Source organism: Xenorhabdus ishibashii (assembly GCF_002632755.1).
Taxonomy (GTDB): Bacteria; Pseudomonadota; Gammaproteobacteria; order Enterobacterales; family Enterobacteriaceae; genus Xenorhabdus; species Xenorhabdus ishibashii.
The window spans coordinates 1,326,445-1,384,115 of the sequence record NZ_NJAK01000001.1 but is presented as its reverse complement, the minus strand read 5'-3'; the positions used below and the strand labels follow the sequence as shown (position 1 = coordinate 1,384,115).

Sequence of the window (57,671 nt, the reverse complement as noted above, 5' to 3'; positions counted from 1 at the left end):
CATTAGCCTGGTGGTTAACTACGACATCCCAATGGACGCAGAATCTTATGTACACCGTATCGGTCGTACCGGTCGTGCTGGCCGTGCGGGTCGTGCCCTGTTGTTTGTTGAAAACCGCGAACGCCGTTTGCTGCGTAACGTTGAACGCACCATGAAACTGACAATCCCAGAAGTTGAACTGCCAAATGCAGAGCTTCTGAGCCAGCGTCGTCTGGAAAAATTTGCGGCTAATGTTCAAAATCAACTTGAAAGCAGCGATCTGGATCAATACCGCGCATTGTTGTCTAAACTGGGAACCGGCGATGATCTGGATATGGAGACACTGGCAGCAGCCCTGCTGAAAATGGCACAAGGTGAGCGCTCACTTATTCTGCCACCCGATCCAGTACGTCGCCCTCGCCGTGAATTCAACGATCGTGATGACCGTCGTCGCAATAGCAATAGCAACGGCAATGGCAACGGTTTTGGTGAGCGTGACAGAGGTGATCGTCCTCGTCGTGAGCGTCGTGACGTGGGTGATATGGAACTGTATCGTATTGAAGTTGGTCGTGATGATGGTGTTGAAGTTCGCCATATTGTGGGCGCAATTGCAAACGAAGGTGATATCAGCAGCCGTTATATCGGTAATATCAAACTGTTTGCCACCCACTCTACGATTGAACTGCCAAAAGGCATGCCAGGGGAGTTACTCTCTCACTTTACCCGTACTCGTATTCTGAACAAACCAATGAATATGCAGTTGATGGGTGATGCACAACCATTTGAACGCCGTGAACGTCGTGGTGGTGGCCGTAATGGTAACGGCGGTAATGGTAATGGTGGCAATGGTTCATCACGTCGTGACCGCGATGGTTTTAGCAATAATGGTGGCCGTCGTTTTAACAACGAACGTCGTGGCGGTGGTGGTGAGCGTGCTTCTTTCCGTGGTCGCGGCAATGATGAAGCGCCACGTCGCCGTCAAAGCAATGGCAATGTATAAGCACTAATCTTTCATTGACTTGCCTGATTCATCGTTGCGTTGAAAATATCGCAATAATGAATTAAATAAAGCCCTTTCTCTTAATGGAGAAAGGGCTTTTCTATAAGGGCATTTCCTTTGTTTATTTTCCTGTAGGGTGAAGAAATTATGCTCTGAGCGGCTATCAGTTTAACCCCAATGCTTCTTTAAGCGGTTTCAGATAACGACGACTCACTGGAATACGCTCGTCACGGCTCAGTACCAGCTCTGCCTGTCCATTTTCGCCAAAAACAATCTCCCGTAATTGGGTCATATTGACTAAATACTGGCGATGACAACGGGTGAGTGATGTACGCATTTCCAACGCGCGCAGGGTCAACTCGGTAAAGCCTTCCTGCCCGTTAGCGTTCATGACATAGACACCACTCAGGCGGGAAGTGACATACAGAACATCATCCAATGGCATCAGCCAAATTCGGCTATGTCCGGTGCAGGGAATATATTTCAGTTGTTCATCTTCACGTTGAAGATCTGTCAGATTTTGCTTTTGATAGCCAGAACGCAGCCGTTGCAGCGTTTTACTCAGGCGCTCTTTTTCCAGTGGCTTCAATAAATAATCGAAAGCATGTTCTTCAAAGGCTTGGACTGCATATTCATCAAATGCAGTCAGAAAAACAATGTAAGGGCGATGTTCTGGATCGAGCATACCGACCATTTCCAGCCCGGTAATACGGGGCATCTGGATATCGAGGAAAACAACATCGGGTTTCAGGCGATGAATAGCGCCAATCGCTTCGACTGCATTGGCACATTCACCCATAATTTGAATATCCGTTTCCTCTTCCAGCAGACAACGTAGGTTTTCACGCGCTAGTGGCTCATCGTCAACAATCAATATATTCATCTTTACGCCGCTTTTTTAGCCTGTTTTTTTTCTAATGGTAAACACAAAATGATACGGGTAAATTTTTCTGGTTGACAATCAACTCTCACCCCATACTGTTTACCATAACGAAGCCGCAGACGTTTATCTACTAAGCTCATCCCAAGACCCTCATCCCCCACTTTTTTGGGGCAATATAGCCCTGCATTATCTTCAATCTCTACCAATAACAATTGGTCTTCTTGATAGGCTCTAATCGTAATTCTTCCTGTATCCAGTAACTGTGATGTGCCATGTTTAATGGCATTTTCTACCATTGGTTGGAGGGAAAAAGCAGGTAACCGTGCATCGCGTAAGAATTCAGGTATCTCGATAGCAATCTGGAGATGCTCACGGAAACGAGCCTTTTCAATTTGTAAGTAAGCGTTTACATGCTCTAGCTCATTTTCCAGCGTGGCAACATCTTCGGGTCGCTTTAAATTCTTACGGAAAAATGTTGAGAGATATTGCACAAGCTGGCCTGCCTGCTGGCTATCCCGACGAATAACAGCTTGCAGTGTATTTAAGGCATTAAATAAAAAGTGAGGATTCACTTGCGCGTGAAGGAGCTTTATTTCTGATTGCAGCAAAGATTGTTTATTCCGTTCATACTGGCCAGCAAGAATTTGAGCAGAGAGCAGGCTGGCAATTCCCTCTCCCAATGTGCGATTGATGGAACTGAATAGACGATTCTTAGCTTCGTATAGTTTGATCGTACCAATAACCTGTTGGTTTTCCCCCCGTAAAGGGATCACCAGAGCGGAACCAAGTTTGCAGGTTGGATTAAGGGAACAGCAATAAGGCGTTTCATTACCATCGGCATACACAACTTCATTATTTTCAATGGCACGATGAGACTGTTTGGAGGCAATCGGTGTGCCAGGTAAATGGTGATCTGAGCCGATACCAATAAACGCCAGTAACTTCTCCCTATCCGTAATCGCGACAGCCCCGATCTCTAGCTCCTGATAGATCACTTTTGCCACGCGCATACTGTTATCTTCATTGAATCCCTTACGTAAAATTCCCTCGGTACAGACGGCAATTTTTAGCGCTTGGGCAGAAAAAGCGCTGGTGTATTTTTCGAAAATGGCGCGTCTGTCCAATAAGATACGGATAAACATAGCTGCCCCGATACTATTAGCAATGATCATGGGGGCTGCAATATCTTTCACCAAACTCAGTGCTTCACTGAAAGGATTGGCAAGTAGCAGGATAATGCCCATTTGGTTACATTCAGCAAGGAAAGTGATAATGGCGGCCGTCCACGGGTTCAATAATTTATTGATCTGTCCTTTTTTCATCAAATAAATATGCACCAGACCGCCGAGTATCCCTTCTACAATGGTGGATACCATACAGCTAAATGCGGTCATACCACCGAGAGAATAACGGTGCAATCCTCCAGTGAATCCTACCATTGCCCCAACGGTTGGCCCGCCGAGAAAGCCTCCCAATACAGCCCCAATCGCGCGGGTATTAGCAATTGAATCATTAACATTTAACCCAAAATAGGTGCCCATAATGCAAAAGATGGAAAAAATCACGTAACACATCAACTTATGTGGTAAACGGACAGTCACTTGCAATAGGGGAATAAACAGAGGGGTTTTACTCAGCAGCCAAGCGATCACCAGATAGACACACATCTGCTGAAGTAATAACAACACGAGGTTAAATTCGTACATATTTTTTCATTTTATGTTCAAAGTTCGTGATTAATAACGATAAATAAATTTTACGCACTATTATCAGAGGTTGAATTAAATACCGTCAATATTGGGAGTAATGTGGTCGTCCACTCTACCAATGGATATCAGGGGCAAAGGTATATGCGTATCCATTCTTCATGGAGTAGGTGTTTTCATCATCCAGTTGACTCAATGTGACTTATCATATACGATAATAAATACCTTATCACAAATGATAAGGTAATATTGAATCTCGAATACCTATCATATATGACAAATACGAAAGGTAAAATGAGCTGGAATATTGATTTTTACTACGGAGTAATGGATAGCATTCTGGATATGCCCCCTAAAATTCAAGCAAAAATGCTAAAATTGCTCGAATTAATGGAACGGCATGGTGCTAACCTTATGGGTAATGGCTTGTTTGAGCTACGGGCAAAAGCGCAGGAAGGTATTGGACGCGGCTTATTCTGTTACCTTGATGGCTCGAATATCTGCATTCTCCATGCTTTTGTTAAGAAGGGCCAGAAAACACCTAAGAAAGATTTAGACTTAGCCAAAAGCCGTATGAAAGAGGTGAAAAAATGAGTCAATTACAATCCCTTAAAGCTAAAGCATTACAAAACCCAGAAGTGAAACAGGCTTATGATGAATTAAATGATGAGTTCGAACTCATCAATACATTGCTTAGTATGCGCACTGAGGCGAAATTAACTCAACAGCAAGTTGCTGCTCGAATGGGAACGAAAGAAAGCAATATTTCCCGGCTGGAAAAAGGAAAAAGCAACCCAACTTTGAGTACGCTGGTAAATTATGCAAAAGCCTGCGGTTTTCAGCTCGATTTCAGCTATCGGCGCAACAGTTAAGTCTCATTATTATTAGCCATCTTAATGATGGCTTTTTTATCCGGACACTGAGGGAAAGGGTTAAGCGATATATTTTGCCTGAGAAAAGAAAACGGCCCAAAAATCGGGCCGTTTGTCTGTCGAAAATCCGCTATCCCATTCAATCAAAACATCCTTAACTGAATAGTGTTATTCCTTACAGATAACGTAATCAAAGACTTCATCATTGATAACGTGTTCGAATCCTTCGTCTATATTCACAGCGTAATGTTCATCTCTTCCTTTTTCGTCTTTCCCTATCGTTGCAGAACGATAGGAGCGATGTTCGGGCCAACCAAGTTGGTCGTGCATTGCATTGTTTGGATGGGCGCGGTACAGAGCCATCAAATCTTCTTTTGTTGGCAACTTGTTATGTGTTTTCTTACAGTACCATGCGGCTCCTATTGCGTGACGGCGCGGCCATATTTCGCCACTTTCGGTATAAGTGTCCTCAGCGAATAAATGATTAATCATTAGTTCTGCTTGCAATCGAGGGCGCTCAAAGACAACGCCATTTTCGGCCACAACGGTATCAGCCATATGCCCCCAAAAATTAGCTACGGAAACGTCTGGGCTGGTAGCCACAGTAAAAATGACATCTTTAGTTTGCGAGGCAGCGGGACCATCCGCTGAGATAGATAATGTCGTCTTCACGCCAGGCCCGCTTGGATCGGTCACGGCAATAGACAAAACACCTTGATCGTCCGTGAAACCTTGGTACGTACCTGATTGGCCTTTCAGTAAAGCCGTGATTTTCTCAGTAGCATTCTGACGATTCACTGCCTTGATGGCGTTAACTTTGACTGCGACATTTTGGGCAGGTTGTTCGTGATTTAGCGTTTTGATTTTCAGTATGATCGGTTCATGGTTTTTAACCTTATCAGTGCTTACTGTGATCGTCATATCGTCAGCTAGCCCTCTGACCGTTCCCCCTTCTCCACCATCATGAGTATGGTTTCCTTGATCGGTACTCATGCTGGTATCAACGCTCTGTGTATTGCCGATACGGTCCATTGCATTTTTTGCCCGAACAGCAATCTCTTTCACCCTACCGGCATCTGACAGTGTCAATGTATAGCCAGGGATCTTACCCGATTCTGTTATTGTATGCCCTTTGGTTATGTCAGTGTTGCCCTTATTGCCCCATACATAGATCGATTTATCCGTTTCGTCACCATGATTCGCATTAAAGATATAGGTGGCACTTAGTGTCTGCCCTATCTCTAACTTACCAACCAGAGTCAAATTTGTGACGATTGGCGCTTCAGGATGTACGAACATGATCTCGACGGGCTCAATGATAACACCCTCTACTTCTGGAGTGATTTTCAGTACTCCGGTCTTTTCTCCAGCAGTAAGCCTGGATTCATAAACACCTGGACGAACTTCTTTCATTTGATCGATCTTCGGGTCACTGCCATTCCCACTTAACCCACTTGAGAGCAATTTGATGTCTGAAGCAATTACGCGGATGGGGTTATCATTTTTATCTTTCAACATTAATGTCAGGAGGGTAGTGGCATGACCATCTGCCAATAACTCTTTGTCTTTTGTCGAGAAGGTGGATTTATTGGCGCTAACGGCGGTGGGGAGCACTTGTACTTTCATTTCGGCACGTTTGGAGACATTGCCGCGCTCATCATAAGCGGTTGCTCCCACTGTGTAGGTGTTGTTACCCGGAGATTGATATTTGGGCAAGGTTAACAGGTAGTGTGTGCCGCCTTGGTGTTGGATATTACCCCCATTGGCGAAAAAGTCTGTTGCATCCCACTTAATATCTTTAAACTCATATTTGCTGTTGACACTGATATGGAGAGGTTTGTTCTCTTTCGCATGACCAATAATCAGATTATCTATTGTCAGAGAGATCACTTCACGTTTGCGGTATTCCAAAACGATCTGGTTATTGCGATCGACTAAATCATAACGGCTGCCTTGCAGAGAACGTTTAAATGTTACGGCATCTGGATCAAGTTGTTTGGCCCATGGCGTACCAATCTCATAATTTAGCGCGATATTGAATTGTGTTTCCCCACCACCGGACATACCTTGTCTGCGGTCAACACCGAAAGTCAGCAATGGAACGGGCGTGTAATCAATCCCGAAAGTTAAAGCAACGGGATTTTTCTGGCGATGGTCTTGGCTCATAAGCCCAACTTCATCCCCGAAGTATTGTTCATACATCAACTTACCACCGAGTTGTGGTAAAGAAGGTAAATAACCTTGTATTCTCAGGTCGAAGCCATTGGCGGGACGCTCATCATAATCGGTCAAAAGGCGGGATTCTTTCCAATTACTTAAGCGAATATAGCCATTAGCCGCTAATTTCAGGTAATTGCGGGCATATTCTGCCCCAAGACCGAGTCGGCTATTATTGCCAGTGATATCGTGATCAAAGAAAGCATTGTAGCCCAGCATCCAGTCATCAAAGAAATGACGTTGTCCAAATCCAATATTGGCGGTATTGCGTTTATCAATATGGCGAAGGCCGAACTGTGTAAAAATCATCTGGTGATAGTTATCATACAGCGGCAATAACATATCAAATTGGCTGTCATTCAAATGGCCATGATTATCCATATTAAGTTGTACACGAGTTGTGCCGTAGCGTCCCAACCAATTTTGAATTTTCTGATTGGCTTTTCCTATGACCAGACTGTTTAATTGACCTTCCACATTATTTTTCATGTTGTTGCCAGTCAGTAATTGACCTACTCGCGAGGAAATCTCAGCCAGATGGCGAGTGTTGTCGTCTGTAATAGCAGCACTTTCATCTGTCATTGAAACCTTGCTTTCTGAAATAGACGTTTTATCTGATAAAGATGGCTTTAACGCAGGCTGTTCTGATGAAGATCTTTCTAATGAGGAAAAGTTAGCTGAGGGATAGTTAAAAGGGAGAAACTTATTGTTTCGAGGTTTTGGAACACTAATCTCACTGCCAACGCCAAGTGTGAAAAAAGGCTGATTAAAAGTATGCAACTGGTTGATTTTTTTTAAGTCATAAACAGTTAAACCATAACGTTTGGCGACGATACTGACTGTTTCTCCTGATTTGAGGATATAAGGCTCTGTTGGTAAATCCCATTTTATATTTTGAAAAGCGAAGTGAGTTTTGGCGGCAGCAATAGCGGGGGTGAATGCACCAGCAACGGGAAATGCAAGTTGGGTCATAATGTTTACCCAAGCTACACGTTTCACCAAATATTGCTGATGCGGTAGCCACGGCTTGTCAGATTTTTTGTTCATAGCTATAAACCTATAACAATAAAAAAACACTAGGCGATAGCCAACAGTAAATTTATCCATTTCAGGATATTACCTTCTATTTACTGCCTGCCATTAGTCGTGTAATCAGGAAGCAAAACGCCAGAGCGTGACGCAATAAAGAGATGACAACACGGCAATGCCTGATTTGAAACATCACAAAATAGTTAACAAACTCTACTTAATAGTTAACAATCAGATTATTGATCTGACGTTTTGCCTTTATGGGGTTTTTTATTCCAACATAAAATCATTTTTTGATCAATATGACTTTTGTTATCAATCGTTTTGTCTGAATAGAATAGGAAATAGGAGAAAATAGCGGATTGCGATAAGAGCGTTTTTGCGTGGTGACATGTTAAATGTTTTGCATTTGTTAAAAATATAATACTATTATTGTGGTATTTTTCATCGTTATCTTCTTATTTATTGGCGGTAATATGCCAAATAGTAATATTTATAACTAATTCATGGGGTTTTCCTTAAAGGTGCTAAAATTTAGGCAGTGAGGAATATTTAGGCGAAATTATGCTGTTTCCGACACCTTGTCTGGCACTGTGACTAACATCGGGATGAGCTGTTAATTTATCGGGCATGCTGACCTGATAGATTTTGAACTGATAGTACGCTTAGGGCTTACAGAACATAATGAAGAAAAGAACACTTTTCACAATTTTATTGATCATATTCCTGATCGCAATGGCTGTGCTTTTCCGTTCTCACAGTCAGGAGCTTTTGTTACAGGGAGAGGTTGATGCACCAGAAGTTATCATTGCTTCCAAGGCCATGGGGCGAGTCGTTAAGGTTCATATTGAACGGGGAGATAGTGTCAAAGCAGGGCAACTAATGGTGAGTCTTGATAGCCCGGAACTGGCGGCGAAAGTTGCCGCAGCGCAAGCGGTACGCGATCAAGCGAAAGCAAAACTCGAATTATCCCTGCGTGGGACGCGTGAGGAAAATATCCGAAATTTAGAAGCTGCATTTGCGCAGTCTCAATCAGGGTATATAAACGCAAAACGTGAATTTGATCGTCTCAAAAATATGTCAACCAAAGGCTATGTATCTGCCAGTGATATGGATAATGCGCATAACGCACGAGATATTGCCTATCAGAAAATGCTTGGCGCTAAAGCGGAGCTGGATGAAGGGAAAAATGGAGACCGCATAGAGTTACGACAGCAGTTTCAGGCCGCATTGAATGAAGCAGAAGAAAATCTGCGTGAATTGAAAATACAGCGTGATGATCTGCAAGTCAAAGCACCTGTTAATGGTGAAGTTGGGCCATTACCTGCAGAAGTGGGGCAACTTTTTAATGCTAATAGTCCGCTGGCAACATTGGTACGTATTTCGCAGGCGTATTTCGTCTATAACTTGCGTGAAGATATTTTGGCGCACGTTCGCAAGGGTGACAAAATTGCATTGCGTGTACCTGCATTGGGTAATAAAGAAATTGAGGCTGAAATCCGCTATATCGCACCAATGGGAGATTATGCAACAAAACGAGCAACCCGTGCGACGGGGGATTTTGATCTGAGAACGTTTGAGGTTCGGTTATACCCATTGCAACCCGTTGATGGTTTACGTCCGGGCATGAGTGCCTTATGGCTCTGGGATAAGTAAAGGTGCGGCTTGATGAACACAAAAGCTGTGTGGAACAGTTTTGGGCAGGGATTTAGGCAAGAACTGAGTGCTGCACTACACAGTCCGGTTTTTCACTGGCTGAGTTGGTTGTTTCCTTTGCTGCTGTTTATTTTAATTAGCGCTAATTTTTCAGAAGGAACCTTGTTTAACTTACCGGTTTCAGTGGTGGATAACGACCAGAGCACGTTATCACGTACCTTGATTCGCAATTTGAATGCGGCACCCCATGCGGATATCAAATCTTATGACAATAGCTTACCTGAATCCATAGAGCGTTTGCGTAGGGCACAGGATTACTCCCTGCTTTATATTCCTGAAGACTTTGAAAAAGATGCGTTGAGTGGAAATCAGCCGACGGTGAGTATGTATTACAATGCCCTCTTTTATGGAGCAGGACGCTACTCAATTCAGGATTTCAGCGGATTGATGGCAGTAACGAATGCAAAATACCGCACAATCATTGCTTCGGAAATAGGCCGGCAGTTACCGCCGCTAGCCAAAGCGACCCTGTCTTATGACAGTTTGTTTAACGCCAGCGGCAGTTATATTTATTACCAGCAATTTGCGGCAATCATTCATCTGTTACAGCTTTTTGTCGTCACATACACTATTTACACGATGGCCAGGGGAAAGCAGCTTCTGGGGGCGGAATCTTTCATCGGGGCATTGCTGGGAAAACTGGCGCCTTATACTGTAATTTTCACCTTGCTATTGATGGTGGAAATAAGCGCTCTGGTTGTTTTCTTCGATGCAAAAGTGGCCGGTAATCCGTTGTACATGCCGATAGTTGGGTTCTTCTATGTGATTGCTGCGCAAAGCATTGGTCTCTTACTGTTTACCTTCACCAACAGTGTTATCACCGCTTACACTTTGATTGGGATGTTGGTCAGTATTGCGATGGCGTTTTCTGGCATGATTGTGCCGGAATTATCTATGGTATTACCTGCAAGGATTATTTCCACGCTTGAGCCATTAACCCATGCTTTAAATGCCATGTTTGATATTTTTCTGCGGGAAGTATCACTACAGGTTATTTTGCATGTTTGCCTGATACTGATGATCTATCCTGCGGTTTGTGGCCTTTTGGTGCGCAATCGCTTATGGAAGCGACTTAATCAATCAGAAGGAGTCGCATAATGCCAAATCCTGGACAAACACATTGGGCGTTGTACTGGCAGACACTGCGCAATGTATTTTTGGGGATGCTGGAAAAACCCATGTGGTTGCTATTGATGGTTTCGTTATGTGTGATGAGCTTGGTTTACATTCGTCCTTCTTTGTGGGACTTACCGGTTGCAGTAATCGATAAGGATAATAGCCATGCAAGCCGCGTGCTGATCCGTCATATTGATTCCACGGCAAAAGTGGAAACCAAAAGCTACAATAATCTCGAAAATGCTCGCCGTGACATGCTCCAGCGAAAAATCTTCGCCATTATCATCGTACCTGTGGATTTTGAAAAACGCCTGCTGAGTGGACAGAATGTCACAGTACCGGTTTATGGTGATGCGACAAATCGTCTTGCCAATGGTCAGATCCAACAGGATCTGGCGCTGGCTTATCAACAACTCTTGTCAGAGTACAACGGTATGTTGCTTTTGAAGTCGGGTTTCAGCGTTGAGCAAGTGAAAACCTTACTGCAACCGATTCGAGGTGAAACCATTGCACTATTTAATCCGGGTATCAGCTATGCTGCGATAGTCTTTCCGGGCTTATTGATTATGCTATTGCAACATTCCTTATTAATTGCGTGTGTCCGCGTCAGTATTACCCTACGGGAAACGCCTAAAGACAACAACCCGCCACTCCCTGTCTATTTGGGAACATTGTCCGCCTTGATCCCTATCTGGTTGTTCTTGTCAGTGATCTTTTTTATCCTGTGGCCGTGGATATTAGGATATCGGCAAGATGCGCCGATTTATCTTGTGCTGTTGCTGACATTCCCATTCCTGTTAGCGGTATTAGGATTAGGAAAATTGGTGACAGAATGCTTGCGTAGCGTGGAAATGATTTATTTGACACTGGCTTTTATTACTACGCCTATCTTCTACATCTCTGGCACCATCTGGCCGCCTCAGGCGATGCCTGAGTGGATCAGGGTGATCTCATCGGCATTACCCTCGACATGGGCGACAAAAGCAATAGCAGGGGTTAATCAAATGGAATTGCCATTGCACAATGTATACAAAGATATCGGCATGATGTTATTGCTTGGTGTGATGTATATGGTTTTGGGCATTTTGGTTGGTATGCTGCGCAATAAAGAATTTCGTTGTATTATCCAGCGCATTAAACAATTCTTTTCTTCATAATATTCATCAAATCACAATTTGATTGTCATGTATGGCTTTTTGCCGATTTGCCCTGTAGACGTTTTGTGATAAGGGATTTATTATCAATTTTCCCATTGCGAGTGATCCTTTTACCGCTTATAGCGTCAGATGCTGAAACAGTTTCTTGGCTGATGGGCGCTGGTATTTTGTATCCGCTGGTGAAGGTAAAAGTGCGGGAGCTTGGTTTACACGGGACTATCAGTGTACAAGATAATCGCTTTCCTGATACATTGTTTTTCAGCATCGTTTACGGGGTGAAGGGAATACAGAATTGGGGCTACATGTGAAAAATCTGCTGGATCCCATTAAAGTGGGACCTATGCCATCCATCCTTCACTTTGGTCGATTGCGCCTGGCTGAATTGATCAAAGTGGGACAGAAAGAGGGCGCTGATCAGTACGATCGCGCGTTATCGTCATGTTAATCAGGGTCGAAATTCCTGTTGATGCTATGGGGATTGATCGTTTGCTGCGTCAATCTTTTGAGACATCGGCAGAAGCTGAGTTAATTCATCAACTAAGAGAAGATGGTTTATTGACACTGGGTATTGTTGCGACCGACGATGAAGGCCATGTGATTGGTTATGCCGGTTTCGCGCCTGTTGATATCAATGGTGAGGATCATCAATGGGTAGGTTTAGCGCCGTTGGCTGTAGCGGAACCGTATCGTTGTCATGGGCTTGGTGAAAAATTGGTTTATGAAGGACTGGATAGCCTAAACGAATTTGGATATGGAGCGGTTGTCGTTCTGGGGGAGCCGGAATACTACTACCGTTTTGGTTTTAAACTTGCCAATGAATATCAAGTGTATTGCCAATGGCCTGATTGTGAAGATTACTTCTTGATCTATCACCTGGCTGATATTTCACCGAGAGACTGTCATGGTCTGGTTACTTATCCGGCTCATTTTGCTCATCTGTGGGCATAACCTGAGTGAAAAACTTCTCAGATGAATTGATTTTTGTTAAATAAGTCGTTACGCAGAGAGGCTGGTCAATAACTAGCCTTTCTTTTTGCTGCTTACTCAGTTTTTTCACACGATATTCTACCTTCAATGCCATACCCTTATCCCTTACCGGACTCTGATAGACCAACGTCAAAGGGCCTTTTCCTCGTAAGAATTTTGCACCTTTTCCGGCAGCATGTTGCATAAATCGACGGGATATATTGCTCGTCATTCCGGTATACAGGGCACCGTTCTGGGTTCTGATCAGATAGATATACCAGTTAGATACTTTAGTTTTCATTATTTATTTTTAATAATTCCCAACAATTTAATTTCTATGAAAAATTAATTCGGATTTCATCTATAAATTTAATTATAAGCTGAGTCTTCGATGATATTTTAATATAACAAGATGAATTTATTGAATTATATATCGATGGTTCACTAATATTTGTGTTTTTTATTCAAAAAAATTGAATTAGTATAGCAATAATTGCTAATTATCATATCCTGAATAAGCGTATAACATGCTCACAGTTACAAAATATTAACGCCATTTTAAAAATAAGTAGAGGAGCAAAATATGAAAAATGTAAAAAATATTGTCGCTGTTTTAGCATTAAGTGCGCTTTCCTTCGGTTCTTTTGCTGCCACAGAAGTTCAGGATGCTAAGGGAGAAAAAATCGGGTTTGTTTCAGTTAGCGGTGCAGAAACGCTCGATAGCCTAACTACAGAGTTGTCCAAAAAAGCTGATGAATATGGTGCAACCTATTTCCGTGTTGTTTTTGCAAATGGTCAGAATCAGCTCAACGGAGTTGCCGAAATTTATAAATAATTTATAGTGTTTCTATACAAACCTCAGGGTTTATTGAGTCAAATACAGAATACGTAACTGGATAAGGCGCCTATCGTGTTCTGTTAGACTTAAATAAAATAACGGTATGGAAATATATGGATTTAAATAAAGAAATTTTAATAATTAGTCAATATCTTGCCAGGCAACATGTATTTACTCTCTGCACTTCTTCCTTCCAAGATTTATGGTGTGCAAACTGCTTTTATGTCTTTGATGCTGATAGCATGGCATTTTGGTTTATGACTGAACCGGAAACCCGCCACGGTCAGATGATGCAAAATAATCCTATCGTTGCAGGCACGGTTGCCGGCCAAACACGCAATATCGCGCAAATCAAGGGTGTTCAATTTCGTGGTGAAGTCATTCCATTGACAGGTAAAGCTGAAACCATCGCCAGAGTACGTTATTGCCGCCGTTTTCCCATCGCTTTGGCAACCAAATCCCCAATCTGGCAGCTCAATATCAATGAAATCAAAATGGTCAATAACACTCTCGGTTTTGGTAAAAAATTGCATTGGCAGCGTTAATGCCATTGCTTGTTTATCTTAATTTTCATTTTAAATAGTGGATAACTTGATTATGGCTGCCTCGCCAGATTAACGAGGGATCATACAGCGCGTGTTCAAATTTTCCATCCACCACCACATGGATATAACTGACTACTTCTTGTTGAATCTTACTTAATTCATTAAGGACATAACCTGTCCATAGCCAGATATCCTTATCTGGGCATTCTTTCCGTATACGTTTAACTAGTTGCAGTATGCAGGGAACATTATGGGGATGCAGAGGATCACCGCCAGATAGTGACAAACCTTGCCGTTTAATACGGCTATCTTTCAGGTCAGCGATGATCTGATCTTCAATTGCTTGTGTAAAAGGCTGGCCTGAATCCACTCGCCACGTGCTTTGGTTGTAACAGCCGCGGCATTGATGCAAACAACCTGATACGAACAGCGTGCAGCGAGTTCCGGGGCCATTCACCACATCAACCGGATAATATTGATGATAATTCATGCTATTAACCTATTTGCCCATTGCCGAGATGTTTCACGCGGCGTTTCACTTCCTCCTGCTTACCGGCATTGAATGGGCGGGCATCAGGGCTGCCGAGATAACCACAAACACGGCGAATAACTGAAACATGGGCTGGATCATGATTGCCACATTGGGGACAGGTGAACCCCTTACTGGTACAGGCAAACTCACCGGTAAAACCACATTGATAACATTCATCAATTGGCGTATTGGTGCCATAGTAAGGCACACGTGAATAACTGTAATCCCAGACATCCTCCAATGCTTTCAAATTATGTTGCAGATTGGGATACTCGCCGTAGCAAATAAAACCACCGTTTGCTAATGGTGGATAGGGTGCTTCAAAGTCCAGCTTATCATAGGGATTGACCTTCTTTTCCACATCCAGATGGAAGCTGTTGGTGTAATAGCCTTTATCGGTGACCCCCTGGATTATGCCAAATTCAGCGATATCCAAACGGCAGAAGCGATCACATAAATTTTCGCTTGGCGTACTGTACAAACTAAACCCATAACCCGTCTCCTGCTTCCATTGTTCGACGGTATTACGTAAGCGTTTAACAATCGCAATGGCTTTTTGCTGGCGCTGTTTATCATCAAACAGATGCATGTGATGACCATATAACGCATTTATTGTTTCATGAATTCCGATATAACCTAACGAGATAGAAGCTCGGCCATATTTGAAAATATCGGCAATATTATCATCGGCTTTCAGGCGTACACCGCAGGCACCTTCCATATAGAGGATCGGGGCAACACGCGCTTTCGTATTTTCGAGGCGAGAAATTCGGGTCATCAGTGCTTTTTTGGCGAGTAACAAACGTTGATCCAACAATTGCCAAAAATCAACTTCATTACCCTTGGCTTCGAGTGCAATACGGGGAAGGTTCAGGCTGATAACCCCCAAATTGTTACGCCCTTCGTGAATTTGCTTGCCGTTTTCTTCATAAACACCGAGAAAACTGCGGCAGCCCATTGGCGTTTTAAACGATCCCGTTACTTTGATCACTTGATCATAGTTGAGAATATCGGGGTACATACGCTTACTGGCGCATTCCAGCGCCAATAATTTAACGTCATAGTGGGGATCACCAAACCGGTGATTCAGCCCATCGCGAATGGTAAAAACCAGTTTGGGGAAGACGGCAGTCTTGCGATTTTTTCCCAGACCCGCAAGGCGATTGCGCAGAATTGAGATTTGAATCAGGCGGGCTTCTTTAGTTGTTCCTAACCCGAAACCAAAGGTGACAAAAGGGGTTTGCCCATTGGCGGTATGCAGTGTATTGACTTCATATTCCAGAGACTGGAAAGCGTCATAACACTCTTTTTCCGTGCGGGCTTCTGCATAGGCAACCTGATCTGCAATATTCCACTCCTTAGCAATTGCCAGATGCTTGTTATAACTGGCTTTCACAAAAGGGGCGAGGACTTCATCAATACGATTAATGGTTGTGCCACCATAAATGTGGCTGGCAACTTGCGCGATAATCTGGGCGGTGACCGCAGTGGCGGTAGAAATGGATTTGGGCGGCTCAATTTCCGCATTGCCCATTTTAAAGCCGTTAGTCAGCATACCCTGCAAATCGATCAGCATACAGTTGAACATAGGAAAAAACGGAGCGTAATCCAGATCATGATAGTGAATTTCTCCTTTATCATGAGCCTGCACCACATCATGTGGCAGCATATGCTGTTTGGCATATTGTCGGGCGACAATTCCCGCCAATAAGTCACGCTGGGTAGGGATCACCTTGCTGTCTTTATTGGCATTTTCATTGAGCAAAGCGAAATTGCTTTGCTCGATCAGACCCCGAATCTCTTGATCGAGTCGATCGTGCCATGCATGGGAAATTTGTTCACCGATATTCCCCTCATTCACGTCAACTGGATGGCTATCCTGTTGCGTCATAACCATTTTCACAATATGGCTCCTCAATATGTTATCCACAGGCGAAAATAACAGGGATGCTCACTTTTTGTTTTGGTGTGGATAATCTTGTGTATAAATACTATATATAGTAGTTTAATTTAATTAAAACACAATATGTGGGAAGCTGAGCGAGTATACAACCTAAAAAGTTGATCTAAGACAAAGAAAGAGAGAATTATCGGGAAAGGGAAACAGCAAGAAAAAAAGAGTAAAACAGAGAAAGAATAATAACCCTGATACCAAAGTTATCAGGGTTGAGGAAACGACAAATTAGCGACGAACGGCGATAGCTTCGATTTCGATTTTCACATCTTTTGGCAGACGGGCAACTTCCACACATGAACGGGCAGGGAACGGCGCGTTATGTTCAGTGAAGAACGCTTCGTAAGTTGCATTCACGGCAGCAAAATCATTCAGATCTTTGACAAATACCGTGGTTTTGACGATATCAGCGACTTTCAAGCCAGACTGTTCGATAATAGCCTTAACGTTTTCCAAAGATTGGCGGGCTTGGGCGGTCACCTCTTCAGGAATAGCTCCGGTTTTTGGATCAACAGGGATCTGGCCGGAAGTGATAACCATGCTGCCCAGATCAACACCCTGAACATAAGGGCCGATTGCTGCTGGTGCATTCTCGGTATGGATAGAACGTGACATTAGAAACTCCTGTTTAACGTCTAAATGGGAAAAATCTTCTGGATCGCCATTATAGTGATCCTCTGTCCCGCATCAATTGATACCGGACTTTTAAGTTTTTAGCGCGGGGAAATCACTTGCACTGGCGGTTAATCTTTATCGATAACAGCTTGACGATCAAACTCTTTCTCACAGTACTTACAGCGCAACACCACATCGTTGTCTGCTGACATTACATGGAAGCAGCTATCGACCGGTTCATTATGGCTGATGCAATTGCTGTTTGGGCAAACAAGAACACTGTCGATCCGATCTGGTAAATTGATTGGCATCTTTTTGACCACAACGTAATTTTCAATGTTATTGATTGTCGCATGGGGTGCGTACATGGCGAGCTGGTTTGCCTGTTGTGCTGTCAGGAAGGTGTTTTCAATCTTGATCAGATCTTTTTTACCTAAGTGGTTGGAAGGCAGATTCAGGCCGATGGTAATGCGTTGGTCTGTTTCAGTGAGCTTGAACAGAGACAATAACTTAAAGCCGATATGGGCTGGGATATGATCGATAACCGTTCCACATTTAATGGCTTCTACTTGTAATTGATGGTCTTGGGTCATGTTGTGTCATGAATACCGTTCCGGTATTCCTCCTCCAGAGATTAGGGGATCAAGGTAATGGGCTTATTTTGTCACAGACGATTTGGCATTTCACCTGATTACCTTTTGAATATAAAAGGCGCTTTAACTCAATAATAGAAAATAAATAAAATTTGATGGATAGCACTTCTGTTTCTAAACTGTAAACATATTGTTATTTAAATGAAATCAATACCAATATCACAGTGTAAGGTTGAACATGTTGCTATCTACTTCTTCTGGAAATATAAACGTGGGAAAAAATGCTGCGGAAAAAATCCCGATAGAGAGCGATTTTGATTGGAAAGTAATTAATGAAATACCTATTTATGAATGCCATGAATCTTTAGAAATGATTACTGATTCGGAGAAATTAAAACAAAAACCGGTTTATTATCTGGCAGGAATAAAAGGCTCTATTGAATATTGTATGGTAAGAAAAAGCGTGGCCGAAAAATTAAGGATAGCATCACAATTACTTCCTGCTCATTTGGGGATTTTGGTATTGGATGGCTGGCGCTCGCGGGAAACTCAGCAAGCCTTGCAAGAGATAACACAGGTAAAGATCGCAGAGCAATATACTGAATTATCGGTTGAAGAACAGCGGAAACTATTACGGCGGTTTGTCGCGCCAGCGTCCGTAGAAAAAAATCAAGTTCTTCCGCATCTGACAGGGGGAGCTGTAGATGTGACACTCTTCGACTTGGGATCGGGTCACGCACTGTTTTTAGGGACAGAGTTTGATGAAGTGAATGAACTTTCCTACACCGCTGCATTAGAAAAAGCCCCAGAAAAAAATATGCCCACGACGCGATATCGTCGATTGCTGTATCAAGCGATGACGCAAGCAGGATTCAGCAATTTACCGACTGAATGGTGGCATTATGATTACGGTAACCCCATGTGGGCATTTTATAAAAACCAAACAGCCATTTATGGCGCAATAGATAAAGCCGCCTGTCATTTGAGCTAGACAATTATTAAATAAGTCAGTGCGTAAATAACGTCTTTTTTATTAAAAAACTTCAGGAGGAATAATGAAAAGCACATTTATTGCTGCTGACAATTCATTAGTACTTTGGGCTTTTATTATGATTGTTGTCGCTGCCGCCATAATGGCAGAACAGCGTTTTAAATGGGCATCTAAAATACCGGGAGCAGTGATTGCATTGATCATTGCTGTCTTGGCTTCCAATTTAAATATTATCCCTACCGAAGCACCGGTTTACGATGCTGTTTGGGGATATATCCTGCCATTGGCAATCCCCTTATTATTATTTAAAACCAACCTGCACAGTATTCTTAAAGAAAGTGGCCGATTACTGATACTTTTCCTGATTTCTTCCGTGGCGACCATGATGGGTACAATCGTCTCCTTCTGGCTTTTCAGGGCTTATATACCGGAATTGGATAAAATCAGTGGCATGATATCCGCTTCTTATACGGGAGGAGGGGTTAACTTTGCGGCAATGGCCGCCAAGCTGGAAACTTCCCAAGACATGGTGGCCTCTACCATCGTTGCTGATCATTTTATGATGGCCGCCTATTTTATTATCCTGATGCTTTTATCCGGTTGGACAGTGGCTAGAAAATTCTGGGGCAGTCCATATACCGATTTGGTTGAAAATACGCCTAATTTAGATAAATCCCAACCCTTGGCGGCAACTTATTGGAAACCGAAAAATATCGCCCTGAAAGACATTGCCATATCGCTGGCATGGTCAATTCTTATCGTTGCGCTATCATTTCAGCTTTCATCATGGTTAAAAACCTTGCTTGGGCAGCCAAACAACATTTATCAAGAGCTGGTTTTCAGCCTGATTTCTGATAAATACCTGCTTCTGACTACCGTTACTTTTATTATCGTCTCAATATTTAAAGAGACATTCAGCAAACTGAATGGCACTCAGGAATTGGGTACTTACGCCATTTATATGTTTTTTGTTGTGATTGGCATACCTGCATCCGTTCAGGTCATTCTCAGCCATGCGCCACTACTATTTGCCTTCGTCTTTGTGATTACTATGCTGAACTTGATTCTGACTTTTGCCGTGGGAAAAGTGTTTAAATTCAGCCTTGAGGAAAACATTTTGGCGTGTAATGCCAATATCGGTGGGCCAACCACCGCCGCAGCGATGGCAATCAGCCGTGGTTGGATCAATCTGGTCGGCCCGATTATGGTGATTGGTACTGTCGGTTATGTCATTGGTAATTATGTGGGGACGTTTGTTTATTTTATGGTGCAATGAATAAGTGCAGCCAACAACGCTGCAACTTAAACAATAGAGGAAATAAAGATTAATAAATGCATGAGGTTATAGATAAATCGGAAGAGAAATCTATGATGTTAAAACCGAAGCCCTTTGATATCTCGACTGTATCTATACCCGGTAGCCATTGGAATACAACAGCGGGTGCAACACTCGTTACCATTGTATTATGATGCCAAATACGTGAAGTATGTGCATGTCCACTGCCGATAAGTTTAACCTGATATTTCTCACACAGAGCCAATAATTCTTTGCCATTATTTAACATGCAGCTATCGACAATCGGTGTACCAACTGGAATAGCATGGTGATGCATGAATATTGCGATATTAAAATTACTATTTTCAATTATCTTTCTTTCTAGCTCAGCCAAGTTATCTTTGGAGATAAAACCGAAATCCTCACCTTCGACGACAGTATCGACAGAAATAATATGCCAGATTTTATTTTTATACTGGCGGGATTTGATAATATATTGTGTTTTTTCTTCTGCGAGAGCGATATCAAAATTATTCTTAATATCATGATTACCAAGTATTGCTATATAAGGTGTTTTCAGGGATTCCATTTTTTTTAAAAAGTATTTATAAGCATCGACATCACCATCATTTGTAATGTCACCGGATACGATAATTAACGCTATGTCGGTAATATTTTTTATTCTGTATATTTCTTCACAAATAAAATCAAAATTTTCATAAGGATTAACATTAAAAATTCTTTTGTCTCGGTTTAGGGTTAAATGTATGTCTGTTAAGTGAATAGCTTTCATTTTTTATTACCTTTCAAAAGAAATGGATTATATGAAATATTCCAGTCGTATATATCAGTTGATTCTAATTTCTTAATTTTATCAGCTAAGATGATCCCTATCGGTAGCAAAATAATGGACATGATGACTTTATATGACCATGTTGTTGCAATTATTGTGATTAATTCATTAAAACTGTATTTTGAAGAAAGGCTGATAGGATATGCTGACAGTAGCAGAGCAGCCTGAGTAATCATTGAAGCAATGATATATCTGATGAAAAAAAATCTTCCAAGAAAAACTTTTTTTAAGTTAGATATAACAAATCCATTGATAAAATAGGAAATAGGTACAGAAGTCCATGTGCCCACCATCACACGCCAGAACTCACTAAATAATGATTTAAAGTTCATTGAGATTTGATTATTTTCTGGTTGTATATGTGATGCTGCAAAGATAATCATTACGAAAATTGATTGGCATAAAACGATTATCCAGACTGTTTTGACTCCTTGTCTGTACCCATATACTTCTGTCTGAATTGTGGATATCAGGAAATAAAAAGAGAATAAGATCCCACTAAATGTGATTTTAAAACCATTAAAATCTAAAGTCTTATATACAAGCACATCACATGTTATCATTATCGTGACGGATAAAGAAATAAATAAAGAATCATATTTTAATTTTGAATTAATGGAATGAGATTTAATCACTTTATTACCTTCAATTTTGTATGCTTGGATGATTTTATTTTTTCTGCTCTTGATATTTCATCGGAAATTTTTCTACCGTCTTTTAATCCTGACATATAGGCGATCTTGATAAGGCTTGCTGGATCTAATTTTTCCACTATATTTTTATCCATAAGCAATTCTTTTCCATTTATTTTTCTGCTAAAATAGGAATTTTTTATTGTGAAGGAAAGATCTCTTCTCTCTTCTATAATTTCAAATTTTTGTTTTTCTCTCATTTCATGTTCTTCAAATCGTGTTATGAATATGATATCGATAGGGTTTATATTATATAATAGTTCACTATCAAAAATATCTTCAGCGGTTGCTTTGATACATGTATGGGTGCCTAATTCTTTTAATATATAAAATCCATTCTCTTTTATGGGTTCAAATTTTTGTAAACTGTATATATAACGAGGTTTAAATATCTTTTTGAAAAAATCAATTATTTTTTCCATAATAAGATTCCTATTTTAATTTTTTAATTGATTTAATCACAACCCCAATTATTGTGTAGTTATGGGTTAATATTGTTTTGGGCTCATTTTCAATCCCTAATATTGAAAAATAAATTCCACTTTCGCCTACGAAAATTTGTCTAAAACAGATAGGTGAATCTTTAATTTTGACGAGAACCACATCACTGTCACAAAAACTTTCCGTTTTAGAAACAATGGCAATGGTATTACTATCAAAATACGGAGATAATAGATTGTTTGAAAACTCTACTGAGAAAAGTGAATTTTCATGATTACTATTAATACTGACCTTATATAAATTTATATTAACTATTTTTCCTGTTATATAGCTATCCAATTCGCTATAACGAATTAGAGGGACTGATAAAATAATTTCCTCATCTTCATTCGATTCATACAACTTATTGTCGGTAATTTCACCAACATTTACACCAAATACATTTGCGATGGATGAAATAGTCGCGATAGTTGGGTTGCCAACACCTCGTCTGAGGCTATTGATAGTCGCAATGCCTAAGCCTGTCAGCCTGCTCAAGGTTTGTGGGTCTATGTCATTTTTTTTCATCAAAAAATCGATGTTTTGAGCGATATTGGATAACAGAGTATCTGCTTCAGTTGCTTTTTTATTGTTCGATTCTTGCATTATATCATCTCTCTGATAATATATTGTCGTACGCCAATATTGATAATCTTATGTTATCTATTAAGGTTTTGTAATACAAGTGCTCAGCATCAGGGAAACTGACAGTTTGTGCTGGATACTAAGGAAGGGATATGAGAGAAGGGAATCATATTTGTATAATAAAAAGAGTAAGCTTTGTGTCAAGAAATAGCGTGTTTGCTCGTTATGTTCAAATTAACTTGATGAACATAACGAGCAATTAATATTAATATTCACAATATGAAATCTTTATGATAATTCCCAATGTAAATAATAGTATAAGTTTTCATTAAATGACTTTATTAATATTTTCATCAATATTTAGCTGCGTTGAAATCTCCTAATGGATAGTGTTGTGGAAACAATTATAGCTTCACCATGTAAAAGAAGCCCATCAAACCGATGGGGAAATATTATCTCCTCCAGTCAGTTGGTTTCATTTATTGCACGAGATGAAGAGGATAATGGGCTTGGTTTTGCTGATGCGGCAATCAGGCATGATTAGTCAATGATTGTAACAGTAGCTCAGTGGTTTTTCTGGAAGGAATTGTTGTTCCACCAACACACAGAAAACGCGGGATAGTCAGGGTATTATTGGATAACCACTTGTTGAACAGCTTCAAGCTTAAATTCAACGGAATATTGGAGCTTCGATTGTTTCGGTTTTATATCCCACTTTCACATTAATAAAATTATCAGTTTTGCCAGGTTTTCAGAATTCTTTACTACACTTAAACAGCAAATTGCTGTGATTAAGACAATGATTTAACAGTTTAACGAAGAATATGAACCACGAGCATGAGTTTTGCTCAGTTGGCAAAAAATGGAATTCCTCTGATGATAATTGAAAAAATCTCCCTGAACGACCCAGAGTCCAAGAGTGCGGATATCACTCAAGAAAATATTGATCAACTTAAGCAGCTTTTCCCAGAAGTATTTTCTGAAGGAAAAATCGACTTTGACGCCTTAAAAGCGGTGCTTGGAGAAGTCGTTGATGATAGTGATGAACGCTACAACTTTACATGGCATGGTAAGTCTCGCGCACGTCAAATTGCCCAAACTCCATCAACAGGAACCCTACGCCCTTGTAAAGAAGAAAGTGTGAATTGGGATACCACAGAGAATCTTTTTATTGAAGGTGATAACCTTGAAGTACTTAAGTTGCTGCAAAAGTCTTATCATAAAAAGGTAAAGATGATCTATATCGATCCTCCTTACAATACAGGTAAGGATTTTGTTTATAAAGATAATTTTCAGGATAATATTAGAAACTATCAGGTATTAACTGGACAAGTAAATAATCAAGGTAAACCTTTTAGCACTAATTCTGACACATCTGGTAGGTATCATACAGATTGGATAAATATGCTTTACCCAAGATTGAAATTGGCCAGAAATTTATTATCTGATGATGGAATTATATTTATATCAATAGATGAACATGAAGTTGTTAATTTGTCAAATTTGTGCAATGAAATATTTGGTGAAGATAATTTTGTTGAAAGGTTTATTTGGAAGAGTGGACGAACCTCAGCATCAACTTTTACCAGAGAACATGAATATATCTTGGCATATGCAAAAGATATATCTCAATTACCTCATATTGTTTATAAAGGAGATGATAGCATAATTTCTGATCGCGCAATAAAAAAGGTTAGTTTTAAAAACCCTGCGTCAGAAATAACATTCCCTGCTGGAGTCAAGTTTTTAGGTGAAAATAAAACGTTTCCATCCATATTTGGAGATAAAGAAGTCGTTGAAGTTACTTCTGGTGTATTTGAATGTAAGAATGGAGCCTTAGCCAGCGAAGTCACGCTAAAAGCGGGTTGGACAATGAAGAGCCAAATCGAAAATTGGCTATCAGGAAATGATACTTTTGACTCTAAAGGACAGCAGGTTGTTGAGTTCTTCTTCAAACCTAATGGTGTTCTTCAGTATGTTAAAAAGCGAGGCACTGAACATCCAAAAACAATAATAACAGATTTTACAACGAAGCAAGGAAGTAAAGAGCTTGAAGCCCTTCTCTGTTCATCTGTTTTTGATTATCCAAAACCAACAGGATTAATTGAACACTTAATGAAGACCACGGATAGTGAAGATATCATTCTTGACTTTTTTGCCGGAAGTGGTTCGACAGGTCATGCGGTGTTAAAACAAAATAAGAAAGATGGCGGTAGAAGAAAATTTATATTGGTTCAATTGCCTGAACCTATCTCGAAAAATGTGGGTGCAACAGAGTATTGTACTAAGGAGTCAATACCCGAATTGATTTCCAGAATTTCCCTAAAAAGAATAAAAAATGCCATTTTAAAAGAAGACAAAACTCAAGGTGTTAAGTTTTTCAAATTAGATCAAACAAATATTCACGCTTGGGATGCTGACTTTGAAAGTTTAGAACCTGCTCTACAATTAGCGGCTAAATCTATCAAAGATGACCGTATACCTGAAGATGTGCAGGGCGGGATTCCACTTTGTATTAAGTTTAATCAAATATAAGCTGACTACGGAATTCCGCTGACCACATTGCTCTTCGGCGTTTAGCGGCCTGACTGTCCTTTATACTGGTATTTTGTTTAATCACATTTAATGCAATTCGATTAAAAAGGGCCATTTGTGCCGCCCCATCAGGATCTTTCAGCGAGATTGCATCTTCCCGAAAAGTGACGTCCAAAACCCAGTGCAGCTCATTTTCCACCGACCAATGCTTTCTTATTGCCGTGGCCGCTAGCTCCGCATCTAAAGGGAGTGAACTGACATACCAGCGTGAATCACGGTGAGGGGGGTGGCCTTTCACACTTCGTTCACTGACCACTTCGATAACCGATTGTATTGAAGGCCATTTTGCCTGAAATTCTTCTGACAACGTCGCACTAATTTGCATAACATGACGGAACTCCTCTCGTCCATGACCACTGCTTTTTTCTGTAAATTCAACAAGTTCATGACTTTCATAATGTGCAGCAAAATGGGATTTAACAAACTCAGCCAGACTTTTTTGATTACCTTTGACACCCACAATAAAATCGCCGCCTCGTTGGGTAATTAACTCAAGGGTTTCTTTCTGACAATGCAGGGCATCCATCGTGACTACAGCCCCATCAAGCGCCAATAATTCAATGAGTTGCCTTGCGACTGGGCCTTCTTTCCCTTTACTTTCTGCGACCCGATGATATAGGGCAACACCGGACTCGACATCATAAGCACTGACCACATGGAGGGCTTCAAACAGGGTGCCTTTGCAAGTGCCTCTCATCGTTTTTCCGTCAATAGCGATAAGGCTTCTCCCTGCCTTGACCCGGCGCTGGTTGATCCAGTCATAAAAGGCTTCAACCAGTGCATCCTGCTCTATCATTTTGATAATATTAGCAATACAGTGACGACGAGGAATGCCATGAGTAAAGCGCGTATATTTTTTAAGCCACTCAATTTGTATCTCACCAAACTCTTGAATCGCTTTCCAGCCAGAAGCCCCGCATAACACGGCTGCAAAAGCCAAAAAAATCACATCCATTAACTCATGCTTTTTATTGATATCAGAACGCGGGTCATCGATCTTACTGATAAAGTTAAAAATACTCATTATTACGATCGCTATTTTTATGGAATAGCGTGATCTTATCGTTTTAATGAGAGAAAGAGCTATAAGAAGTTATATTCTGGTCTTTATTTAACCTAAATAGCCTTACTAAATATATGAGATCTCACCCTGTGAAGATGTGCTTTACGAGATCTTGTTGAAATATGGTTTAGAGCTGACCGAACAAGTGGTAGAAACTACAGTTAAAGGCAAAAAAGTCTTTGTAGTTGGCACTGGTGCCTTAATAGTTTGTCTGGACGATGACATCACCGAACAGGTGGTTGAGGGTATCGCTAAACTGAAAGAAAAACTCAATCCAGAAAGTACCCAAGTCGTTTTTAAAGACCAAGGCTTTGCAGACAGTGTTGTCAAAACCAATGTGATTCAGATCCTGAAGCAGTATGGTATTGACGATGTGAAGAGCATTTAAGGTGGTTGTGATGAAGATTCAATTTAGATCGGACTTATCACACCAAATCAATGCAATTGAAGCTGTCTTAGGTGTGTTTAAAGGGCAGGAAACATTTCAAGGCAATTTTACTGTGGCTGATAAGATGTTGGCGAATCAGCAATTAAATCTCTTTGGTAAAAATAACGACCTCGGTGTCGGTAATGTGCTTACCTTATTGCCTGATGAGATTTATGCCAACACGCGTAATGTCCAGTTAAAGAATGGCTTGCCACAGGTTGAAAACACAAAGCAAGAATTGCCAAGTCTGGATTTCAGTATTGAGATGGAAACAGGAACAGGTAAAACCTATGTATACCTGCGTTCTATCTTTGAGCTAAATCAGCACTATGGACTGACAAAGTTCATTATCGTGGTGCCATCTATTGCGATTAAAGAAGGCGTCTATAAATCCCTGCAAATCACGGAGCAGCACTTCCGTCAGCAGTACAAAAACGTCCAGTATGACTATTTTGTCTATGATTCATCAAAGCGCGAACAGGTTCGTAACTTTGCTACTAATGATTACATGCAAATCATGGTGATCAATGTTGATGCGTTCAGTAAGTCATTCACCGATCCTACGAAGGAAACTACGGCGAATTTGATTCACCGTACCGATGACAGATTGAACGGGATGAAGCCTATTGAATTTATTCAGGTTACTCGCCCTGTCGTTATTATTGACGAGCCACAATCTGTTGTATCAACGGCAAACCGAAAAGAAGCGATTAGCAGTTTAGCGCCGCTGTGTACATTCCGTTATTCGGCCACGTTGGAGGAAGCGCCGCATTTGTTGTATAAGCTCGACGCTATTGATGCCTATGAGCGCAAACTGGTTAAGCAAATTGAAGTTGCTTCGCTGGATGTTAAAGACGGGCATAACCAAGCTTACCTCAAGCTCGTGAGTGTTGATAATAAAAAGTCGCCCATTTCTGCCAAAATTGAAATTGACGCTCAAACGCGTACAGGCAAGCTGCAACCCCGTAAGCTAATAACCATCAAAGATGGTCAGATTAATGACTTATTCGAACTTTCGGGCGGGCGTAGTGTTTATGAAGGCTATATCGTTAACGATATTTATTGTGAAGAAGGTAATGAATATATTGATTTTACCAGTCGCGATGAAATTGTGCGCCTTGGGCAAGCCATTGGCGAAGTGGATTCGGAAGCCTTTAAGCGCATTCAAATAGCCAAAACTATCGAAGAGCATCTGGAAAAAGAGCTGAAATTCTACCACAAGGTAACAACGGGCTATGACAAGCTCACCCACACGAAAATCCTAAGCCAGAAAGGTATTAAGGTGCTGAGCCTGTTCTTTATTGATAAGGTTGCCAACTACCGTGGTTACGCCAAAGATGGCGTTCCTGTTCAGGGTAAGTTTGCCAAGTGGTTTGAAGAGGAATTTGCCAGACAGGTTAGCAAGCCCAAATATCGCGTGTTGTACCCAAGGATCTGGGACAAAGATGGCGATAAATACACGATTAATGAAAGAGCGCGGCAAGAACTCACTCAAATAGTGCATGGTGGTTATTTTGCACAGGACAAGAAAAAAGATGTTTCTGGTAATCCTCAGTTCGCTGACTCGAAGCTTTCAGCTAAAGGCGAAGGGGGTAAAACTGCGGCTGATGAGTCGGCCTACAATCTGATCATGAAAGACAAAGAAAAGCTTCTATCTATGAACGAGAAGCTGCGCTTTATCTTTTCACACTCAGCACTAAGAGAAGGCTGGGACAACCCGAATGTTTTCCAGATCTGTACGTTGAATGAAAGCAGCTCAATCACCAAAAAACGACAGGAAATCGGTCGTGGACTACGTTTAGCCGTTGATCAATCTGGTGAGCGCGTGCCTTATGGTTTTGAGGTAAATACCCTGACCGTTATGGCAAATGAATCTTATGAAAGCTTTGTTTCTGAACTGCAAAAAGAGATTGAAGTAGAAGAAGGCATTAAATTTGGTGCGGTTGAGTCTCACCAATTTGCCAACATTGTTATTTCTGGCGAGCGGGATCAGAAGGCCTTCTTGGGTGCGAAGAAGTCAGAAGAGATCTTCCAGCATCTTCTGTCTCAAGGTTATATTGATGGTAAAGGCAAGATTCAGGATGTGCTGAAAATTGCCATCAATAACAATGATGTGAGTCTGCCTTCCGATGTCGCTGAACATACTGATGCCATCGTTGCCATATTGAAGAAGTTGGCAAAAGGCTTGAACGTGAAAAAACACGAAGAAAAGCGCTCTGTAGCTTTGTGTGAAGATACAAATGGTAAGCAGGTTGTGCTGGGCGAAGCCTTCAAGGCGCTTTGGGAGCGTATTAAATACAAAACGACTTATCGTGTTAACTTTAATATCAACGAACTGGTTGAAAATTGTATCAAGGAAATTAGATCTAACGTGGTAGTAGCCAGTGCCAGATTCCAGTACACCAAGGTTAAGGTTGCTGTTACGGAAGCTGAACTGGCAACTTACGATGAGAAAACCAAGAGTCAGTATTACCACAATCGCAACTTCCGGTTGCCAGATATCGTGACTTATCTGACCGACCAAACCAATCTGACCCGACAGACAATTATCGATATTCTGCTAGGTTTAGGCGATAAGCTGGAAGCCTTCAAAAACAATCCTCAGCGCTTTATCGAATTAGCCGGTGAAGTTATCCGTAAACAGATGCGTATTGTCATTGTAGATGGTATTAAATATCACCGTATTGGTGACAAGGCATATTATGCCCAAGAGCTTTTCCAAGAAGAAGAACTGACTGGCTACCTCAAAGATATGGTGAAAGCTGAAAAATCGGTATATGACTACATCATTTGCGACTCAGATACCGAGTTTAATTTCGCTGAAAAGCTAGAACGCGCTGAAGAAGTGAAGATTTATTCCAAGTTGCCATCCTGGTTCAAGATTGATACCCCTCTGGGCAGTTACAATCCTGATTGGGCTGTATTAATTGACAAAGGTGATGGAACGGGGGAGAAGCTTTATTTTGTGGTTGAAACGAAATCAAGCCTATTTTCAGATGACCTGCGTGAAGCTGAAAAGGCCAAGATCAAATGTGGCGTTGAGCATTTTAATGCATTAAGTAAAGATGAAGATGGCAAAGAAGTGCCCAACGCAGCCAAGTTTGTCAAAGCCGATAATTTTGATACGTTTAGTGCTAATTTTTGATCTTAATAGCATCAAAGGCACTAGCAATGGTGCCTTCCTTGATATTTACCTATTTTCTGTTTTTAGTGATCCCCATAGTTGTCCCCGTGTTCTTCTTTTTTTCTCAAGCCTGATGGTTCGGTTTTTTCGTGATATAACCACGGAATAATTACCACAATGGGCGGATAGGAGTATGATCACATTGGTAGTTAGCCCTAATACGAATAGCTGAAATCGACGTTATTGGTTCACCTGTAAAGAAGTGGCCTGTTTGTGTTGGTCACGCCATAAAAAATAGAGATTTTTATGAAATTCAAATCAAAAATAAAACCTTACCACGCGGCTGCTGGTGGTTGGGGTTCGCTGGAGGCAACAACCCGTTTTGTCTTTGATAGTAAACAAGCACTGAAAAATATGGTTAACCTGATGCGCATGAATAAGCCCAGAGGCTTTGATTGTCCTGGATGCGCATGGGGGGATGACAACAAAAGCCTGTTTAGTTTTTGTGAAAACGGTGCCAAGGCAGTCACTTGGGAGGCAACACGTCGCTATGTTGATCGAAAATTTTTCGCAACCCATAGTGTTAGTCAACTTTACCAACAAAGCGATTATTTCCTTGAATATCAGGGGAGAGTGGTTGAGCCGATGAGCTATAACCCGCAGACGGATCATTATGAGCCGATAAGTTGGGATGATGCTTTTGCCCTGATTGCCAGTCACATTAAGGCGATGGACAACCCCAATCAGCTTGAACTATACACTTCGGGGCGCGCCAGTAATGAGGCTTCGTGGCTGTATCAGTTGTTTGGGCGTGTAGTGGGGACCAATAACTTTCCTGATTGCTCCAATATGTGCCATGAAGCCAGTGGCCACGGTATGCTGAAAAGTTTCGGGGTTGGGAAAGGCACTATCCGATTACAGGATTTTGATCATGCTGATGCTATCTTTATTTTCGGCCAAAACCCTGGTACTAACCACCCACGAATGCTGCACAGCTTACGACATGCTGCTGAGCGCGGTGCCCGCATCGTTACTTTCAATACCCTGCGCGAGCGCGGTTTGGAACGTTTCGCTGATCCACAAAAGCCGCTCGAAGTCATTACTCCAATAGCAGGGGAAATCAGTCATCGTTATTATCAACCCAAACTTGGCGGCGATATGGCCGCGGTGCGGGGGATGGTCAAGGCACTTTTGGAAACTCATAATGCGCTGTTGACTGAAGGCAAATCCGGTATTTTTGATCAGGCATTCATTGCAGCTTATACCGAAGGTGTGGAGGAATACCTGCAAGAAGTTGCTGCCACTGAATGGTCATTTATCGAAGAGCAATCGGGATTGACCCAAACACAATTGCGTGAGGCGGCAACCATTTACCAGAATGCCGAGCGTGTTATCTGTACCTGGGCAATGGGGGTGACTCAACATAAACATTCTGTGGTAACTGTGCGTGAAATCGTCAACCTTCAATTGCTTTTTGGTCAATTAGGTAAATCGGGCGCAGGGCTTTGTCCGGTACGTGGTCACAGTAATGTACAGGGTAACCGGACGATGGGAATAAATGAGAAACCGTCCCCCCTTTTTTTGGATAGCATGGCAGCTCATTTTGGTTTCGAGCCACCTCGTGCTCATGGTCATCATGTTGTGGAAGCATTGAGTGCCATGCTGCGTGATGAAGTTAAGGTTTTGATCGCGCTGGGTGGGAACCTTGCGGCAGCGGCTCCAGATAGTCCGCGAACAGAAGACGCGCTTAGGCATTGTGATTTGACTGTACACATCAGCACAAAGTTAAACCGGAGTCATCTTGTTACTGGTAAAAAAGGAGCCTTGATTCTACCGACATTGGGGCGCACTGAACGAGATATTCAGGCTACGGGCGCACAGTTTGTGACAGTAGAAGACTCTTTCAGCATGGTTCATGCCTCAGAGGGCGTAAATAAGCCATTATTTGATAGCCAGCGTTCTGAGACGGCAATTGTTGCAGGCATCGCCAATGCGACTGTAGGTAATACTGCAACGATTAACTGGCTGGAATTAGCCGGAGATTACCATAAAATTCGCGATCATATTGCAGCGACCATTCCAGGGTTTGCTGATTTTAATAAAAAATGTGAACAATCTGGCGGTTTCTATCTTGGTAATGCGGCGGCTGAATTACGTTTTGTCACGCCGAGCCAAAAAGCTGAATTCAGTCATGCACCGCTGCCAAAAACACTGTTCCCGCAAATTGAAGGCGCTGATGTTCCTTTCACTTTGCAGACCTTGCGTTCACACGATCAATACAACACCACGATTTATGGGCTGGATGATCGTTATCGTGGGATTTATGGTCAACGGGAAGTGTTGTTTATGAATCCGGAAGATATTGCACAAGCGGGATATCAGGCGGGCGATCTGGTCGATATCGAAACAATCTGGAATGACGGTATCGAGCGTAAGGTCTCCGGCTTTAAATTAGTGCCTTATGCCATTCCGCGAGGGAACCTTGCCGCTTACTACCCAGAAACCAATCCATTGGTGCCGATGGACAGTTTCGGTGATGGTACAGGCACGCCAACCTCAAAATCTGTACCGGTGAAATTAGCCCTTACTGAACAAAAAGGAACTGAGCCTCAACGCCTTATATAAAATGTCTGTGATCAAAATCAGGTACTTATAAATATGTTGATTCAGGCTCGGTTTTTGAAGATAACAATGTATTCTTCATTAAAAACCGAGCTGGATAAAAATCTTTTCAAAGAAAGTACGATTATGATCAAGGAATAGTTTTCCCAATCATAATATTGATGCCTATTTATTTTCTATGACAACATCTTCATTCAATACCAGTGACAATAATGCCTGACGGGCAAAAATGCCATTTCCGGCTTGCTGGAAGTAGTAAGCATATGGTGTTTTATCGACATCCACTGTGATTTCATCGATACGTGGCAGCGGGTGCAGTACTTTCAGGTTTTCCTTAACATTCACCAGATCCGCCGCGCGCAGAACAAACTGAGCCTTGATATTGGCATATTCTGAAGGGTCAAGACGCTCTTTCTGGACACGAGTCATATACAAAATATCCAGTTCTGGCAACACATCTTCGAAGTTATTGTGGAGGCTGTAACTCACCTGTTTTTCTTCCAACATATGCAGGATATAGCTTGGCATTGCAAGTGCATCTGGCGCGATGAAACAGAAATGGTTGCCATTAAATTTTGCCAGAGCTTGTGTCAGTGAGTGCACGGTACGGCCATATTTCAAATCACCGACCATCGCAATTTTCAGGTTTTCCAGTCTGCCCTGAGTTTCCTGAATGGTGAACAGGTCGAGCAAGGTTTGGGTTGGATGCTGGTTTGCGCCATCGCCGGCGTTGATAACAGGGATCTGGCCGGAAAACTCAGACGCCAGTCGCGCTGCACCTTCCTGTGGATGGCGCATAACGATTGCATCGGCATATTGGCTGATAATGGAAATAGTATCCGCCAACGTTTCTCCCTTTTTACCCAATGAAGTATTACTACTGTCAGCGAAGCCCACGACGGAAGCGCCGAGTCGCTGAATGGCGGTTTCAAAGGAGAGACGGGTACGTGTGGAAGCTTCAAAGAAGCAACTCGCTATCACCTTGTGTTTCAGTAATTCAGTCTGTGGATTGGCTTTTAATGCAGCGGCCGTCTGCAATACCAGTTCCAGATCTGCGCGGCTCAGATCATTAATTGAAATGATATGCTTGCGATATAACGGATTAGCCATGTTTACGTTCCCCTTTTATGACTTATAGCCTTGGACTGGTAGGCAAAAAAAAGCCCCTCAATTGAGGGGCTTTTTAAATGTTCGGTTAAGCAATGGGAAAAACAACGCGTTTACGCTGCCAGCAGACAGAGCTTTGTTAGCTTGGTGTTTTCTAACAGCTTTTACAGCGCAATCTTTCATTTTTTCTCCCAGCAAATCGTCGCGCATTATACTCACGATAGCATTCATCGCAAGGATTGGCGGAAGAAATTTTTGTTTCAATTAATGCTCAGGCTAAATAGCCTGCATAATGCGGTGATTATTCGTTTCGATCACCTAAACTGACTGCCATTCTGTTAAGAGCATTCATTAAGGAGATAGTTGCTGTCAGGTCAACAATTTCTTTTTCTGTAAAAACAGCATCCAAGCGTTCTTTGATCTTATCCAATATACTTTGCCTAGGGTTTGTCGTTAAGGCTTCGCACCACTCTAATGCCAGTTTTTCTTTTGGGTTGTAGATGCTGGAATTGAACCATGCAGGTAACTTATCCAGTTTTACTTGTTCTATACCATGATCTTTGCGGATTGCTTCAGCATGAAGATGGCAACAATAGGCACAACCATTAATTTGAGATACCCGTGTTTCCACTAACAGAACAAGCTCTTGATCCAATTCAGAGGCATGGATTTCTTCATAGCTTTTATATAACGGGTTAATAATCTTAGGTGAGATTTTTGCGTAATTCATTTTTATTTCTTAAGTATTTTGTTGAAGGGAGTTAACCAGAAATAGGTGATATAAATCTATTTTTCTGCCTATAGTTTATTTAATAATAAATGTAGCAAAATCTGCGGCCAAATCAGTATTTGGAAATACTTCCCGACATTCAGCCAATAATCGCGGGCAATCCTCAACCCCATAGCGTCCGCTAATGTGCGTAGCGATAAAGTGTTTGACCTTGGCATCGCGTGCCAATGTTGCGGCTTGTTTAGTGGTGGAATGCCCACGCTCATTGGCTTTCGCGGCAAATGCATCTTCCAGCGTGATTTCATGTACCATCACATCAACATTGGCGGCCAGTTTCAGTGCTTCGGGTGTCGGTTCAGTATCCCCGAAAATAGCCAACGACTTGCCACGAACCGGTGTGCCTAAATAATCTTTGCCGCAAATCGTGCGGCCATCTTCCAGTGTTATTGTGCCGCCCTGCTTTAAAGCCTGCATCCACGGGCCACGGGGGATCTTATCCTGATTTAATTTTTCTGTATCAAATGCGCCGGATTTGTCATGCTCTTCAATACGGTAGCCATAGCATTCTACGCGATGATTCAAGGCATAAGCTGTGACCTTGAGTTCTCCATCATCAAACAGTTGTCCGGTCTGGACTTCGATAATTTCCAATGGATAGGTCAGGAAAGAACTGCTCAATTGCAATGTGGTTTCCACAAACTGACGTATCCCCGTTGGCCCATATAAGGTGAGGGGATCGGTAGAACCGCCCATCGAGCGGCTGCACAGTAATCCAGGCAAACCGAAGATATGATCACCATGCAGGTGAGTGATAAAGATTTTCTCCAGTTTAGATACCTTGATGGGAGAATGAAGGATCTGATGCTGGGTTCCCTCACCGCAATCAAACATCCACAGTGCGTTGCGGATACCCTGTAAATCGAGGATCAGGCTGGTGACATTGCGCTCTTTTGTGGGAATACCGGCGCTGGTGCCTAAAAATTTCAGCTTCATGTTGTTGTTCTCCGGTTTGTTGATTTCCAATTAATGTCTAATACTTTCCTAATAAAACCAGAACAGGGCAAGGTTGTTGGTTGATACGCCTATTTTCGGCGAATGTCGCCATCCGTATGAGTCGTAACGAGGTGAAAAAAGAGTCACCCGCTAGGGTGTAGATAGGTGGTTGGTTAAGTGGGATCGCGATCCCACTTGTCAATATTTACTCCAGTCTTCGACAGTTAAACCATGAACCATCTTAAATGCAGCATCATTAGTAACAACTGTCAGCCCTTTACTTAGGGCATGAGCTGCGATCAACTGATCCATTGTGCCCATAACACGACCAATTTGTTCCATCCTGACACGGAGTTCACCATAAGTTTTTGCAGCGGCACTGTCCCAATCGTAAACCGTTATCGATTCAATAAACGTGTTGACAATATTTTGTAGCTCCTTGTTTTGCCGTTTCACAATTCCATAGTGCAATTCAGCCTCAGTAATACTAGATATGCATATTCTTGACGGTGGTATTGTGCGTAATTTAGTGATTACTGCTGGATTTTTTCGAAAAATATAACTGACTGTGTTTGTGTCCAGCATATACATTAAAGAATTCCTTCAAATGGATCGCGTTTAGTTATGTCCTGATTGCGATCATTGACGTCTAAAAAATCATTTGGAACAGAAAAATTATTTAACATATTGAAAAATAGATCCCAGTCGTCATGTTTAGATTTGTTTTTCGACAAAATAATATCCCCATTTTTATCCTGGCGGATATAAACTCTATCAGTATCAAATTCAAACATGACAGGTAACCGAATGGCTTGATTACGTCCATTTTTGAAAATTTTCACAACTCTTTCCATAATTCACCTCTAAAATCAGTTGGCATATGTCAAAGCATATGTCAGCCTTAAGTACATGTCAAAGCGTCGGTAAAATTTAATGATCTGCTGCGAATTAAATGGGCAGAAAATGAGGCTGAATGTGATAAGCGTAAAGATAAGACAAGGATTAGTGGCAGGAACACGCCATTATGTGCATTTATCGGCGGAAAAATCCACGGCGAGTAAAGTGGGGGGAACGACACGGCAAAGCAATTATCCTGAACATTGAAGCGCAGTTGATGTATGAGCAGGGCTTCAAATTTCATCAGGCAGATAAAAACTGTACCCATTGAATATATAAGTGTTGTTTAGCATTTTCAGTGGTTATTTCCCATCTATTACGGCGTGAAAATGTCATTAAATGGATGAACCGCACGACAGGAGGATTATTTTTTCTATTTGCATTTAAACTTGTAATGAGTAATCGGCGATGATTTTGCCAAGTGTGAGCCACAATATCTCATTAAACTGGAAAAAACAGCTAAAAAGATAGCTGTTTTTTCTGTAAGACTATATTGCGCTTATAGAAGAATAAGCAAACAATGCAGGAGCCCCGCCCGTATGCACAAAAAGCAATGGTTTCCGGCTTTCAATGGTATTATTCAATACATTATCAATTAACCCAGCCATCGCTTTTCCGGTATAGACGGGATCTAATAAAATTCCCTCTTTTTGTGCTAATAATGTAATGGCATCTGACCCTTTTTTATTCGGCATGCCATACATAGGAGCGAAATAATTGTCCCACAAAAGAACATCTGGACAGGTTGTTTGGCCTAAGAGTGAGCTGATTTCTTGCTGTAATTGACTCACTTTCGGTGCTTGCTCGGTTGTAACTCGTGAGACAGTGACGCCAATAACCGGTGTTTGAGGGAGTACAGAATGTAACCCGATTGCCAACCCTGCATGTGTTCCTGCACTTCCAGAAGCGACAATCACGGCAGCAAAATCTACATCTTTTGGGCGCTGCTCGGCAATTTCTAATGCACAACGCACATAACCTAATGAACCAAGCGCATTGGAACCACCGACAGGAACAATATAAGCATCTTCAAGATTGAGTTGATCAATCAATTCCTCCATTTGCCTATTTGGATCGGTCAATTCATCACACATGACACATTGAGTATTGAATAACTCCGTCAATAGTTTATTACCATTATTGAGAAAATTACTATCCTGATTTTGGATTGGATTTTCTAATAAAGCAACACATCTTAGACCATATTTTGCCGCAATAGCCGCTGTTTGACGTACATGGTTTGATTGAATTGCTCCAGCGGTAACAATAATTTTAGCCTTTTTTTGTAATGCATCAGCAATAATATATTCCAATTTACGTAATTTATTCCCACCCATTGCCAAAGGAGTTAAATCATCTCTCTTAATATAAACATCACGCCCTAAATAGTGTGATAAATTCTCCAATTTATCCATCATGGTTGTATTTTTAATTAAATCGATGCGGGTAAATTTTGCTAAATTTTCTTTTAAAGACATATTATCCTCAGCGGAGTATGAATTAATAAGTAAAACCTAAATAAAGATAGATTACGAAGGCGAAACTTGCAGTAACCAACGCATATGGCATTTGAGTCCGAATATGCTCAATATGGTCACAATCTGTTGCCATTGATGCAACGATAGCATCGCTGGAAATTGGTGACGTCATATCACCAAAAATAGAACCGGCAACAGCAGCACCAATCATATACTCAGGAGGCATACCCACTGAAATACCTAGCTGTACCCCAATAGGGATCATAATTGCGAACGTTCCCCATGAGGTGCCCGTAGCCAATGACATGACGGAACTAATCAGGAAAATAAAACCGATGGAAAAACCTGCCGGAATGATACCAGAAGTCATTTGTGCAATATAGGCACCGGTATTTAAGTCAGCAGAAACGTTGCCCATTAAAAATGCCAATACCATGACAGAGCTTATTTTTATCATGCTGGCATAACCAATATAGAGCTCTTTAAAAAAGCTTTCGATAGTTAAAACGCGGCGTAATAAGAACCAGAAAAAAGAGACAGTGGTTCCAAACATAACACTCCAATAGATAGAGGTTGACCCACTGCCTTTACTAAAATTACCATCACCTGTGATATAGAGGGCAATGGGAAGCATTAATACCGTCGATAAAATAGGAATGAAAAAGTTTAATGAAGTATGGCAGTTGGGATGTTCAATAATATCATCACTATCTTCACTATGTTTGTCTTCAATATCACTATTTAAATGTTCATGTAAGGCTCGTATTTCTGCCGTTTTCATTGGCCCCCAAGAAACATTAGAAAAAATATAAAACAAGACAGAGGCCAGCGATAACCAAGCCATAATATTATAAACCATAGAACCCGCCAGAATATCAAATGGCTCGCCGCTGATTAATCCTCTGGAAATTTGCACACCGATAACACCCATCATTGCGGCACCCCAACCATTAATCATGGCAGAAGAACACACAGAAACGCAGGATGTCTGAATAATGTAAGACATTTTTTCTGGTGGAATACCGTAATTTCTAGCTAATTTTTTTGTTGATGCTCCAGCAATTAATTGGTTAATTGAGCTTTCAATGAAAATTAATGATGTAATTATCATTGCCAAAAATTGAACGGATTTTTTATTTTCAATAAGTTGTGTTTTATCCGTTAGTAACCGAACTAAGGATCGTACGCCACCTGTAACAACCACAAGCCGCATTATTCCACCAATCATCAACATAAATATGATGGTTTTTGTATTGCTTGAGGAGGAAAAGGTATCAATAATACCTTCAATAGTACCTTGTATACCCAAAATAATATGATGGTCATTAATGACAGTAAATCCGACTAATATCCCAAGTAGTAGAGATAATATAACCTGACGTGTAAATATAGCCAAAATAATTGTGACAACAGGAGTAATGATGGTCCAAATACCGTAATCATTCATTTTTTACTCACCTTATTTTTTGTTATTTTTTATACTAAGTAAATTTATTCTAATGCTTTTTCAAGATCAGCCAATAAATCGTGAATATCTTCAATCCCAACTGATAAGCGTAATACAGTATCATAAATACCAATCTCTTCACGTTCTTCTTTTGTCATTGAGCCATGTGACATCGTTGCAGAATGGTTAACCATACTTTCTACACCACCGAGAGATTCTGCTAAAACAAAATAGCGTAATTTGCTTAAAAATCTCTTTGTGTCTTCCAGATCGCCTTTTAATTTAATTGTAACGACAGCACCACCTGCGCGCATTTGCTGCTGGCAAATGGAATAATGCGGGTGAGTGGGTAAGCCAGGATAATAGACTTGTTCAATGTTTGGATGAGATTGAAGAAAATTGGCAACTTCAAGGGCATTAGCGCATTGTGCTGACATTCTTAATGCTAATGTCTTTAATCCACGTAGTGCTAAATAGGCATCAAAGGGAGACGCAATGGCGCCTGTGGTCGTTTTTAAGAAATCTAACCTATCAGCTAAATCATTCCGATGGGTAATAACCGCACCACCAATAAGATCCGAATGACCACCAATATATTTACTTGTAGATAGCATCACAAGATCTGCCCCTAATTCGAGGGGTTTTTGATTCCATGCGGTTGCAAATGTATTATCAACACAAGTTAAGAGATTGTAATTTTTCGCGAATGCACAAATACGTTTGATATCAACTAATTCTAATAATGGATTAGTTGGGCTTTCTATCCAAATTAATCGAGTATTATCTTTTATTTTAGATTCAACTTCAGTGAGGTTATTTAAGTCGACATAGTCAAACTGATGACCATTATTTTCAATCGCTACCCGTTCAAATAAACGAAATGTACCGCCATAAACCCCTTTCATCGCAATAATGTGGGATTCTTTAGGTAACAAGTTCAAGACTAAAGCCGCGGCTGCTACTCCAGATGCGGTTGCAGTTGCGTAAATACCATTTTCTATTTCGGCTAATAATGTTTCATAGGCATAACGTGTTGGGTTACTGCAACGAGAATAACAGTATTCACCATGTTCAGATAAATCTTTCTGTACAAAAGTACTGGCTGTTGTAATGGGTGGGAAAATAGCATGATTCTCTTTGTCCTGCTGTTTTCCGCCGTGGATTAATGCTGTGGCTATATTTTTTATCATTTTTGCAGTCCTATAAATTGGTTATTAATATTTTTTAAGAAAAACATTGCACTTTTTAGAAATAATATGGCATATGGAAATTGAAAAAATTTTCTAAAAAGTAACTAAATCTTTTCAATTTGTAGAAAAATTTTTCTTAAATATGTTATTTTTCATATTAATCAAATGGTTATGTTGTTTTTGTTTAATGTGATGACTATCAATATATTGGAAATTTGTGCATAGTTATATAACTATTTTTTGATTTTTAACTGAAAATCAATGAAGAATACCCAACTTATTTGGAGATACGGGAGCCAAGCAAGTTGGGTAAATTGGTATTGTGGTTTTTGCAGGACGAGCGGACGAAAAATATGAATCAACCATTACAACACGGGGTTTTCCACCAGCGTTGCTATCATCACTGCCTTAATGGTATGCATTCGGTTTTCAGCCTGATCAAACACAATACTGTGTTTTGATTCAAACACTTCATTAGTAACTTCCAAACCACCATATAAATTAAATTCCTCTGCCAGTTGCTTACCAAGTATCGTCTCTTCATCATGGAAGGCGGGCAGGCAATGCAGGAACTTAACTTCTGGGTTTCCTGTGTGTTTCACAACATCCATATTGACCTGATAGGGTTTCAGTAATGCAATTCGTTCTTGCCAGACTGATTTCGCTTCACCCATCGATACCCAAACATCGGTATACAGAAAATCGACTCCTTTTACACCTTGCGTAATATCTTCTGTCAAGGTGATCTGACCGCCAGTTTTTTCCGCCTGTTTTTGGCATTCTGTAACCAAATTTTCGTCAGGCCAGCAGGTGCTTGGAGCGATCAATCGGAGATCCATACCCGTCAATGCGGCTGCTTCCAGCAGGGTATTGCCCATGTTATTGCGGGCATCGCCTAAATAGGCAAATTTGATCTCAGAAAGAGGCTTTTGGCTGTGCTCTTGCATCGTCATTAAATCAGCCAAAAGTTGGGTTGGGTGAAATTCATCAGTCAGGCCATTCCAGACCGGAATTCCTGCGTATTGCGCGAGTGTTTCGACAATTTTCTGGCCATGTCCACGGTATTGGATACCATCATACAAACGCCCAAGTACCCGCGCGGTATCTTTAATGGATTCTTTGTGTCCGATTTGACTGCCATTTGGGCTTAAATAGGTAACATTGGCACCTTGATCATGAGCTGCAACTTCAAATGCACAGCGTGTACGGGTGGAGTCTTTTTCGAAAATCAGGGCAATATTTTTTCCGGTGAGTAAACGAGATTCTAAACCTGATTTTTTATTCGCTTTTAATGCATGAGAAAAAGTTAAAAGGGTATGAATTTCCGTTGGTGTAATGTCAAGTAATCTTAGGAAAGAACGCTGGAAAAAAGGATTCATTATGCATTGTCTCCATTAGTGCGATATTGAATTTATATTCACTATATATCGATAAAAAATTTAATTACAAGCTCTGTGTTCAGCGTTTATTGGAGTGAAGGCATTAATACAGGTTATAGATCAGCAGCTTAGTTATTCATTTCTTTTAGGACAAAATTGGATAGATATATCCTTTGTACATAAAAGATGGGAGAATGCAAAATAAGATAGCCAACTGACGGAGGGGATTGGCATGGCAGACCCACATGCTTTAGAAGAACAGTGTGAAGAAACTCGCTTGATCATCGAAGAATTATTGGAAGATGGCAGTGATCCTGATGCACTTTATATTATTGAGCACCATTTTTCAGCGGAAAACTTCGACCAATTGGAAAAGGCAGCCCTTGAAGCTTTCAGGTTAGGCTATGAAGTAACGGATGCGGAAGAACTGGAAACAGAAGATGGTGTTGTTTTGATGTGCTGTGATGTGATCAGCGAAAGTCGTCTGGAAGCTGAATTGATCAACGTACAGGTTGAGCAACTCATGGATCTGGCAGAAAAGATCGGTGTAAATTACGACGGTTGGGGAACGTACTTTGAAGATCCTAATGCGTCAGATGATGAAGATGACGGTGATCTCTTTCCCCCTGAGGACGATGAACCCAGACTCCATTAAAATTTTTTGAAGATTACGTCAAAAAATAGCGTTAAACCAAATGCCCCACTTAAACCGTGGGGCTGATTTATTATGAGAGCCTTTAATTGAAGGCTATTGGCGTTATAGCGCCTTGAGCATTCTGACTTCACAGTCGCTGTGGCCTGTATTGCCAAGAGGTTTATCAAGATGGTTAAAGCCCAGCTTTTCATACAAGGCAATGGCGGCTTTCAGGTTCTCAGTCGTTTCCAGATAGCAGCGTTTAAAACCCTGTTCTGTACCAAATTCAAGAGATTGCACCACGATTTGCTTAGCAATACCTTTTCCCCGCAGTACCGATGAAAGGTACATTTTTTGTAATTCGCAGGTATCACCATCACCACCCGTCAGCGGAGCAACACCGCCCCCGCCAACAACTTCGCCATCCATTTCAACAACCCAATAAGCGCTGCGTGGCTGGCTGTAAACTTCGTACAGGGTATCCAGAATTGGATCGGCGACGGCAAAACCTTTGTCTGCGGTTAAGCCATGCTCGGCAGATACTTCACGGATCACTGCGGCAATGCCTGCATTATCTTGTTGGGTGATGGGGCGAATAACGTAGTTATGTGTTGTTTTTGCTGTCATTATTTTCTCTTTATATTTTTATTTATAGGGAATTAAATAATACAGCATGAAATATATTAAGTTAACAAACCACAGAGGCGCTAAATGTGATTTTCATTAGATCGTAAGCAGGGATGCTATTGTGGTGGGTATAATTAGAACAACACCCTAAATATTTGTGTATCAGTTTGATATTTAGGGTGACGCGATGAAGGGCGTTTTAATGGATCACATTAGAAATGATAGCCAACACCAACTGTCCATGTGCCTGCTTTAGCCTGATCCAAAGTAGAATATTCGTAGGAAACATCAACAGCTATGCTTGAGGTCGGGTTAAATTGTAATCCTGCACCGTAGGCAACGGCTGTTCTATCTTTACTCACCTCTATGATTGGTGCAGTCAGATGATCTTCAATATTGGCTGCACCAATCAAGGCATAGGCGCTGATATATTCATTGAAGCGATATGTTGGACCTGCCATCAAGGACTTATAAGTAATGTCCTCGCTATGGGATTGCACTAAAGAAGGGGGGTAATATTTAATTCTCAGTTTAGTGTATGTGGTTGAACCGATAACCCCCCAATGATCATTAATTTCGTAACGGTATTTCAGGTTGAGACCTCTTGGATCTTTATTCAGATCCTTCAGATTCAACGTATCTCCCATAACTTCCATATCCATACTGCTTTGGGCATAACCTAGTGAAATAGTGTGTTTACCGCTTGCACTTGCTGTGAATGAAGAAACGGATAATCCAGCAACAATCGCTGAGGTCAATAGCGCTTTTTTCATTATAAGTATCTCTTTATTGTATAAATCGTGCGTCAATATATATAAATTTTGGAAAAAAACAATATAAAAAATAACGTTGCTAAAATAATTCACATCCAATAATCGGTCATGTATTTAATCTTAAGCTGTTAGTGGTACGCCTTTGCTGTTTTCGGGGTGAAACATGATTAGAGTTGATGTTTGCTGTTGTTATCGTCACAAATCAGGCGATGTAAAAAGGCAGGGTAAAGGAAAGAAGGCCACCCCCGTTATCGCGATGAATAGCGGTAGTATTCGCTAAACTAATAAATAGAATTATTGTTTATAGTTTGTTTGTTATTAATGTATTACATTTTATTTATATTATTTTCTTTACCACTTCATTAAAGATAATTTTATTTATATTTTTTATTTCATTGAGATACCAGGTGCTATAAATGCCATTTCAACGAATAATATTAAAATAAATTTTATTATATTAGAAATATGCACTCTTTCTATTGAAGAAAAACTAACTTAATCACAATAATTATATGAAAAAATTATCTTTTCCCATTCGAATTCCTCTCTATTATGTGAGGGTCGGAATTTCAACAGGTATCATTTTACTACAAAAACATTTACCAGAAAAAAAAGAGCTTAAGGAAGAGATTCTTAGACATATAATGGGAGTGCCCCTGAAAGGAAGAAATGAAAATAATAAACAACTACAGGGTTTAGGCAGGGGAATAACCACCAGCAACAAAGCCTTTATCATTGATATCGATTATCAATCTAAACAGGTGATAAGTACTTTTGCACAACTGGAAAAAGAGAGTAGTACCGTATCGTGGGAGATTAATTGCGGAAATATGACTTCATCAATACCCTTGGTGATAAGAGATCTTCCGGAAGAAAAATGGTTAATGCCTGATGGGAAATTAAGTGTTTTTAATACAAATACTAATAAAAATATTGTGTGCACGATGGCGAATGTAGTGCCTAAATACCAACTGGTACATATACCTGGCATTATTGGTGATTTCCCTGAAGTTAATGTGTCATTTGAAGATCCCGCATGTTCAAAAACAAAAGCTCTTTTTCCGACAGGGAACTTGATTGACAAAGTTAATAGTATTCCAGTTACTTGTATCGATGTTGCTGTACCAATGATTATTATCAACGCAGAAAGTTTAGGGATTACAGGTTACGAAAATCCCAATGAAATTAAGAATAATAAAGTATTACAAGAGAAAATTATGGAAATCAGGATAGAGATGGGGATATCAATATCAGGTATCTTACACCCAAAAGTGTTCATTTATCTATTGCAGTATCCGGTGGTTGTTGTTTAGCTGCTGCTTGCTGTTTCCCTGGAACTGTTGCCAGTCATATCTATTATTCTGATAGGATTGACGGCAACGCTACTGTACGGATTGAACACTTGTCTGGAATATCCGAGTTTAGTATCACCCATGATGGTGAGCATATAGCGTATGCGAGCGCGCAGAGAAATGCCCAAATTCTGATGAAAGGTGAATTTTTTATTTATAATCCCAGTGATGAATTAATTTTGTCGCAAGTAATACCGGATTAGAGACTGTCTAATATTTTGCCTGCTGTTCAGGAAAAGCAGCGCATAAATAGTTCATTTAATCTGGATTGTTTGGTTGTAATGTTTCGTGCAAATGAAGCCAGACTGGTGTATCTGCATGAAGGTTAAAGACAGCGGTTGACCAGCGAATTGTGGTCTCTTTGTCGGGTTCGGTCTGCTGTTCACGATATAAAATCACTGCCCCATTCTCCCACTCTTTCAAGACAAACAGCGAATCCACAACAATATGTAATCCCGGACGGCTTGCACGTTTAGCAATAAAAAAATGGCTCAGAGACTCATGATTAAGCATCGAGCCTGTTATCGTGATCATTGAATAATCCTGACTGAAACGGCCAAGGAGTGTTTGCACGTCACCTTCACCTTTGCCAAGCCAATTTTCAATGGCAACATGAGCCTCCAATATTTCATTAATATAATGGTTCATTAGCTATTCCTTTCTGATGGTAGAATATTAAGTTTTATGTTCCGATTATTGATACTCAAGCTGAGCAGGAGTGGAATAAGAGTACAGGCTGCTGCTGTATAAAACGTCCACATATAAGCTTGTCGCAGTGCGAGATGGCTGATAAGCAAATTGAATAACAGGCTCAACAACGCAACACCAAAGCAGAAACTCAGTTGACGGTTTATGTTCCACAATGCACTTGCTTCAGGCATGGCTGTGGCTGATACCTCAAGGAAAGCACTACTCTGGGCGGTGCTGCTACACAAACTCCCTCCCATTCCCATCAATGCAAAAGCCGTCACTAGCAGGTAGTTTTGCCCGTCGTGGGTTACCACCGAAAGTAACAAAATGCCTATCGCCTGTAGCAGACAACCAGTCATGATAAGTGGTCGTGGTCCCAAACGGTTAAATGTTTTGCCTGTAACAGTGATAGCTAGAAACGCAGCTAGTGACCAGGGAATCATTAATGCCCCTGTCTCAGCGGCGGACATACCGAGAAATGTCTGCAGATAAATGACGCCAACCAAGCTTACTCCCATAAACATGCCTGGCACGAACTGATAAACCAGCATTGAGAAGCGCATTAATGGGTCAGAAAGGAGATGAAAGCTGAAAAGTGGTGCAGAATGCCGACTACAGCGAATAATGAAAAAGGCCAACAGAATGATACCTGATAAGAAAAGTATCGTGCCTTTTGCAATGCTTCCCGCCTCACTCATTTTTGTCATTCCGAGTAAAATGAGAAATAGGCCAGCACATCCGATTACAAGACCAGAGAAATCGAGAGCTTTATTTTTTTCAGACGTGATCTCGTTTTGTAACCATCTGAAAGCCAGTATTAGTGTCAGCAGGGTTAACGGCAGACTGGCAAAGAACACCCAGCGCCAGTTGAGCGTTTGGACCAGCACACCACCCAAGGCAGGGGATAGTGCAGGGGCTAGTAGCGCTACCAACATAATTGCAGATGAAAGTTTAGCTCGCTCATGTTTTGCATAAAGCTGCCATGTCAATGCCTGACCGACGGGTATCAACAGTCCACCGCCCATGCCCTGCACAACTCGACAAAAAACCAACTCCTCAAGTGAATGTGCAAATCCAGATGCCGCTGTTCCCAGTGCAAATAAGGCTAATGACAGTAAAAACACCCGTCGGGCACCTGCACGCTGTGTCAACCACGCACTGAGAGGGATAATAAGCGTGAGTCCACATATGTAGCCATGACTGATCCATGCTAACTCTGCGACTGAAGCATGCATTTCCTTACCTATAGTGGGATAAGCAACATTAGAGATAAACATATTTACTAAGTCGAGGAAAAAGCCAAGAAGGTAAACGACCGCAACTTTACTACGATAATTCATACTCTCTTCCCTGTTAAAAATGAATAATATAATTCCGGTAATGGGAAGGATAAAGTGCTGGCACAATGATACACTGTCAAAAAATATTTGACAGTAAGTGGGATACTTATGCTCAATTTACAGCGTGTAGCAATGTTTGTGGCCGTGGTAGAGGCAGGGAGTTTCACATCAGCAGCCACCACGCTCAGACAAACGAAGGCAGTCGTTAGTTTTAACGTCCGGCAATTGGAGGCAGAGCTTGGTGTATCGTTGTTGCTACGCACTACCCGACGTCTGGCACTTACTCAAGCGGGGGAAGCTTTTTACTTGCGTAGTGTTCATCTTCTGAAAGAAACAGAAGATATTGTGAACGATGTGCAATTCAGTCATAGAGGATTTGGTGGTGAGTTACGAATAACCAGTACACCAGAATATGGCACTACAATGATCATCCCCGCTTTAGTGGCATTCGGGCAGGCACACCCGGAGCTGAGTATTCGCCATGTTTCGTCTTCCTATCATGCCGATCTTATTTCAGAACACTTCGACGTTGCCATTCGTCTTGGTAAATTAGCTGATTCCAGTTATCACGCTGCGCTAATAGACAACTTTTCAATAATTCCAGTGGCTGCGCCGAAATGGATTAAAGATAACCCGATAGATTCGCTTAATACATTAGGTGAGGCGGAATGGGTTATTCACACTCGTCTCCAATCCCCTTTACGCTGGCAAGTAACAGATCCTAAACAGCAGAAGATAGATTTTTCCATCACTGGCCCCGTCAGGTTTTCAACTGACAGCGCTTCTGCGCTGATGAGTTTCATTCTGGAGGGCTGTGGTGTTGCTCTGTTACCAGAGTGGCTCGTCCGACCCGCTCTAGCAAACGGGGAACTGCAACATTTGCTGCCCGATTACCATTTCCCTTTGCAGGGTGTGTATGCGGTTTATCCTAATACCCGCCATGTCTCCGCTAAGGTACGTGCTCTGATTGATTTTCTTCAGAGATGCTCAAGGGATTGGTCTACTAAAAACTGATAAATTCTGGTTTGGACGCGAATATATTACAAGGTTCAGGTTGTAGCCGATGGACAGCAGTAAGGTACTCTGACACATGCCCTGAAACCAGACCGTTTGGCGTTTCTGGTGTTGACCTGACCCTAGCGGGGTGGTGGTCGGCTGCACCCTATTTTGCCCAGAGCTCAGGTTATTGAGATTTTATTTTTTGCATTTCAATAATATATTGGCTGCCCCCCGTTAGGGAGAAATTCAAGTTGTATGTATTTGTGATAGAAAGTCCAGCCTGTTTTGCTATGGATTCAAATTCTGATTGATACCGTTCTTTGCCTGATAAAAGGGTATCCATATGTAAATCAAATGATTCTGCATCTGCATCATTTTGATCTTTAAGCATATCGATAACATATAGAACGGAATCTTTATTCATTGCTTTATGGCAGGTTTTGAGAATATCAATAGCCTGATTATCTGGCCAATTGTGCAAAACATTTTTTATGCAATAAGCATCATATCCTGATGGAATAGAGGAAAAGAAATCGCCATTGATAAAAGTAATACCTTTTGATTCTTGCTTAGTAAAATTATATTGATCCATAACGTGACACTGGATATGTGGATAGTGAATTTTTATATTTTGAGCTAAAGAACCTTGGCCTCCTCCTATATCAATGATTGAATAAATACCGTTTAGAGGGAGGATTTTAATAATATGTTTATTCATTGCATCGGTAATTTTTGTCATTAAATTATCAAAATTTGTTTTGAGGGGTTTATTATCTTCATGATTTAAATAATCAAAAAATTTCTCATGATGGCTAAGTTCAAAAGCGGATTTGTTATTTATTTCACTTAAAGATGCCCTGTATTGTGACCAGGCGCTCCAACAGGTTGGGCTTAATTCAAATTTTATATGTAATGTTTCAAGGCTGTTTGGATCACTTAGTGATGAACATTGCTCAGTAAGGTAAAATTTATCATCTTTTTTTGTTAACACATTAATTGATTGCATATAATTTAATAGCCGATGGAATCTATCCTGAGAAACATGGCATAGTTGAGCAAGTTGTTCTACCGTCTTGCCATCTTGGGTACTTAAATATAGTGGTGCTTTGCTTTCTACAAAAGCAAACAGTGCCTTAGATTTACGATACGCAGTAGTCAGTTCTGATAGCATTATTTATTTTCCTTGTTCAAATTTGCTAAACAGTTTCTTTTTTGCAGATGAATGATAATAAATTTAATCATAAACCTTTATAGCGTTTGGTTAAATGTTTTAGTGTATTTAAATATATTAATTATTAATAAATGATGAGGGTTTGTGAAGGTGGCATTATTTTTTAATATAAATAAGGCGGTGTTATAAAAATACCACCTTATTCTAAAGCAAAGAAAAATTTATTTGGAAATATCCACGCCAAAATATTTCTCAGAGATACGGGCATATGTACCGTCATCCTTTATCTCTTGCAGGGCTTTATTAACTGCTTCCAGTAACTCAGCATCTCCTTTACGCAGTAAGACGGCTGATTGACTCGCATCGGTTTGCTGGGCAACAATTTTTACTGGCGCATTAGGGCGCTGTTTTTTGAAGTCAAGGAATGACAGGCGATCATTGAGTGTGGCATCAGCGCGTCCGGTAGCGACCAGATCAATAGCCTGATTAAAACCATCTGTACTGACCAAACTCGCGCCGTAAGACGTTGCCAGTTGCCCGTAATTGCTGGTCAGTGACTGGGCTGAACGTTTGCCTTTAATATCCGCGAAAGTCTTAATATCACTATTATCGTTACGGGCGATCAACACAACCTGAGAAGTTGTATAAGGAATGGAAAAACTGTATTTCGCTGCCCGTTCTGGGGTGACACCAACCTGATTGATAATAGCGTCAAAACGTTTAGCATCCAGTCCGGCAATCAAACCATCCCACTTAACTTCCATAAATTCAGGTTTGACATGCAAACGCTGGGCGATTTCCCGTGCGATATCCACGTCAAAGCCGACTAATTTATTACTGGCATCGTGATAGGTAAAAGGAGGATAAGTGCCTTCCGTGCCAACCTTAAAGACACCAGAGGCTTTTATGGCATCAAAATCTTTGCCGGCATAGCCAGGAGCCGAAATAGCAAGGACAGTCGCACTCGCCAGTAACAGACTCAAAATTTTTTTCATTGCGTTTCTCCAGGTAACTGTGTTTCTCAGAATAAATAATGTACCGTGACTGCTCGCTATATTTCCCAGTCTGGTAAGGTTTCTGTCAGGGTTGAGATAAACTCGACAGTACGTACCTTATCAGGGCGGGTAAAGATGGTTTTTGCCGTACCTGATTCAATAATCTCGCCAGATTCCAGAAACACGACATCATGAGCAAGATTGGCAGCCAGACGCAGATCATGCGTTGCCATTAACATGGTGGTGCCTTCTCCTGCCAATTGTTTCAAAACTGAGACGACTTCTTTGGATAATTCAGGATCAAGTGCCGATGTTGGCTCATCGCATAGAAGCACTTTGGGGGAAGGTGCCATCGCTCTGGCGATTGCGACACGTTGCTGCTGGCCGCCCGACAGTGTACTCGGCCAAACATCAGCTTTGTGGGATAACCCGACTTTTTCCAGCAACTCCAGCGCCCGTTCTCTGGCGCGTTCGCGAGACCATTTTTGTACCCAAATCAGCCCTTCCATAATGTTTTCAATCACCGTGAGATGCGGGAAAATCTGGAAATTCTGGAATACCATGCCAGTTTGCAGACTAAAACGCTGGATTTCCCGATGTGGTAATCGCTCTTTAGCAGTAAAGATGATCTGCTCTTTACCGATTTCCAGCTTGCCAGCTTGTGGGATTTCCAACAGGTTAATACAACGCAGCAAGGTGCTCTTTCCGCTACCGGAAGGGCCAATAAGTGCCGTCAGGCTGCCTTCCTTAATGGTCAGGTTAATATTTTTCAGCACCTTCTGTCCGTCGAAACTTTTTTCAATGTTGGTAAGCTGAATCATCTTTGGCTTCCTTATTACTATTTTGCTGGGTAAATTTCTTTTCTAACCGGACTTGCAGTGCTGACAATACTGAACTTAAGAGCAGGTAGAGAATGGCGGCTTCGGTATACAGGATTAACGGTTGATAGGTGACGGCAGCGATGCGTTGTGCTGCCAGAAACATTTCTGGCACGGTAATGACGGAAGCCAGAGAGGTATCTTTTACCAGCGAAATAAAGGTATTGGATAAGGGAGGAATGGAAACCCGCGCTGCCTGTGGCAGGATGATCCGGTGTAGTGATTGCCACCAGCTCATACCGATAGAGTGTGAAGCTTCCCATTGCCCTTTGGGAACAGAAGTGAGGGCAGCACGGATCACCTCTGAGGTATAGGCACCGACATTCAGGGTAAAGCCGATCACGGCGGAGGTGAATGCTTCTAAAGTAATGCCTACACTGGGTAGGGCGTAGAAGATCAGGAATAACTGAACCAACAGAGGCGTACCGCGGATCAACCAGACATAAAACCGAACGACAGCAACCAGAGGTTTAGGGCCATATAGCCTGATTAAAGCAACGATAAACCCCAATGAGATCCCAAGTGCAAACGTAATCAGCGTGAGGGGAATAGTGAATGTCAGGCCGGCGTAAATCATCGGCCATAGGGAATCCAACGCTAAATCGAGCCATGATGGGGTCATAAAACCTTCCTGATAGATATTAAAAATATGTTTATTCTTTATGTGGTTGTTTTAATGATGATATGGCAAGAAAAGGTGAACGCGATATACAATAAAGTTATAGCTTAGAACCTGAAATAGGCATTAAGGGCCTATTCCATTAAGCCCTTGTTTTAATGATTGGTCAGTTGTTTTCAGCGAAATATTTATCCCAGATACGTTGATAAGTACCATCCGCTTTTATTTCAGTAATGGCTTTATCTACTGCGGTTTTTAATTCAGTGTCGTTCTTACGCAACAGCACGGCAGTTTGTGCTGCACGGGTATCTGCGGCAACAATTTTTACCGGAGCATCCGGGCGATGTTTTTTGTAATCGAGGTAAGAAAGTTTATCGTTGATGGTGGCATCAGCACGGCCTGTACTTACCAGATCGACTTCCTGATTAAAGCCATTAGTACCGATAATATCGGCGCCATAATGTCTGGCGATCTGGGCAAAGTTATTGGTCAGGGTATGTGCCGATTTTTTCCCTTTTAAATCGCTAAATGTCTTAATATCGTTGTTATCTTTTTGGGTAATCAGTACGGCTTCTGAAATAACGTAAGGTAAAGAGAAACTGTATTTTTTCTCACGTTCCGGTGTAATGGCGATTTGGTTCATCACGGCATCGAAACGTCCGGCATCAAGCCCACCAATCAAGCCATCCCATTTGCCTTCAATAAATTCAGGCTTCGCTTTCATGCGCTGAGCAATTTCACGACCGATTTCCACATCAAATCCGGTCAATTTTCCAGAAGCGTCATGATAACTGAATGGGGCATAGGCACCCTCAGTCCCAATCCTGAATATTCCCGTGGAATGAATATTATCAAGAGTAGATTGTGCATAAACGAAGTGGGTGACACCCAATTGAATAATACCCGTTAATAATATATTGAGTATGGCTTTCATGTTATCTATTTCTCCGAGGGAATTATTATTTTTAAAATTATTTTTACTATAGCGGTAATATCATAAGCTTTATATATAAAATAAAGTTATATCATATCCTGATGTCATTTCTAATCAATAAGGTTTATATTGATTATGGTTTGATTATATTTATTATTATGAAATGTATCGATATCTCAGCCACCCTAAATATAACGTTAAATATAGGTGCCAAGTGTTGAATTCACTCTTTCGGAAAGGCATGGTTGATTCTTTGCCTGTTTGTATCTCTTTTTTCCTTATTTTTACTTCGATTGGTGCTCTTTATCAAAGTCACGGTATTCCATTAATGGAAACGTTAGTCGGATCATTGTTGATATATGCTGCACCATTACAAGTCGCTGCGGTGGGTTATCTGACTGATGGGGCGATACTTTCTGTTATTATTCTGGCCTTGCTGATCAACTTCCGCTTTTTCTTGATGGCAATGGTGATGTCACAATATTTTCATGGCATCCCTAAGCGAAATATTTTGCTGTCGATACTGGGATTTAGCGCCAGCACTTATAGCGTGACGCATTCACATCTCTCTGCGGAGAATATCACAGATGGAAAGTCCCAATTTCATTTTTATCTGGGCGTTGCAATACCCTGTTTTGTGATTACATTTTGTGCCACTTTGCTGGGGTATATTTCGGCTGAATATCTGGATTATGGTTCCCTTTCGCTGTTCCTCGTGATGTTGGTTCCCATCCATTTTGCTTCCTTGACTGCCAAGCGTTCGGGTAAGGATATGTCGGTTTTGGCGACGGTAATGGGGGGGATTTGCGCACCGTTATTGAATGAAATGGATATGAAATTAATGGATCTGGCAGTCCCTGTTTTATGCGGAATAATGATCGCATTCATTGAACGGAAAATCAGAAAGGATAGAAGATTATGATGCTGTTGATCGTATTGATGGGATTAATGAGTTTCATATTAAGAATAGCTCCTTTTTTAATAAATAATAATCGCTGGTTTAAGAGGAAAGGGTTACTGATTATTTCGCTGGATTATGCTGTCTGTTTTATTCTGGGAACGATTATCGTGAATATTTCATTGAATAATTCATCCTTAAGTGAATTAATTGAACATTTTAATATTAAATATGTTTTCGCATTGATTACGGTAGTGCTTGCCTATTTTATCAGTAAATATACACTCTCAATATTAAAGAGTTTGGTGCTTTCCCTGCTATTTTTTATGTTGATACAGTGGTTGTTTAATTAGAAAACAGATTTCAAAAAAAGCCACTGCAAACTAAATTACAGTGGCTTATATGAATAAATTTCAACTAGGAAAAATTACAGTGCAGCGATAGTCTCTTTTTGCGCCAGTAATTTCTCTTTCGCGGTATTGTTGGTTGCCAAACGTTCGCGCTCTTTGGCAACAACGGCTTCCGGTGCACGGCTGACAAAACCTTCGTTAGCCAGTTTGGTTTCAATGCCGCTGATCTCTTTATCCAGCTTCTCGATTTCTTTATCCAGTCGCGCCAGTTCTGCATCTTTATTAATTAAACCAGCCATTGGGATCAACACTTCCGCCCCATTGATCAGTTTAGTAACAGAAACAGGTGCTTCTTCTCCTGCCGCCAAGACGGTAACAGAAGAAAGACGACCCATTGCCTGAATGAAATTGAGGTTTTCAGCGACACGGCGTTGTGCATCGTCATTTGCATCACGCAGCAGAACTTCCAGCGGTTTGCTTGGCGCAATGTTCATTTCTGCACGAATGTTACGTACAGCAATGATCGCTTCCTTGATCCATTCCAGATCGTTCAGTGCCAATTCATCGACTTTCGCCTGATCGAATTCAGGGAAAGATTGCAGCATGATGGTATCCGCTTCGATGCCTTTGACGACTTTCACTCGTTGCCAGATGGTTTCAGTGATAAATGGAATGATTGGGTGTGCCAGACGCAGTAAACCTTCCAAAACTTCAATCAGGGTATGGCGAGCCGCACGGACTTCGGCTTCTGTCCCTTTGTTGATAGCCGGTTTCGACAACTCCAGATACCAGTCACAGAATTGGTTCCATGTGAATTCGTAAAGAATGTTCGCGGCAAGGTCGAAACGGTAAGTATCCAACGCTTCACGATAAGCTTTAACGGTCTGGTTGAATTCGGCCAGGACCCAGCGATCTGCCAGTGATAGCGACATTTCACCACCGTTCTGGCCGCAATCCTGTCCCTCCGTGTTCATCAGCACGAAACGGCTGGCGTTCCACAGTTTGTTACAGAAGTTGCGATAGCCTTGCAGGCGCTTCATGTCCCAGTTGATATCACGACCGGTAGAAGCCAGTGCGGCCAGAGTGAAACGCAGGGCGTCAGTGCCGTGGGCTTCAATACCTTCCGCGAACTGTTTTTCAGTACGTTTGCGGATTTTGTCAGCCAGTTGTGGCTGCATCATATTGCCGGTACGTTTTTCCAGCAGGTTTTCCAGCGAGATACCGTCGATCATATCCAGAGGATCGATAACGTTCCCTTTGGATTTTGACATCTTCTGGCCTTCTTCATCGCGGATCAAGCCAGTCATGTAGACTGTCTTGAATGGCACTTGTGGCTTGCCGTTTTCATCTTTGATGAAGTGCATAGTCAGCATGATCATGCGGGCAATCCAGAAGAAGATAATGTCGAAGCCACTGACCAGCACATCAGTTGGATGGAAGGTTTTCAGTGCTTCGGTCTGCTCAGGCCAGCCAAGGGTAGAGAATGTCCACAGGCCAGAGGAGAACCAGGTATCCAGTACGTCTTCATCTTGGGTCAGGATGATATCTGTACCCAGATTATTCTCGCGGCGAACTTCTTCTTCATCGCGGCCAACATAGACATTGCCTTGTGCGTCATACCACGCCGGAATACGGTGACCCCACCACAACTGACGGGAAATACACCAATCCTGAATATCACGCATCCAGGAGTAGTACATGTTTTCGTACTGTTTGGGTACGAACTGGATATCACCGTTCTCAACTGCTTCAATCGCTACTTTCGCCAGCGGTGCTGTGCGAACATACCATTGGTCGGTCAGCATTGGCTCGATCACTACGCCACCACGGTCGCCGTAAGGCACCGTCAGGTCATGAGGTTTGATCTCAACCAGCAGCTCCTGTTTTTCGAATTCTGCTACGATCGCTTTACGGGCAGCGAAACGCTCCATGCCACGGTATTCAACAGGGATGTCGGTCGGGTAGCGATCAGAAGCTTCGCCGTTGCTATCAAAGACTTCTGCCGCTTCGCGAATATTGCCGTCAAAAGTCAGGATGTTGATCATTGGCAGGTTGTGGCGTTTACCGACTTCATAGTCATTGAAATCGTGGGCTGGGGTGATTTTCACGCAGCCAGTGCCTTTTTCCATATCTGCGTGTTCGTCACCAACAATAGGAATGCGGCGGTTCACCAGAGGCAAGAGGATCTCTTTACCAATCAGATCCTTATAACGCGGATCTTCAGGGTTCACGGCAACACCGGTATCCCCAAGCATGGTTTCTGGACGGGTGGTGGCAACGATCAGGTAGTCTTTGCCTTCCGCAGTCTTAGCGCCGTCAGCCAGCGGATAGCGCAGGTGCCACATGGAGCCTTTCACTTCACGGTTTTCCACTTCCAGATCAGAAATCGCAGTGTGTAATTTCGGATCCCAGTTAACCAGGCGCTTGCCACGGTAAATCAGATCGTCTTGATACAGGCGAACAAAGGCTTCTTTAACCGCTTTGGACAAACCTTCATCCATAGTGAAGCGTTCACGCTCCCAATCGACGGAGTTACCCAGACGGCGCATCTGGTTGGTGATATTGCCACCCGATTCTGCTTTCCACTGCCAAATCTTGTCGATAAAAGCTTCACGGCCATAATCATGGCGGGTTTTGCCTTCTTCTGCCGCGATCTTGCGCTCAACAACCATTTGAGTCGCGATACCCGCGTGGTCAGTCCCTGCCTGCCACAGGGTGTTTTTACCCTGCATACGTTGGTAACGCACCATAGTATCCATAATTGTCTGCTGGAATGCGTGTCCCATATGCAGGCTGCCGGTGACGTTTGGTGGCGGAATGACGATGCAGAAACTTTCACGGCTGGTATCGCCATTCGGTTTGAAGTAACCACTCTGTTCCCAGTGGTTGTAAAGGGGTTGCTCTATCTCTGTCGGGTTGTATGTTTTATCGAGAGATGGCTCAGATTGCGTTTGATTAGCGGGTGTCTTTTCCATTGTGTCTTGATATTCAATAGGTTGGCGGGGTTGCCATGGTCAAATTAAAGCCGACGCTACGATAGGACTTATATCGTTCGCGCGCTAACTGTTTCAGATTTTCATCAATAGGAACGAAGTCTATCACTTCATGGAAAGCTGTGGCAAAGTCTGCAAAATGAGGAAGCAGTGTCACCAACACATCGCGGGGAGCATTGCCTCTTTTTTGCGGCCAGCACAACTCCACAGGTGCGCCATAACGGGGGCCTTCGCCGGCAAGATTGTGCGGTACAAATTGACTCGGCTCTCGTTGCCATAATGCTTCATCCAATTTTTCAGCCTGTTGCTGGCTTTCACAAGCAATCAGAACCCGCTTCCCTGCACGCCATTGATCAGCAGCAAGCTGACATGCCAGCCATTCATGTGGCTGTAGATCATCTGATGATGATTGTTCCGATAACCGCTTTTCTAATGATGATAGCTTTTCTAATAAATAGAAGGTGGCGTTTTTCATAGTTTCTTGCTTGCAAGGTTTACTGGAAACAGTAAGGGTATTGCAGTTGCAATACCCTTAATTCCATTAAGCGGCAGGAGCATTAATCGTCAGAATTCAAACCTGAACGATTTAACAGGAATTGTGACAGGAGTGCAACCGGACGACCTGTTGCTCCTTTCGCTTTACCTGAACGCCATGCTGTACCTGCTATATCCAGATGTGCCCAGTGGTATTTGGCCGTGAAACGGGACAGGAAAGCACCTGCGGTAATTGCGCCACCGGAACGTCCGCACGCGTTTACCATATCGGCAAAA

At 41.7% G+C, this 57,671-nt stretch carries 56 protein-coding genes and 1 pseudogene (2 of these 57 only partly in view); 23 read left to right on the top strand and 34 right to left on the bottom strand.

All coding sequences use genetic code 11. The features are described from left to right. A protein-coding gene (locus tag Xish_RS06530; RefSeq protein ID WP_099117204.1) for a DEAD/DEAH family ATP-dependent RNA helicase crosses the window boundary here: on the top strand, positions 1-979 show its 3' portion. The gene continues 941 nt to the left of window position 1, outside the view; only the last 979 of its 1,920 coding nucleotides appear in the window; the start codon falls outside the window, past its left edge; the stop codon is at positions 977-979. 163 nt (positions 980-1,142) lie between these two features. Here Xish_RS06530 and btsR read toward each other — a convergent pair whose 3' ends face one another. Both btsR and Xish_RS06520 read right to left on the bottom strand, forming a co-directional pair. After that, positions 1,143-1,862: a two-component system response regulator BtsR gene (btsR, locus tag Xish_RS06525; protein ID WP_099117203.1), complete on the bottom strand. Its 720-nt coding sequence runs from the start codon at positions 1,860-1,862 to the stop codon at positions 1,143-1,145. A 2-nt stretch (positions 1,863-1,864) separates the two neighbouring features. Beyond that, positions 1,865-3,568, bottom strand: a complete 1,704-nt coding sequence (locus Xish_RS06520) for a sensor histidine kinase (protein WP_099117202.1) — start codon at positions 3,566-3,568, stop codon at positions 1,865-1,867. Positions 3,569-3,862: 294 nt separating this feature from the next. Here Xish_RS06520 and Xish_RS06515 point away from each other — a divergent pair, with 294 nt between their 5' ends. Together Xish_RS06515 and Xish_RS06510 are read left to right on the top strand one after the other, a co-directional pair. Beyond that, positions 3,863-4,162, top strand: a complete 300-nt coding sequence (locus Xish_RS06515) for a type II toxin-antitoxin system RelE/ParE family toxin (RefSeq protein WP_099118692.1) — start codon at positions 3,863-3,865, stop codon at positions 4,160-4,162. Then, positions 4,159-4,440, top strand: a complete 282-nt coding sequence (locus Xish_RS06510; RefSeq protein WP_099117201.1) for a helix-turn-helix domain-containing protein — start codon at positions 4,159-4,161, stop codon at positions 4,438-4,440. Before Xish_RS06515 ends, Xish_RS06510 begins: the two co-directional genes overlap by 4 nt. Positions 4,441-4,608: 168 nt before the next feature. Here Xish_RS06510 and Xish_RS06505 read toward each other — a convergent pair whose 3' ends face one another. Then, positions 4,609-7,704 carry an inverse autotransporter beta domain-containing protein gene (locus Xish_RS06505; RefSeq protein ID WP_099117200.1) on the bottom strand — a complete coding sequence of 1,032 codons (3,096 nt, stop codon included), beginning with the start codon at positions 7,702-7,704 and terminating at the stop codon, positions 4,609-4,611. A 666-nt stretch (positions 7,705-8,370) separates the two neighbouring features. On the opposite strand from Xish_RS06505, the gene Xish_RS06500 reads away from it, so the two are divergent. The 5 genes from Xish_RS06500 (at position 8,371) to Xish_RS06475 (ending at position 12,623) form a co-directional block, all read left to right on the top strand. Continuing rightward, positions 8,371-9,342, top strand: coding sequence for an HlyD family secretion protein (locus Xish_RS06500; protein WP_099117199.1), 972 nt, complete (start codon positions 8,371-8,373; stop codon positions 9,340-9,342). Between the two features lie 12 nt (positions 9,343-9,354). After that, positions 9,355-10,500, top strand: a complete 1,146-nt coding sequence (locus tag Xish_RS06495; protein WP_099117198.1) for an ABC transporter permease — start codon at positions 9,355-9,357, stop codon at positions 10,498-10,500. Continuing rightward, positions 10,500-11,675 carry an ABC transporter permease gene (locus Xish_RS06490; protein ID WP_099117197.1) on the top strand — a complete coding sequence of 392 codons (1,176 nt, stop codon included), beginning with the start codon at positions 10,500-10,502 and terminating at the stop codon, positions 11,673-11,675. Before Xish_RS06495 ends, Xish_RS06490 begins: the two co-directional genes overlap by 1 nt. A gap of 304 nt (positions 11,676-11,979) precedes the next feature. Continuing rightward, positions 11,980-12,120, top strand: coding sequence for a hypothetical protein (locus tag Xish_RS06480; protein ID WP_244185946.1), 141 nt, complete (start codon positions 11,980-11,982; stop codon positions 12,118-12,120). Next, positions 12,114-12,623 carry a GNAT family N-acetyltransferase gene (locus tag Xish_RS06475; protein ID WP_099117195.1) on the top strand — a complete coding sequence of 170 codons (510 nt, stop codon included), beginning with the start codon at positions 12,114-12,116 and terminating at the stop codon, positions 12,621-12,623. Before Xish_RS06480 ends, Xish_RS06475 begins: the two co-directional genes overlap by 7 nt. Here the strand turns inward: Xish_RS06475 and Xish_RS06470 are convergent. Next, positions 12,586-12,942 carry a GIY-YIG nuclease family protein gene (locus Xish_RS06470; protein ID WP_099117194.1) on the bottom strand — a complete coding sequence of 119 codons (357 nt, stop codon included), beginning with the start codon at positions 12,940-12,942 and terminating at the stop codon, positions 12,586-12,588. The two genes, Xish_RS06475 and Xish_RS06470, sit on opposite strands and share 38 nt — an antisense overlap. A 282-nt stretch (positions 12,943-13,224) precedes the next feature. On the opposite strand from Xish_RS06470, the gene bhsA reads away from it, so the two are divergent. Continuing rightward, positions 13,225-13,476, top strand: a complete 252-nt coding sequence (bhsA, locus tag Xish_RS06465) for a multiple stress resistance protein BhsA (RefSeq protein ID WP_099117193.1) — start codon at positions 13,225-13,227, stop codon at positions 13,474-13,476. A gap of 116 nt (positions 13,477-13,592) precedes the next feature. Beyond that, positions 13,593-14,024 (top strand): YhbP family protein, encoded by a 432-nt coding sequence (locus tag Xish_RS06460; protein WP_099117192.1) that lies wholly within the window; start codon positions 13,593-13,595, stop codon positions 14,022-14,024. A 25-nt stretch (positions 14,025-14,049) separates the two neighbouring features. Here Xish_RS06460 and nrdG read toward each other — a convergent pair whose 3' ends face one another. The 4 genes from nrdG to pyrI form a co-directional block, all read right to left on the bottom strand. Continuing rightward, positions 14,050-14,514 carry an anaerobic ribonucleoside-triphosphate reductase-activating protein gene (gene nrdG, locus Xish_RS06455; RefSeq protein ID WP_099117191.1) on the bottom strand — a complete coding sequence of 155 codons (465 nt, stop codon included), beginning with the start codon at positions 14,512-14,514 and terminating at the stop codon, positions 14,050-14,052. Positions 14,515-14,518: 4 nt separating this feature from the next. After that, entirely contained in the window at positions 14,519-16,453 is a 1,935-nt protein-coding gene (nrdD, locus tag Xish_RS06450; protein ID WP_341865769.1) for an anaerobic ribonucleoside-triphosphate reductase, read from the bottom strand. Positions 16,454-16,738: 285 nt separating this feature from the next. Further along, positions 16,739-17,125, bottom strand: coding sequence for a 2-iminobutanoate/2-iminopropanoate deaminase (ridA, locus tag Xish_RS06445; protein WP_099117190.1), 387 nt, complete (start codon positions 17,123-17,125; stop codon positions 16,739-16,741). 128 nt (positions 17,126-17,253) lie between these two features. Continuing rightward, entirely contained in the window at positions 17,254-17,718 is a 465-nt protein-coding gene (gene pyrI / locus Xish_RS06440; protein WP_099117189.1) for an aspartate carbamoyltransferase regulatory subunit, read from the bottom strand. A gap of 271 nt (positions 17,719-17,989) precedes the next feature. Here pyrI and Xish_RS06435 point away from each other — a divergent pair, with 271 nt between their 5' ends. Next, positions 17,990-18,709: a M15 family metallopeptidase gene (locus tag Xish_RS06435; RefSeq protein ID WP_167383233.1), complete on the top strand. Its 720-nt coding sequence runs from the start codon at positions 17,990-17,992 to the stop codon at positions 18,707-18,709. Positions 18,710-18,773: 64 nt separating this feature from the next. Beyond that, complete coding sequence (locus Xish_RS06430; protein WP_099117187.1) at positions 18,774-19,985, top strand: DUF819 family protein; 1,212 nt, start codon at positions 18,774-18,776, stop codon at positions 19,983-19,985. A 49-nt stretch (positions 19,986-20,034) separates the two neighbouring features. Here Xish_RS06430 and Xish_RS06425 read toward each other — a convergent pair whose 3' ends face one another. From Xish_RS06425 to Xish_RS06410, 4 genes are read right to left on the bottom strand one after another with little or no spacing between them, the layout of a single operon-like run. Beyond that, positions 20,035-20,778, bottom strand: coding sequence for a metallophosphoesterase family protein (locus Xish_RS06425; RefSeq protein ID WP_099117186.1), 744 nt, complete (start codon positions 20,776-20,778; stop codon positions 20,035-20,037). Then, positions 20,775-21,473 carry a VUT family protein gene (locus Xish_RS06420; protein ID WP_099117185.1) on the bottom strand — a complete coding sequence of 233 codons (699 nt, stop codon included), beginning with the start codon at positions 21,471-21,473 and terminating at the stop codon, positions 20,775-20,777. Before Xish_RS06420 ends, Xish_RS06425 begins: the two co-directional genes overlap by 4 nt. Then, positions 21,470-21,952 carry a hypothetical protein gene (locus tag Xish_RS06415; protein WP_099117184.1) on the bottom strand — a complete coding sequence of 161 codons (483 nt, stop codon included), beginning with the start codon at positions 21,950-21,952 and terminating at the stop codon, positions 21,470-21,472. The genes Xish_RS06420 and Xish_RS06415 overlap by 4 nt, the downstream gene beginning before the upstream one ends. 10 nt (positions 21,953-21,962) lie before the next feature. Then, a complete protein-coding gene (locus Xish_RS06410; RefSeq protein ID WP_099117183.1) occupies positions 21,963-22,616 on the bottom strand; it encodes a helix-turn-helix domain-containing protein in 654 nt (217 codons plus the stop codon). Positions 22,617-22,989: 373 nt separating this feature from the next. On the opposite strand from Xish_RS06410, the gene Xish_RS18550 reads away from it, so the two are divergent. Further along, a complete protein-coding gene (locus tag Xish_RS18550) occupies positions 22,990-23,139 on the top strand; it encodes a hypothetical protein (protein WP_167383232.1) in 150 nt (49 codons plus the stop codon). Between the two features lie 293 nt (positions 23,140-23,432). Further along, positions 23,433-25,130 carry a site-specific DNA-methyltransferase gene (locus tag Xish_RS06405; RefSeq protein ID WP_141553957.1) on the top strand — a complete coding sequence of 566 codons (1,698 nt, stop codon included), beginning with the start codon at positions 23,433-23,435 and terminating at the stop codon, positions 25,128-25,130. Here the strand turns inward: Xish_RS06405 and Xish_RS06400 are convergent. Then, positions 25,117-26,214, bottom strand: coding sequence for an ISAs1 family transposase (locus Xish_RS06400; protein ID WP_099116261.1), 1,098 nt, complete (start codon positions 26,212-26,214; stop codon positions 25,117-25,119). The two genes, Xish_RS06405 and Xish_RS06400, sit on opposite strands and share 14 nt — an antisense overlap. Positions 26,215-26,350: 136 nt before the next feature. Here Xish_RS06400 and Xish_RS06395 point away from each other — a divergent pair, with 136 nt between their 5' ends. The 3 genes from Xish_RS06395 to Xish_RS06385 all read left to right on the top strand — a co-directional run bounded on the left by Xish_RS06395 (position 26,351) and on the right by Xish_RS06385 (position 32,429). Then, entirely contained in the window at positions 26,351-26,641 is a 291-nt protein-coding gene (locus Xish_RS06395) for a hypothetical protein (protein WP_208614811.1), read from the top strand. A gap of 10 nt (positions 26,642-26,651) precedes the next feature. Then, the gene (locus Xish_RS06390) at positions 26,652-29,825 is read left to right on the top strand and encodes a type III restriction-modification system endonuclease (RefSeq protein ID WP_167383231.1); all 3,174 of its coding nucleotides are present in this window, start codon (positions 26,652-26,654) and stop codon (positions 29,823-29,825) included. Between the two features lie 285 nt (positions 29,826-30,110). Continuing rightward, entirely contained in the window at positions 30,111-32,429 is a 2,319-nt protein-coding gene (locus tag Xish_RS06385; protein WP_099117181.1) for an FdhF/YdeP family oxidoreductase, read from the top strand. A 162-nt stretch (positions 32,430-32,591) separates the two neighbouring features. Here the strand turns inward: Xish_RS06385 and pyrB are convergent, their stop codons facing one another. The 5 genes from pyrB to Xish_RS06355 all read right to left on the bottom strand — a co-directional run bounded on the left by pyrB (position 32,592) and on the right by Xish_RS06355 (position 36,110). Then, positions 32,592-33,536 (bottom strand): aspartate carbamoyltransferase, encoded by a 945-nt coding sequence (gene pyrB, locus Xish_RS06380; protein ID WP_099117180.1) that lies wholly within the window; start codon positions 33,534-33,536, stop codon positions 32,592-32,594. Positions 33,537-33,834: 298 nt separating this feature from the next. After that, positions 33,835-34,263 carry a carboxymuconolactone decarboxylase family protein gene (locus Xish_RS06370; protein ID WP_099117178.1) on the bottom strand — a complete coding sequence of 143 codons (429 nt, stop codon included), beginning with the start codon at positions 34,261-34,263 and terminating at the stop codon, positions 33,835-33,837. A 75-nt stretch (positions 34,264-34,338) separates the two neighbouring features. Beyond that, the gene (rnz, locus tag Xish_RS06365; RefSeq protein WP_099117177.1) at positions 34,339-35,256 is read right to left on the bottom strand and encodes a ribonuclease Z; all 918 of its coding nucleotides are present in this window, start codon (positions 35,254-35,256) and stop codon (positions 34,339-34,341) included. A gap of 198 nt (positions 35,257-35,454) precedes the next feature. Continuing rightward, positions 35,455-35,847 (bottom strand): type II toxin-antitoxin system VapC family toxin, encoded by a 393-nt coding sequence (locus Xish_RS06360; RefSeq protein WP_099117176.1) that lies wholly within the window; start codon positions 35,845-35,847, stop codon positions 35,455-35,457. After that, on the bottom strand, positions 35,847-36,110 hold the full coding sequence (locus Xish_RS06355) for an antitoxin (protein WP_099117175.1): 264 nt from the start codon (positions 36,108-36,110) through the stop codon (positions 35,847-35,849). The genes Xish_RS06360 and Xish_RS06355 overlap by 1 nt, the downstream gene beginning before the upstream one ends. A 121-nt stretch (positions 36,111-36,231) precedes the next feature. Here Xish_RS06355 and Xish_RS19130 point away from each other — a divergent pair, with 121 nt between their 5' ends. Beyond that, positions 36,232-36,360, top strand: a complete 129-nt coding sequence (locus Xish_RS19130) for a hypothetical protein (protein WP_279625607.1) — start codon at positions 36,232-36,234, stop codon at positions 36,358-36,360. 281 nt (positions 36,361-36,641) lie between these two features. On the opposite strand, the gene Xish_RS06345 is transcribed toward Xish_RS19130, so the two are convergent. From Xish_RS06345 to argF, 4 genes are all read right to left on the bottom strand, one after another. Next, the gene (locus Xish_RS06345) at positions 36,642-37,631 is read right to left on the bottom strand and encodes a D-cysteine desulfhydrase (protein WP_099117174.1); all 990 of its coding nucleotides are present in this window, start codon (positions 37,629-37,631) and stop codon (positions 36,642-36,644) included. Between the two features lie 22 nt (positions 37,632-37,653). Then, entirely contained in the window at positions 37,654-39,078 is a 1,425-nt protein-coding gene (locus Xish_RS06340) for a Na+/H+ antiporter NhaC family protein (protein WP_099117173.1), read from the bottom strand. A 44-nt stretch (positions 39,079-39,122) separates the two neighbouring features. Further along, positions 39,123-40,268, bottom strand: a complete 1,146-nt coding sequence (locus Xish_RS06335) for a trans-sulfuration enzyme family protein (protein WP_099117172.1) — start codon at positions 40,266-40,268, stop codon at positions 39,123-39,125. 365 nt (positions 40,269-40,633) lie between these two features. Beyond that, complete coding sequence (argF, locus tag Xish_RS06330; protein ID WP_099117171.1) at positions 40,634-41,647, bottom strand: ornithine carbamoyltransferase; 1,014 nt, start codon at positions 41,645-41,647, stop codon at positions 40,634-40,636. 232 nt (positions 41,648-41,879) lie between these two features. Between argF and rraB the strand changes: the two genes are divergently transcribed. Then, positions 41,880-42,302, top strand: coding sequence for a ribonuclease E inhibitor RraB (gene rraB / locus Xish_RS06325; RefSeq protein WP_099117170.1), 423 nt, complete (start codon positions 41,880-41,882; stop codon positions 42,300-42,302). A gap of 102 nt (positions 42,303-42,404) precedes the next feature. On the opposite strand, the gene Xish_RS06320 is transcribed toward rraB, so the two are convergent. Next, positions 42,405-42,908: a GNAT family N-acetyltransferase gene (locus Xish_RS06320; protein WP_099117169.1), complete on the bottom strand. Its 504-nt coding sequence runs from the start codon at positions 42,906-42,908 to the stop codon at positions 42,405-42,407. A 212-nt stretch (positions 42,909-43,120) separates the two neighbouring features. Continuing rightward, positions 43,121-43,681 (bottom strand): Ail/Lom family outer membrane beta-barrel protein, encoded by a 561-nt coding sequence (locus tag Xish_RS06315; RefSeq protein WP_099117168.1) that lies wholly within the window; start codon positions 43,679-43,681, stop codon positions 43,121-43,123. 512 nt (positions 43,682-44,193) lie between these two features. On the opposite strand from Xish_RS06315, the pseudogene Xish_RS06310 reads away from it, so the two are divergent. After that, positions 44,194-45,236: pseudogene (locus Xish_RS06310) on the top strand (PrpF domain-containing protein). Positions 45,237-45,291: 55 nt separating this feature from the next. Here the strand turns inward: Xish_RS06310 and Xish_RS06305 are convergent. Continuing rightward, a complete protein-coding gene (locus tag Xish_RS06305) occupies positions 45,292-45,681 on the bottom strand; it encodes a DUF4440 domain-containing protein (protein ID WP_099117167.1) in 390 nt (129 codons plus the stop codon). Beyond that, entirely contained in the window at positions 45,681-47,063 is a 1,383-nt protein-coding gene (locus Xish_RS06300) for an MFS transporter (RefSeq protein WP_099117166.1), read from the bottom strand. Before Xish_RS06300 ends, Xish_RS06305 begins: the two co-directional genes overlap by 1 nt. Positions 47,064-47,171: 108 nt before the next feature. On the opposite strand from Xish_RS06300, the gene Xish_RS06295 reads away from it, so the two are divergent. Continuing rightward, positions 47,172-48,077, top strand: coding sequence for a LysR family transcriptional regulator (locus Xish_RS06295; RefSeq protein WP_099117165.1), 906 nt, complete (start codon positions 47,172-47,174; stop codon positions 48,075-48,077). A gap of 169 nt (positions 48,078-48,246) precedes the next feature. On the opposite strand, the gene Xish_RS06290 is transcribed toward Xish_RS06295, so the two are convergent. The 5 genes from Xish_RS06290 to Xish_RS06270 all read right to left on the bottom strand — a co-directional run bounded on the left by Xish_RS06290 (position 48,247) and on the right by Xish_RS06270 (position 52,659). Then, entirely contained in the window at positions 48,247-49,233 is a 987-nt protein-coding gene (locus tag Xish_RS06290; RefSeq protein WP_099117164.1) for a methyltransferase, read from the bottom strand. A gap of 221 nt (positions 49,234-49,454) precedes the next feature. Further along, positions 49,455-50,228: an amino acid ABC transporter substrate-binding protein gene (locus Xish_RS06285; RefSeq protein WP_099117163.1), complete on the bottom strand. Its 774-nt coding sequence runs from the start codon at positions 50,226-50,228 to the stop codon at positions 49,455-49,457. 56 nt (positions 50,229-50,284) lie between these two features. Beyond that, positions 50,285-51,049, bottom strand: a complete 765-nt coding sequence (locus tag Xish_RS06280; RefSeq protein WP_099117162.1) for an amino acid ABC transporter ATP-binding protein — start codon at positions 51,047-51,049, stop codon at positions 50,285-50,287. After that, positions 51,027-51,728, bottom strand: a complete 702-nt coding sequence (locus tag Xish_RS06275) for an amino acid ABC transporter permease (protein ID WP_099117161.1) — start codon at positions 51,726-51,728, stop codon at positions 51,027-51,029. The genes Xish_RS06280 and Xish_RS06275 overlap by 23 nt, the downstream gene beginning before the upstream one ends. A gap of 163 nt (positions 51,729-51,891) precedes the next feature. Then, a complete protein-coding gene (locus Xish_RS06270; RefSeq protein WP_099117160.1) occupies positions 51,892-52,659 on the bottom strand; it encodes an amino acid ABC transporter substrate-binding protein in 768 nt (255 codons plus the stop codon). Between the two features lie 214 nt (positions 52,660-52,873). Here Xish_RS06270 and Xish_RS06265 point away from each other — a divergent pair, with 214 nt between their 5' ends. Together Xish_RS06265 and Xish_RS06260 are read left to right on the top strand one after the other, a co-directional pair. Beyond that, positions 52,874-53,581: an AzlC family ABC transporter permease gene (locus tag Xish_RS06265; RefSeq protein ID WP_167383230.1), complete on the top strand. Its 708-nt coding sequence runs from the start codon at positions 52,874-52,876 to the stop codon at positions 53,579-53,581. Next, a complete protein-coding gene (locus Xish_RS06260) occupies positions 53,578-53,910 on the top strand; it encodes an AzlD domain-containing protein (RefSeq protein WP_099117158.1) in 333 nt (110 codons plus the stop codon). Before Xish_RS06265 ends, Xish_RS06260 begins: the two co-directional genes overlap by 4 nt. Positions 53,911-53,984: 74 nt before the next feature. On the opposite strand, the gene Xish_RS06255 is transcribed toward Xish_RS06260, so the two are convergent. From Xish_RS06255 to pepA, 3 genes are all read right to left on the bottom strand, one after another. Then, positions 53,985-56,882, bottom strand: a complete 2,898-nt coding sequence (locus Xish_RS06255; protein ID WP_099117157.1) for a valine--tRNA ligase — start codon at positions 56,880-56,882, stop codon at positions 53,985-53,987. Positions 56,883-56,895: 13 nt separating this feature from the next. Continuing rightward, complete coding sequence (locus Xish_RS06250) at positions 56,896-57,375, bottom strand: DNA polymerase III subunit chi (RefSeq protein ID WP_099117156.1); 480 nt, start codon at positions 57,373-57,375, stop codon at positions 56,896-56,898. Positions 57,376-57,457: 82 nt separating this feature from the next. Then, positions 57,458-57,671, bottom strand: the final stretch of a protein-coding gene (gene pepA, locus Xish_RS06245) for a leucyl aminopeptidase (RefSeq protein WP_099117155.1). The gene runs 1,295 nt beyond the window's last position; only the last 214 of its 1,509 coding nucleotides appear in the window; the start codon falls outside the window, past its right edge; the stop codon is at positions 57,458-57,460.

What these genes read in the sequence shown, in the direction of transcription:
- Xish_RS06460 (WP_099117192.1), top strand. Translation starts at nt 13,593, where the DNA reads ATGGATTTAAATAAAGAAATTTTAATAATTAGTCAATATCTTGCCAGG.
- Xish_RS06315 (WP_099117168.1), bottom strand. Translation starts at nt 43,681, where the DNA reads ATGAAAAAAGCGCTATTGACCTCAGCGATTGTTGCTGGATTATCCGTT.
- argF (WP_099117171.1), bottom strand. Translation starts at nt 41,647, where the DNA reads ATGAATCCTTTTTTCCAGCGTTCTTTCCTAAGATTACTTGACATTACA.
- Xish_RS06280 (WP_099117162.1), bottom strand. Translation starts at nt 51,049, where the DNA reads ATGATTCAGCTTACCAACATTGAAAAAAGTTTCGACGGACAGAAGGTG.
- pyrB (WP_099117180.1), bottom strand. Translation starts at nt 33,536, where the DNA reads ATGGCTAATCCGTTATATCGCAAGCATATCATTTCAATTAATGATCTG.
- Xish_RS06355 (WP_099117175.1), bottom strand. Translation starts at nt 36,110, where the DNA reads ATGGAAAGAGTTGTGAAAATTTTCAAAAATGGACGTAATCAAGCCATT.
- Xish_RS06430 (WP_099117187.1), top strand. Translation starts at nt 18,774, where the DNA reads ATGAAAAGCACATTTATTGCTGCTGACAATTCATTAGTACTTTGGGCT.
- Xish_RS06475 (WP_099117195.1), top strand. Translation starts at nt 12,114, where the DNA reads ATGTTAATCAGGGTCGAAATTCCTGTTGATGCTATGGGGATTGATCGT.
- Xish_RS06275 (WP_099117161.1), bottom strand. Translation starts at nt 51,728, where the DNA reads ATGACCCCATCATGGCTCGATTTAGCGTTGGATTCCCTATGGCCGATG.
- Xish_RS06520 (WP_099117202.1), bottom strand. Translation starts at nt 3,568, where the DNA reads ATGTACGAATTTAACCTCGTGTTGTTATTACTTCAGCAGATGTGTGTC.
- Xish_RS06390 (WP_167383231.1), top strand. Translation starts at nt 26,652, where the DNA reads ATGAAGATTCAATTTAGATCGGACTTATCACACCAAATCAATGCAATT.
- bhsA (WP_099117193.1), top strand. Translation starts at nt 13,225, where the DNA reads ATGAAAAATGTAAAAAATATTGTCGCTGTTTTAGCATTAAGTGCGCTT.
- Xish_RS06335 (WP_099117172.1), bottom strand. Translation starts at nt 40,268, where the DNA reads ATGATAAAAAATATAGCCACAGCATTAATCCACGGCGGAAAACAGCAG.
- Xish_RS06300 (WP_099117166.1), bottom strand. Translation starts at nt 47,063, where the DNA reads ATGAATTATCGTAGTAAAGTTGCGGTCGTTTACCTTCTTGGCTTTTTC.
- Xish_RS06345 (WP_099117174.1), bottom strand. Translation starts at nt 37,631, where the DNA reads ATGTCTTTAAAAGAAAATTTAGCAAAATTTACCCGCATCGATTTAATT.
- Xish_RS06290 (WP_099117164.1), bottom strand. Translation starts at nt 49,233, where the DNA reads ATGCTATCAGAACTGACTACTGCGTATCGTAAATCTAAGGCACTGTTT.
- nrdG (WP_099117191.1), bottom strand. Translation starts at nt 14,514, where the DNA reads ATGAATTATCATCAATATTATCCGGTTGATGTGGTGAATGGCCCCGGA.
- Xish_RS06295 (WP_099117165.1), top strand. Translation starts at nt 47,172, where the DNA reads ATGCTCAATTTACAGCGTGTAGCAATGTTTGTGGCCGTGGTAGAGGCA.
- Xish_RS06250 (WP_099117156.1), bottom strand. Translation starts at nt 57,375, where the DNA reads ATGAAAAACGCCACCTTCTATTTATTAGAAAAGCTATCATCATTAGAA.
- Xish_RS06495 (WP_099117198.1), top strand. Translation starts at nt 9,355, where the DNA reads ATGAACACAAAAGCTGTGTGGAACAGTTTTGGGCAGGGATTTAGGCAA.
- Xish_RS06470 (WP_099117194.1), bottom strand. Translation starts at nt 12,942, where the DNA reads ATGAAAACTAAAGTATCTAACTGGTATATCTATCTGATCAGAACCCAG.
- Xish_RS06490 (WP_099117197.1), top strand. Translation starts at nt 10,500, where the DNA reads ATGCCAAATCCTGGACAAACACATTGGGCGTTGTACTGGCAGACACTG.
- Xish_RS06405 (WP_141553957.1), top strand. Translation starts at nt 23,433, where the DNA reads ATGAGTTTTGCTCAGTTGGCAAAAAATGGAATTCCTCTGATGATAATT.
- Xish_RS06400 (WP_099116261.1), bottom strand. Translation starts at nt 26,214, where the DNA reads ATGAGTATTTTTAACTTTATCAGTAAGATCGATGACCCGCGTTCTGAT.
- pyrI (WP_099117189.1), bottom strand. Translation starts at nt 17,718, where the DNA reads ATGACCCAAGACCATCAATTACAAGTAGAAGCCATTAAATGTGGAACG.
- Xish_RS06260 (WP_099117158.1), top strand. Translation starts at nt 53,578, where the DNA reads ATGATGCTGTTGATCGTATTGATGGGATTAATGAGTTTCATATTAAGA.
- Xish_RS06385 (WP_099117181.1), top strand. Translation starts at nt 30,111, where the DNA reads ATGAAATTCAAATCAAAAATAAAACCTTACCACGCGGCTGCTGGTGGT.
- Xish_RS06505 (WP_099117200.1), bottom strand. Translation starts at nt 7,704, where the DNA reads ATGAACAAAAAATCTGACAAGCCGTGGCTACCGCATCAGCAATATTTG.
- ridA (WP_099117190.1), bottom strand. Translation starts at nt 17,125, where the DNA reads ATGTCACGTTCTATCCATACCGAGAATGCACCAGCAGCAATCGGCCCT.
- Xish_RS06320 (WP_099117169.1), bottom strand. Translation starts at nt 42,908, where the DNA reads ATGACAGCAAAAACAACACATAACTACGTTATTCGCCCCATCACCCAA.
- Xish_RS06500 (WP_099117199.1), top strand. Translation starts at nt 8,371, where the DNA reads ATGAAGAAAAGAACACTTTTCACAATTTTATTGATCATATTCCTGATC.
- Xish_RS06425 (WP_099117186.1), bottom strand. Translation starts at nt 20,778, where the DNA reads ATGAAAGCTATTCACTTAACAGACATACATTTAACCCTAAACCGAGAC.
- Xish_RS06270 (WP_099117160.1), bottom strand. Translation starts at nt 52,659, where the DNA reads ATGAAAGCCATACTCAATATATTATTAACGGGTATTATTCAATTGGGT.
- nrdD (WP_341865769.1), bottom strand. Translation starts at nt 16,453, where the DNA reads ATGGTTATGACGCAACAGGATAGCCATCCAGTTGACGTGAATGAGGGG.
- Xish_RS06370 (WP_099117178.1), bottom strand. Translation starts at nt 34,263, where the DNA reads ATGAATTACGCAAAAATCTCACCTAAGATTATTAACCCGTTATATAAA.
- Xish_RS06510 (WP_099117201.1), top strand. Translation starts at nt 4,159, where the DNA reads ATGAGTCAATTACAATCCCTTAAAGCTAAAGCATTACAAAACCCAGAA.
- rraB (WP_099117170.1), top strand. Translation starts at nt 41,880, where the DNA reads ATGGCAGACCCACATGCTTTAGAAGAACAGTGTGAAGAAACTCGCTTG.
- Xish_RS06305 (WP_099117167.1), bottom strand. Translation starts at nt 45,681, where the DNA reads ATGAACCATTATATTAATGAAATATTGGAGGCTCATGTTGCCATTGAA.
- Xish_RS06340 (WP_099117173.1), bottom strand. Translation starts at nt 39,078, where the DNA reads ATGAATGATTACGGTATTTGGACCATCATTACTCCTGTTGTCACAATT.
- Xish_RS06410 (WP_099117183.1), bottom strand. Translation starts at nt 22,616, where the DNA reads ATGCAAGAATCGAACAATAAAAAAGCAACTGAAGCAGATACTCTGTTA.
- rnz (WP_099117177.1), bottom strand. Translation starts at nt 35,256, where the DNA reads ATGAAGCTGAAATTTTTAGGCACCAGCGCCGGTATTCCCACAAAAGAG.
- btsR (WP_099117203.1), bottom strand. Translation starts at nt 1,862, where the DNA reads ATGAATATATTGATTGTTGACGATGAGCCACTAGCGCGTGAAAACCTA.
- Xish_RS06285 (WP_099117163.1), bottom strand. Translation starts at nt 50,228, where the DNA reads ATGAAAAAAATTTTGAGTCTGTTACTGGCGAGTGCGACTGTCCTTGCT.
- Xish_RS06515 (WP_099118692.1), top strand. Translation starts at nt 3,863, where the DNA reads ATGAGCTGGAATATTGATTTTTACTACGGAGTAATGGATAGCATTCTG.
- Xish_RS06255 (WP_099117157.1), bottom strand. Translation starts at nt 56,882, where the DNA reads ATGGAAAAGACACCCGCTAATCAAACGCAATCTGAGCCATCTCTCGAT.
- Xish_RS06415 (WP_099117184.1), bottom strand. Translation starts at nt 21,952, where the DNA reads ATGGAAAAAATAATTGATTTTTTCAAAAAGATATTTAAACCTCGTTAT.
- Xish_RS06360 (WP_099117176.1), bottom strand. Translation starts at nt 35,847, where the DNA reads ATGTATATGCTGGACACAAACACAGTCAGTTATATTTTTCGAAAAAAT.